This window comes from Isoptericola jiangsuensis (assembly GCF_048320105.1).
Taxonomy (GTDB): Bacteria; Actinomycetota; Actinomycetes; order Actinomycetales; family Cellulomonadaceae; genus Isoptericola; species Isoptericola jiangsuensis_A.
Genome location: NZ_CP182942.1, coordinates 3,238,514 through 3,295,860, shown reverse-complemented (window position 1 = coordinate 3,295,860; position 57,347 = coordinate 3,238,514). Strand labels below are relative to the sequence as shown.

Annotated in this window: 48 protein-coding genes (2 of these 48 running past the window's edge); 23 read left to right on the top strand and 25 right to left on the bottom strand. The window is 74.1% G+C overall.

What is annotated here, in order from left to right:
- The 4 genes in view from ACNHYB_RS15080 to ACNHYB_RS15065 are tightly spaced (at most 57 nt apart) and all read right to left on the bottom strand, a layout consistent with a single transcriptional unit that may run on beyond the window.
- On the bottom strand, positions 1–46 hold the 5' end (the start) of the coding sequence (locus tag ACNHYB_RS15080) for a Trm112 family protein (RefSeq protein WP_418276169.1). It extends 152 nt beyond the left edge of the window; only the first 46 of its 198 coding nucleotides appear in the window; its start codon is at positions 44–46; its stop codon lies off the left edge, out of view.
- The gene (locus tag ACNHYB_RS15075; RefSeq protein ID WP_418276168.1) at positions 43–1,476 is read right to left on the bottom strand and encodes a phosphomannomutase/phosphoglucomutase; all 1,434 of its coding nucleotides are present in this window, start codon (positions 1,474–1,476) and stop codon (positions 43–45) included. Before ACNHYB_RS15075 ends, ACNHYB_RS15080 begins: the two co-directional genes overlap by 4 nt.
- 52 nt (positions 1,477–1,528) lie before the next feature.
- Complete coding sequence (locus ACNHYB_RS15070; protein WP_418276167.1) at positions 1,529–1,897, bottom strand: DUF3499 domain-containing protein; 369 nt, start codon at positions 1,895–1,897, stop codon at positions 1,529–1,531.
- A 57-nt stretch (positions 1,898–1,954) separates the two neighbouring features.
- Positions 1,955–3,496: a polysaccharide pyruvyl transferase family protein gene (locus tag ACNHYB_RS15065; RefSeq protein ID WP_418276166.1), complete on the bottom strand. Its 1,542-nt coding sequence runs from the start codon at positions 3,494–3,496 to the stop codon at positions 1,955–1,957.
- Between the two features lie 146 nt (positions 3,497–3,642).
- Here ACNHYB_RS15065 and ACNHYB_RS15060 point away from each other — a divergent pair, with 146 nt between their 5' ends.
- Positions 3,643–4,107 carry a metallopeptidase family protein gene (locus ACNHYB_RS15060; protein WP_418276165.1) on the top strand — a complete coding sequence of 155 codons (465 nt, stop codon included), beginning with the start codon at positions 3,643–3,645 and terminating at the stop codon, positions 4,105–4,107.
- Positions 4,108–4,111: 4 nt separating this feature from the next.
- Here the strand turns inward: ACNHYB_RS15060 and ACNHYB_RS15055 are convergent, their stop codons facing one another.
- Genes ACNHYB_RS15055 through ACNHYB_RS15045 form a run of 3 tightly spaced genes read right to left on the bottom strand, consistent with a single transcriptional unit; the run spans position 4,112 to position 9,391 of the window.
- Positions 4,112–5,728, bottom strand: a complete 1,617-nt coding sequence (locus ACNHYB_RS15055; RefSeq protein WP_418276164.1) for a DUF5719 family protein — start codon at positions 5,726–5,728, stop codon at positions 4,112–4,114.
- On the bottom strand, positions 5,725–9,000 hold the full coding sequence (locus ACNHYB_RS15050) for a glycosyltransferase (protein ID WP_418276163.1): 3,276 nt from the start codon (positions 8,998–9,000) through the stop codon (positions 5,725–5,727). The genes ACNHYB_RS15055 and ACNHYB_RS15050 overlap by 4 nt, the downstream gene beginning before the upstream one ends.
- Positions 9,001–9,049: 49 nt before the next feature.
- The gene (locus ACNHYB_RS15045; protein ID WP_418276162.1) at positions 9,050–9,391 is read right to left on the bottom strand and encodes a WhiB family transcriptional regulator; all 342 of its coding nucleotides are present in this window, start codon (positions 9,389–9,391) and stop codon (positions 9,050–9,052) included.
- A 198-nt stretch (positions 9,392–9,589) separates the two neighbouring features.
- Here ACNHYB_RS15045 and ACNHYB_RS15040 point away from each other — a divergent pair, with 198 nt between their 5' ends.
- Positions 9,590–10,396: a TIGR03089 family protein gene (locus ACNHYB_RS15040; RefSeq protein ID WP_418276161.1), complete on the top strand. Its 807-nt coding sequence runs from the start codon at positions 9,590–9,592 to the stop codon at positions 10,394–10,396.
- A gap of 33 nt (positions 10,397–10,429) precedes the next feature.
- Here ACNHYB_RS15040 and ACNHYB_RS15035 read toward each other — a convergent pair whose 3' ends face one another.
- Entirely contained in the window at positions 10,430–11,743 is a 1,314-nt protein-coding gene (locus ACNHYB_RS15035) for a UDP-glucose dehydrogenase family protein (protein ID WP_418276160.1), read from the bottom strand.
- Between the two features lie 152 nt (positions 11,744–11,895).
- On the opposite strand from ACNHYB_RS15035, the gene ACNHYB_RS15030 reads away from it, so the two are divergent.
- The 3 genes from ACNHYB_RS15030 to ACNHYB_RS15020 all read left to right on the top strand — a co-directional run bounded on the left by ACNHYB_RS15030 (position 11,896) and on the right by ACNHYB_RS15020 (position 16,906).
- Entirely contained in the window at positions 11,896–14,049 is a 2,154-nt protein-coding gene (locus ACNHYB_RS15030) for an N-acetylmuramoyl-L-alanine amidase (protein WP_418276159.1), read from the top strand.
- 75 nt (positions 14,050–14,124) lie between these two features.
- On the top strand, positions 14,125–15,486 hold the full coding sequence (locus ACNHYB_RS15025) for an LCP family protein (protein ID WP_418276158.1): 1,362 nt from the start codon (positions 14,125–14,127) through the stop codon (positions 15,484–15,486).
- 4 nt (positions 15,487–15,490) lie between these two features.
- Positions 15,491–16,906, top strand: coding sequence for an LCP family protein (locus ACNHYB_RS15020; protein ID WP_418276157.1), 1,416 nt, complete (start codon positions 15,491–15,493; stop codon positions 16,904–16,906).
- Between the two features lies 1 nt (position 16,907).
- Here ACNHYB_RS15020 and purE read toward each other — a convergent pair whose 3' ends face one another.
- The gene (gene purE, locus ACNHYB_RS15015) at positions 16,908–17,429 is read right to left on the bottom strand and encodes a 5-(carboxyamino)imidazole ribonucleotide mutase (RefSeq protein WP_418276156.1); all 522 of its coding nucleotides are present in this window, start codon (positions 17,427–17,429) and stop codon (positions 16,908–16,910) included.
- Positions 17,430–17,435: 6 nt separating this feature from the next.
- Positions 17,436–18,677 (bottom strand): 5-(carboxyamino)imidazole ribonucleotide synthase, encoded by a 1,242-nt coding sequence (locus ACNHYB_RS15010; protein WP_418276155.1) that lies wholly within the window; start codon positions 18,675–18,677, stop codon positions 17,436–17,438.
- 72 nt (positions 18,678–18,749) lie between these two features.
- Here ACNHYB_RS15010 and ACNHYB_RS15005 point away from each other — a divergent pair, with 72 nt between their 5' ends.
- Complete coding sequence (locus ACNHYB_RS15005) at positions 18,750–19,241, top strand: GtrA family protein (protein ID WP_418276154.1); 492 nt, start codon at positions 18,750–18,752, stop codon at positions 19,239–19,241.
- Positions 19,242–19,259: 18 nt separating this feature from the next.
- Here the strand turns inward: ACNHYB_RS15005 and ACNHYB_RS15000 are convergent, their stop codons facing one another.
- Positions 19,260–20,606 (bottom strand): ATP-binding protein, encoded by a 1,347-nt coding sequence (locus ACNHYB_RS15000; RefSeq protein WP_418276152.1) that lies wholly within the window; start codon positions 20,604–20,606, stop codon positions 19,260–19,262.
- Between the two features lie 6 nt (positions 20,607–20,612).
- The gene (locus tag ACNHYB_RS14995) at positions 20,613–21,299 is read right to left on the bottom strand and encodes a response regulator transcription factor (protein WP_418276151.1); all 687 of its coding nucleotides are present in this window, start codon (positions 21,297–21,299) and stop codon (positions 20,613–20,615) included.
- Positions 21,300–21,456: 157 nt separating this feature from the next.
- On the opposite strand from ACNHYB_RS14995, the gene ACNHYB_RS14990 reads away from it, so the two are divergent.
- The 8 genes from ACNHYB_RS14990 to ACNHYB_RS14955 all read left to right on the top strand — a co-directional run bounded on the left by ACNHYB_RS14990 (position 21,457) and on the right by ACNHYB_RS14955 (position 32,969).
- Positions 21,457–22,581: a sensor histidine kinase gene (locus ACNHYB_RS14990; RefSeq protein ID WP_418276150.1), complete on the top strand. Its 1,125-nt coding sequence runs from the start codon at positions 21,457–21,459 to the stop codon at positions 22,579–22,581.
- Positions 22,506–22,931, top strand: coding sequence for a sensor histidine kinase (locus tag ACNHYB_RS14985; protein ID WP_418276149.1), 426 nt, complete (start codon positions 22,506–22,508; stop codon positions 22,929–22,931). Before ACNHYB_RS14990 ends, ACNHYB_RS14985 begins: the two co-directional genes overlap by 76 nt.
- Complete coding sequence (locus tag ACNHYB_RS14980; protein ID WP_418276148.1) at positions 22,928–23,599, top strand: response regulator; 672 nt, start codon at positions 22,928–22,930, stop codon at positions 23,597–23,599. Before ACNHYB_RS14985 ends, ACNHYB_RS14980 begins: the two co-directional genes overlap by 4 nt.
- Positions 23,600–23,621: 22 nt before the next feature.
- On the top strand, positions 23,622–24,359 hold the full coding sequence (locus ACNHYB_RS14975; RefSeq protein ID WP_418276147.1) for a hypothetical protein: 738 nt from the start codon (positions 23,622–23,624) through the stop codon (positions 24,357–24,359).
- A 207-nt stretch (positions 24,360–24,566) separates the two neighbouring features.
- Positions 24,567–25,322 (top strand): ABC transporter ATP-binding protein, encoded by a 756-nt coding sequence (locus tag ACNHYB_RS14970; RefSeq protein WP_418276146.1) that lies wholly within the window; start codon positions 24,567–24,569, stop codon positions 25,320–25,322.
- Complete coding sequence (locus ACNHYB_RS14965; RefSeq protein WP_418276145.1) at positions 25,322–27,892, top strand: FtsX-like permease family protein; 2,571 nt, start codon at positions 25,322–25,324, stop codon at positions 27,890–27,892. Before ACNHYB_RS14970 ends, ACNHYB_RS14965 begins: the two co-directional genes overlap by 1 nt.
- 78 nt (positions 27,893–27,970) lie before the next feature.
- Positions 27,971–32,503: an FtsK/SpoIIIE domain-containing protein gene (locus tag ACNHYB_RS14960; protein WP_418276144.1), complete on the top strand. Its 4,533-nt coding sequence runs from the start codon at positions 27,971–27,973 to the stop codon at positions 32,501–32,503.
- 217 nt (positions 32,504–32,720) lie between these two features.
- Positions 32,721–32,969, top strand: a complete 249-nt coding sequence (locus ACNHYB_RS14955) for a WhiB family transcriptional regulator (RefSeq protein WP_068204216.1) — start codon at positions 32,721–32,723, stop codon at positions 32,967–32,969.
- 94 nt (positions 32,970–33,063) lie between these two features.
- On the opposite strand, the gene ACNHYB_RS14950 is transcribed toward ACNHYB_RS14955, so the two are convergent.
- The gene (locus ACNHYB_RS14950; protein WP_418276143.1) at positions 33,064–34,539 is read right to left on the bottom strand and encodes a sensor histidine kinase; all 1,476 of its coding nucleotides are present in this window, start codon (positions 34,537–34,539) and stop codon (positions 33,064–33,066) included.
- A gap of 62 nt (positions 34,540–34,601) precedes the next feature.
- On the opposite strand from ACNHYB_RS14950, the gene ACNHYB_RS14945 reads away from it, so the two are divergent.
- The 6 genes from ACNHYB_RS14945 to ACNHYB_RS14920 all read left to right on the top strand — a co-directional run bounded on the left by ACNHYB_RS14945 (position 34,602) and on the right by ACNHYB_RS14920 (position 41,635).
- Complete coding sequence (locus ACNHYB_RS14945; RefSeq protein ID WP_418276142.1) at positions 34,602–35,102, top strand: DUF2505 domain-containing protein; 501 nt, start codon at positions 34,602–34,604, stop codon at positions 35,100–35,102.
- 304 nt (positions 35,103–35,406) lie between these two features.
- Positions 35,407–36,738, top strand: coding sequence for an ABC transporter substrate-binding protein (locus tag ACNHYB_RS14940; RefSeq protein ID WP_418276141.1), 1,332 nt, complete (start codon positions 35,407–35,409; stop codon positions 36,736–36,738).
- Positions 36,739–36,875: 137 nt separating this feature from the next.
- Positions 36,876–38,048 carry a carbohydrate ABC transporter permease gene (locus ACNHYB_RS14935; RefSeq protein ID WP_418276140.1) on the top strand — a complete coding sequence of 391 codons (1,173 nt, stop codon included), beginning with the start codon at positions 36,876–36,878 and terminating at the stop codon, positions 38,046–38,048.
- Positions 38,045–38,965 carry a carbohydrate ABC transporter permease gene (locus ACNHYB_RS14930; protein WP_418276139.1) on the top strand — a complete coding sequence of 307 codons (921 nt, stop codon included), beginning with the start codon at positions 38,045–38,047 and terminating at the stop codon, positions 38,963–38,965. The genes ACNHYB_RS14935 and ACNHYB_RS14930 overlap by 4 nt, the downstream gene beginning before the upstream one ends.
- Before the next feature lie 82 nt (positions 38,966–39,047).
- Complete coding sequence (locus ACNHYB_RS14925; RefSeq protein ID WP_418276138.1) at positions 39,048–40,604, top strand: glycoside hydrolase family 1 protein; 1,557 nt, start codon at positions 39,048–39,050, stop codon at positions 40,602–40,604.
- A gap of 20 nt (positions 40,605–40,624) precedes the next feature.
- Positions 40,625–41,635 (top strand): LacI family DNA-binding transcriptional regulator, encoded by a 1,011-nt coding sequence (locus tag ACNHYB_RS14920; protein ID WP_418276137.1) that lies wholly within the window; start codon positions 40,625–40,627, stop codon positions 41,633–41,635.
- Between the two features lie 16 nt (positions 41,636–41,651).
- Here the strand turns inward: ACNHYB_RS14920 and ACNHYB_RS14915 are convergent, their stop codons facing one another.
- From ACNHYB_RS14915 to ACNHYB_RS14905, 3 genes are read right to left on the bottom strand one after another with little or no spacing between them, the layout of a single operon-like run.
- A complete protein-coding gene (locus tag ACNHYB_RS14915; RefSeq protein ID WP_418276136.1) occupies positions 41,652–42,683 on the bottom strand; it encodes a 1-acyl-sn-glycerol-3-phosphate acyltransferase in 1,032 nt (343 codons plus the stop codon).
- On the bottom strand, positions 42,680–43,501 hold the full coding sequence (locus tag ACNHYB_RS14910; RefSeq protein ID WP_418276135.1) for a patatin-like phospholipase family protein: 822 nt from the start codon (positions 43,499–43,501) through the stop codon (positions 42,680–42,682). Before ACNHYB_RS14910 ends, ACNHYB_RS14915 begins: the two co-directional genes overlap by 4 nt.
- Positions 43,502–43,560: 59 nt before the next feature.
- Positions 43,561–47,076, bottom strand: coding sequence for a bifunctional proline dehydrogenase/L-glutamate gamma-semialdehyde dehydrogenase (locus ACNHYB_RS14905; protein ID WP_418276134.1), 3,516 nt, complete (start codon positions 47,074–47,076; stop codon positions 43,561–43,563).
- Positions 47,077–47,249: 173 nt separating this feature from the next.
- Between ACNHYB_RS14905 and ACNHYB_RS14900 the strand changes: the two genes are divergently transcribed.
- Both ACNHYB_RS14900 and ACNHYB_RS14895 read left to right on the top strand, forming a co-directional pair.
- Positions 47,250–48,533, top strand: coding sequence for a Glu/Leu/Phe/Val family dehydrogenase (locus ACNHYB_RS14900; protein ID WP_418278077.1), 1,284 nt, complete (start codon positions 47,250–47,252; stop codon positions 48,531–48,533).
- Positions 48,530–49,387, top strand: coding sequence for a putative protein N(5)-glutamine methyltransferase (locus ACNHYB_RS14895; RefSeq protein WP_418278076.1), 858 nt, complete (start codon positions 48,530–48,532; stop codon positions 49,385–49,387). Before ACNHYB_RS14900 ends, ACNHYB_RS14895 begins: the two co-directional genes overlap by 4 nt.
- Before the next feature lie 69 nt (positions 49,388–49,456).
- Here ACNHYB_RS14895 and ACNHYB_RS14890 read toward each other — a convergent pair whose 3' ends face one another.
- From ACNHYB_RS14890 to ACNHYB_RS14865, 6 genes are all read right to left on the bottom strand, one after another.
- Positions 49,457–50,296, bottom strand: coding sequence for a tryptophan-rich sensory protein (locus ACNHYB_RS14890; RefSeq protein WP_418276133.1), 840 nt, complete (start codon positions 50,294–50,296; stop codon positions 49,457–49,459).
- A 59-nt stretch (positions 50,297–50,355) separates the two neighbouring features.
- A complete protein-coding gene (gene hemQ, locus ACNHYB_RS14885) occupies positions 50,356–51,120 on the bottom strand; it encodes a hydrogen peroxide-dependent heme synthase (protein WP_418276132.1) in 765 nt (254 codons plus the stop codon).
- Between the two features lie 78 nt (positions 51,121–51,198).
- The gene (locus ACNHYB_RS14880) at positions 51,199–52,344 is read right to left on the bottom strand and encodes a ferrochelatase (RefSeq protein ID WP_418276131.1); all 1,146 of its coding nucleotides are present in this window, start codon (positions 52,342–52,344) and stop codon (positions 51,199–51,201) included.
- 68 nt (positions 52,345–52,412) lie between these two features.
- Positions 52,413–53,564, bottom strand: a complete 1,152-nt coding sequence (locus tag ACNHYB_RS14875; protein WP_418278075.1) for a glycerate kinase — start codon at positions 53,562–53,564, stop codon at positions 52,413–52,415.
- A 158-nt stretch (positions 53,565–53,722) separates the two neighbouring features.
- Positions 53,723–54,208, bottom strand: coding sequence for a MarR family winged helix-turn-helix transcriptional regulator (locus ACNHYB_RS14870; RefSeq protein ID WP_418276129.1), 486 nt, complete (start codon positions 54,206–54,208; stop codon positions 53,723–53,725).
- Positions 54,209–54,250: 42 nt separating this feature from the next.
- Positions 54,251–55,012 (bottom strand): isoprenyl transferase, encoded by a 762-nt coding sequence (locus tag ACNHYB_RS14865; protein ID WP_418276128.1) that lies wholly within the window; start codon positions 55,010–55,012, stop codon positions 54,251–54,253.
- A gap of 274 nt (positions 55,013–55,286) precedes the next feature.
- On the opposite strand from ACNHYB_RS14865, the gene trhA reads away from it, so the two are divergent.
- Positions 55,287–56,060: a PAQR family membrane homeostasis protein TrhA gene (gene trhA / locus ACNHYB_RS14860; RefSeq protein WP_418276127.1), complete on the top strand. Its 774-nt coding sequence runs from the start codon at positions 55,287–55,289 to the stop codon at positions 56,058–56,060.
- Positions 56,061–56,067: 7 nt separating this feature from the next.
- Here trhA and ACNHYB_RS14855 read toward each other — a convergent pair whose 3' ends face one another.
- The 3 genes in view from ACNHYB_RS14855 to mca are tightly spaced (each overlapping or abutting the next) and all read right to left on the bottom strand, a layout consistent with a single transcriptional unit that may run on beyond the window.
- Positions 56,068–56,883 (bottom strand): nitrilase-related carbon-nitrogen hydrolase, encoded by an 816-nt coding sequence (locus ACNHYB_RS14855; RefSeq protein WP_418276126.1) that lies wholly within the window; start codon positions 56,881–56,883, stop codon positions 56,068–56,070.
- Entirely contained in the window at positions 56,880–57,281 is a 402-nt protein-coding gene (locus ACNHYB_RS14850; protein WP_418276125.1) for a hypothetical protein, read from the bottom strand. The genes ACNHYB_RS14855 and ACNHYB_RS14850 overlap by 4 nt, the downstream gene beginning before the upstream one ends.
- Positions 57,282–57,347, bottom strand: the end of a protein-coding gene (gene mca, locus ACNHYB_RS14845) for a mycothiol conjugate amidase Mca (protein WP_418276124.1). 831 nt of this gene lie beyond the right edge of the window; 66 of the gene's 897 nt are visible here — the last part of the coding sequence; the start codon falls outside the window, past its right edge — the gene reads right to left on this strand; the stop codon is at positions 57,282–57,284.

The window sequence follows — 57,347 nt, the reverse complement described above, 5'->3', positions numbered from 1 at the left end:
GCACGGACCGGACCCACGGGTCGATCCAGGGGGTGTTCTCGCTCATGCGTCCTCCTTGCGCACGATCGACAGGACGTCGTCGCGCAGCTTGGTCATGATGTCGTCGTCGGCGGCCTCGACGTTGAGCCGGAGCAGGGGTTCGGTGTTGGAGGCGCGCAGGTTGAACCACCACTGCGGGTGCGCACCTTCCCAGTGGGCGACGGTGAGCCCGTCGAGGGTGTCGACCACGGCCTCGGGGTAGGCCTCGGCGTAGGCGGCCCGGACCCGTTCGGCCGCCGCTGCGGCGTCGGCCACGGTGGAGTTGATCTCTCCGGAGGCGACGTACGGGGTGTACATCTCCGCCAGTGCCGACAGAGGGTGGGGCTGCTCGCCGAGGGCCGCCAGGACGTGCAGGGCCGCGAGCATCCCGGTGTCCGCGAACCAGAAGTCCCGGAAGTAGTAGTGCGCCGAGTGCTCCCCGCCGAACACGGCGTCGTGGGCGGCCATCTCCGCCTTGATGAACGAGTGGCCCACCCGGGTGCGCACGACGCGCGCGTCCGCGGCGCCCAGCAGGTCGGGCACGGCGCGGGAGGTGATGAGGTTGTGGATCACGGTCGCCGGGCGACCGGCCGCCTGCTCGCGGGCGACCTCGCGCAGACCCACCAGCGCGGTGATCGCCGACGGCGAGACCGCGACGCCCTTCTCGTCGACGACGAAGCAGCGGTCGGCGTCCCCGTCGAACGCCAGCCCCAGGTCGGCCTCGTGTGCGACGACGGCGGCCTGCAGGTCGAGCAGGTTGGCCGGCTCCAGCGGGTTGGCCTCGTGGTGCGGGAACGATCCGTCGAGCTCGAAGTACAGGGGCACGATCTCCAGCGGCAGGGCGTCCAGGCCCGCGTCGGTGCCGAGCACCGCGGGTGCGGTGAGCCCGGCCATGCCGTTGCCGGCGTCGACCACGACCTTCAGCGGTCGGATGTCGGCGAGGTCGACCAACGACCTCAGGAAGCCGGCGTAGTCGGCCAGCAGGTCCGTCTCCTCCAGGCTCCCGGGCAGGACGTCGTCCTCGTCCTGCGAGGGGTCGGCGTCGAGCAGCTCGGCGGCCCGTACGCGCACCTCGGCCAGGCCCGTGTCCTGACCCACGGGCCTGGCGCCGGCGCGGCACAGCTTGATCCCGTTGTAGGCCGCGGGGTTGTGCGACGCGGTGAACATGGCCCCTGGCGCGTCCAGCCGTCCGGAGGCGAAGTACAGCCCGTCCGTCGAGCACAGCCCGATGTCCACCACGTCCAGCCCGACCGCACGCACACCGTCGGCGAATCCGGCCACCAGGCCGGGACCCGACTCGCGCATGTCCCTGCCCAGCACCACCCGCGAGGCACCCTGCGGCACCGCCACGACCTCGGCGAACGCCCGTCCGATCGCCCGGGCCACCTCCGCGGAGAGCTGGTCGGGGACGATCCCGCGCACGTCGTAGGCCTTGATGAGGGTCGACAGGTCAGTCACGGTGCCCAGCCTAAGGCCGTGCCGGTGCGCCGCCGCGTCCCGAGGCGGGTGATCAGTCGGACTCGGCGCGCAGCACGCGCAGGTGCCCTCGCCGGGCGGTCTCGGTGACGTTCCGCGGTTCGACGACGGGTGCCTCGACGCCCCGGCCGCCCCGGCCGGCCTCGCGGACCGCCTCGGCCAGGGCCGACAGGTCGTCCTTGGAGGGGGGCGGTGTCTCGAACTCGGGCTGCAGACGCACGACCTCCCAGCCGCGGGGCGCGGTGAGGCGACCTGCGTGCACCGCGCACAGGTCGTAGCTGTGCGGCTCGGCCCGCTGCGCGAGCGGTCCGAGCACCGCGGTGGAGTCCGCATAGACGTAGGTGAGGGTCGCCACAGCAGCTTCCGTGCATGCCGTCCGCGAGCACTGCCTGACCGATCTCACGCCCGGAGACTACGCCGTGACTGCAAGTTCTGGGTCACGACGCGCCGTGCGGCCGGCTCACGACGACGCCCCGTTGCTGACCCGACGCGCTCGACGTCGCAGACTGGCGACGGCGCGGCCGAGCGTGTGCCGAGGACCTGGCTGGGGACGAGGGGCGGGGCTCGTACCGGCTTCCAGCCGGTCACGCAGCGCCGACCGCTGCCGACGCAGACGGGCGATGCGCTTCTCGAGCTCGTCGCGGTGCCACTTCTCCCGCATCCGCATCTCGTCGAAACGCTCGGTGGCCTCCAGCAGCGCCCGGTTGGCGGACGCCCAGGTACCGGGAGACCGGTACGCGGGGGCGTCGTCGAACTGTCGCAGGTCGGCGTCGACCGGCTCTCCCGTGCGCAGCGACTCCACCAGCGCGTCCCACCACCGTGCCTGTCCTGCGGTGCGCCGGGACCGTACGGCCACGAGGTGCTCACGCACGCCGTCGTCGTCCACGAGCTCCCGCGCCGCCTCGATCAGCACGCCGTCCTGCCAGGAGGGCAGGCTGAGCACGTAGTCGTCCGTGCCGACGTTCCGTGCCGAGTAGCGCATCCGGACCGACGAGTACATGTTGGGCGCGATCGAGATCGACGGCACCGCGGACCTTGCTGCGAAGATCGCCGGGTGGTAGCGCGTACCCACCACCAGCCGCGCACCGTCGGTCAGCGCCGCCAGCTGGCGTGCGGTAAGCATCGGAGCGCAGCGCACCCGCTCCCCGGCCATGGAGGCGATGTGCCTGTTCGAATCCTGGTCGCGCGCGGTCGCGCCCTCGACCAACGAGCCCGCGTGCGGGACGAGGAGGACCGTGGCGTCCACCGCCTCGCCGAGCTCGTCCATGGTCCGGGCCACGAGCGCGTGGTAGTCGTCCTGGGAGATCACGGTCGTGGACGCCTTCTCCGCGAAGCTCGCGATGACGTACGGCGACGTCATGAGGTGCTCGACGGCGCGCCGGTCGACGTCGGTGGCCACGATCCCGTAGGCGTCGTCCATCGTGCGCACGACCTTGTCCCCGGGCACACCCAGGTCGGCAAGGAGCTTCTCCGTGGCCGACTCGCGCGCGCCGACGACCGTCGCCCCCTGCAGCATCTTTGTCAGCACGACCTTGTCGTCGTCACGCACGAGCGGGCCCACGGTCTGGCTCGTCAACGCGTACGGCTTGCCGAGCACTCGTGCGATCCCGGTCAGCGCCGCACGTTCGTAGATGTGCTGGGGGAAGAAGGAGTTGAGGTTCCCTCCCCCGGCCACCAGAACGGCATCGGCAGCACGGACGGCGTCGATCACCGCCAGGGCGGGGTCGCCCGCACCCAGCACGCCCGTGTGCCCGCGCGCCGAGTCCAGGACGCGCGCCAGGCGGTCGTCGTTGTGGCTCCGGTCCAGGCTGTTGCGGAAGCCTGTCCGAGCGACGGCAGGCACCCCGTAGAACCGTGCGGAGACGTCGGGCTCCCCGGCGACCACGGTGACCTCGTCGACCCCTCGGCGGCGGAGCTCGTCCAACGCCTGATCCGTCATCGCCTCGTCACCCAGGTGGTACAGGTTCGTCCACCCGACGTCACCGATCAGCACTATCCGCATACCAACGAGCTCCTTCTGCTCCGCCACACCGTGTCCTGAAGGATTCCTGCACCGGCTGGACAGCACGGGACGACGGCGTGAACAGCAGAAGAACAGATGGCGGGACGAGCGGCCCCTTCGGTGGTGCTGGTGGTTACGCTCGGGGGGTGAAGAGCACCGAGGTGTCCGGCCCCGACCGCGGGCCCGAGCGCCTGTCGTCCCCGGCGGTCCGACGGCGGGACCGGCGCGGGCGTGGCCTGCGCGGACCGCTGATCCCGCCCGGCGCGCCGGCGTACCGCACCCGCGCCGAGAAGTTCGACGACACGGTGCTCGGCGCGGTGGAGCGCATCGAACGCCGGTGGCCCGCCGTCGGGGGCGTGGAGTTCGCGGTCGAGGACGTCCCGCCGTCCGACCCCGCCCCGTGGGAGTCCGGCGGGGTGCCGCTCGGTCGGCTCTTCGCGGCGGAGGCGGGCCAGCCCGCCCGCATCGTGGTGTACCGCCGTCCCGTGGAGGCGCGCGCCACGGACCGCGACGACCTGGCGGACCTGGTCAACGACGTCCTGGTGGAAGAGGTGGCGCACCTGCTGGCGCGCACGCCGGAGGAGATCGACCCGGAGTTCGGGGAGCGCTGACGCCTCAGGGCGCGTCGACGCGGCGCACGACGACCTCTCCGGGGGTCTGCAGCGTCGCCGTCGGGTCCAGGGTCGCGACGAGGGTGCCGTCCTGCGCGGTCCCGTCGGACGCCGCCACCCGCACCGACCAGGTCACCGCGGCGGGTGCGTCCGCCGGACGGTCCGCGGCGTCGACGGCGGGGACGTCCACCGTCACGGCCGCGACGGCGCCCAGGTCCGCGGCCGGCACCTCGACGGTGCCGCCCACGGGCACGGCGACCTCCTGCTCGCCCGCCAGCGCACCGTCCGCGTCGAGCCCGCGGAGCGTCACCCCGGTCTCGCCCTCGGCGGACCCGTCCGGCGACCGGTCCGCGGGGACCCCGGTCAGCACCACGGTCGCCTGCTGCGCGGGCGACGGCAGGGCCACCTGGGACGACGACGGCTCCCCGGCCTCGGGGAGCGCCCGCGCGGCCGACCAGGCGACGTCGTAGGGCGTGCCGTCGATCACCGAGTCCTCGGGCTGGACGCCGGCCACGGCGAACCGAGCGGCGCCGACGACCGGCACGTCGGCGTCCACCACGACGGTGTAGGTCCCCGCGTCGAGGCCACCGAGGGGCACCGGGGTGACGACGCCCGGCTCCAGCACGACGGTCTCGGCGCCGCGCAGCGTCACCGGTCCGCCCGGCCCGAGGACGGTGATCCGCGCGGTCCCCGCGTCGGTCGGCGCAGCGAGCCACAGCTCGGCGGCGTGCGGGTCGTCCGCCGCGGCGCCGTCCGCGAGCACGCCCGTGACCACCACGGACCTCGCCGGCGCCGAGCCCGGCTCGACGACGTCGGTCCCGGCGGGCAGCAGGCCGTCGATGCCCTGGGTCTGCAGCGACGCGGTCACCCGCGCCCCGGCAGCCTGCACGTGCACGGCGAGACGGCGCTGCTCGGGCGCGAGGGAGTCGAGCCGCACGGCCGTCTGCTCGCCGGGCGCGAGCGTGAACGCCCCCTGGCCGCCGACGGGCACCTGCCCCGTGGGTCCGAGCACGTCGAGCGTGACCGCGGCGGGCCGGTCGCTGGGGTTGCGCACGGTGAGCACCGCGCTCGAGCCGACCTCGCTGTCGCCGCCGACGAGCCAGTGCTCGGTCGCGGGGGCACGGCACGACGCCGCGGCGAGCCCGCGCAGGTCGCCCGCGGTGGTGACGGACGCCGTGGCGCCCGCGACGCGGAGCTCCGCGGAGGGCTCCGGTTCGCCGGTGATGACGTCGAGGGGGCCGTCGTCCGCGCCGACGGCGGCGTCGGGACCCTGGGTCATGGGTGCCGCGTCCGAGCCGTCCAGGCGGGTCAGGCCGGGGGTGCCGGCCGCTCCGGCCACGACGGCCCTGACCCAGGACTCGGTCCCGACCGGGGTGGCGCCGAACTGCTCGTCGCCCACGTCGGCCCCCTCGGGCAGCTCGACGCCGCGCGGACACACGAGCGCGACCGGTGCGGGCTGCACGGCGACCTCACGGTTCGCCGCGGCGAGCGCGGTCGCCTCCGCCCCGGTCCAGCGGTCGAACCACTCGTCCCCGACGGTGGCGGCCGTGGCGAGCACGCCGGCGGCGGCCAGTCCGGTGACGGCCACCGCGGCGGTGCGTCCGGCGCGGGCGAACCTCATCGGCCCGACCTCCGCCGTCCGACCGGCAGGGCGAGCAGCACGTAGACGACCAGGATGATCCCGCCGAGCACGAACCAGGGCGGCCGCGACGTGGCCGTGTACTCCACGACGACGTGCCCGGCGTCCGGTCCGAGAGTGAACGCCTGCCGTCCGTCCAGGTCGCGGGCGGGCAGCCGCGTGCCGTCCAGGGTGGCGCGCCAGCCGTCGCCGGCGGACTCCGCGAGGACGAGCAACCGTTCCTCGCCGCCCGCACCGACGTCCGCACCGACGTCCGCGCCGACGCGCGTGCCGTCGGAGTCCAGGACGGTGGTCACCACGGCCTGCTCGTCGGCGTCGACCGGCGCCTCGACGATCCCCGCCCAGCCGGGAGCCGGTCCGTCGGTCCCGACGCGCCACAGCGGCGCGCCCACCTCGGTGACCCGCTCCAGCCCCGTCACCAGGTCGAGCGTGGTGGCCAGCTCGGGGTCGCCGCCCGCGGGAAGCTGGACAGCGCCCACGCCGAGCGTCGTCAGGCGGGCGGCGAGGTCGGGGCTCCGGCCGACGGCGAGCTGGGCGACGAGCTCGTCCAGCACGGCGACGTCCGTGCGCTCGGGTCCGGGCACCAGGCCGGCGTCGCGCGCTCGCACCACCACCGACGAGTCCAGCAGGCTCGACCCGTCGGCGTGCAGCAGCGTGTACTCCACGGCACCGTCGCGGCGGTCGAGCTCCAGGACCCGGGCGGCCCGCGGCGGCGCCTGCATCTGCTGCCCGACGGCGGGCACGACCGGGTCCTCCGTGGCGGTCAGGCTGCCCACGGTGCCGGTGCGGGCCTCGTCGAACCACCAGGCACCCAGCCCGGCCAGCGGGACCGCCAGCACCACGACCGCCACCGCACCCACGACCACCCGGCGTGCCGGCCGGCGTCCCGGACGCGGGACTCCCACCAGGGCGGCCACGCCGACCCCGAGCACCAGCAGGGACAGCCCCGCGCCGGGCCAGCCGTGCACGACGGCGTCGTCGCCCGCGCTCGTGCGACCGGAGGCGACGACGGTCCCGGCGGCGACCAGCGCCGCCACCAGGCCCACCGCACCCAGCGCGAGACCTGCCGCCGCGGCGAGCGCGCGACGACGGGCGAAGACGCCGGCGGCACCCAGGAGCAGCAGCAGGCCCCCGAGGACCCAGGGGGCGACGGTCGACCAGGAGCCCGCCAGCACGGTGCCCTCGAACCACGGAGCAGGCTCCGTGGGATGCCCGAGCAGCAGGCCGACACCGTCCGACGGCGTGGCCGGGAGCGGCAGGCCGGGCTCGGCGAGCGCGAGTCGCCAGCCGCCTTCGGACCAGACGGCGACCAGGTGCCACCAGAAGGGCAGCGCGACCACGACGGCGGGAACCAGCACCAGCAGGAAGCGTCGCCAGTGCCGCCAGGCGACGCACGTCCACACGCCCAGCACGAGGATCGCGACCGGGAGCAGCACCGGCGCGGCGCAGGCGGCGACCGCCAGCAGGAGCCCTGCCGCCGCGGCGGCCCCGAGCGATCCTCGGCGCGGTCGCGGCGGCCCGACGGCGTCGCGCGCCTGCACCCCGACGGTGCGCACGACGGCGACCAGCACCCACGGCAGGACGAGGTGGGCGACGACGGCGCCGAGGCGCCCGGTCTGCAGCGAGACCAGCAGCACGGGCGACGCGGCCCACACCAGGGCGGCCCCGGCCCGCGCCCAGACCGAACGGTTCACGACGCCCGCGGCGAACCAGCCCCCCAGGGCGGCCAGCGGCAGCGCGGCCACGACGAGCAGGTTCACGGCGGTCTGCACCGAGCCCCCGACGAGCCCGGTGAGCGCGGTGAGCACCACGAGCAGCGGGTCGGCCGGCGCGCCGGTGCCGAGCGCGTCCCGGACCCAGCCGGACGTCGCGGCCTCGGCGGCCTCGCCGAAGGTCGCGGGCGCCGGCAGGAGGGCGCCACCGACCACCCGGCCGCCGTCGGCGAGCACGCCCTGCCAGGACCCGAAGGCCGCGACCGCGACCCCCACGACCACCAGCAGCACCAGGCCCAGCGCGGTACGCCGGCGGCGGGCCAGCCGGGCCAGCGCGCTGCGCTCGAGGTCGGTGGGGCCGCGTTGACCGCGCTGCGCCTCGGACCGGGTCAGCCGGGTGTCCCGACGGTCGGTGGCCACCTGACGCCAGGTCGCCCGCAGCGGGCGCAGCACGGACCGGGGTGCGGTCCGGGTTCGCGCGGCCCGTCGTCGACCACGCACCAGGGGGACCAGGCGAAGCACCGTCACGAAGGGCGCGACGAGCTCGTCGCGGGCCTGCGCCGGGCGTTTGAGGGCGAGCCGGTAGGCGGCGGCGAACGGCGCCCACACCAGCATCGCCACCATCGCGACGGGCACGAGCGGAAGCGGCAGTCCGACGAGCCGGGCGTAGAGCTGGCTGCGCCGACGGGCGTACTGCGACGACCGGGTGCCCGTGGCACGCCCTTCCCGCAGACCGCGCAGCGAGGCCTGCGCGTGGTGCACGACGGCGTCGGCCACGACGACCACCCGATGGCCGGCGAGCCGCGCACGCCGGCACAGGTCCAGGCTGTCCCCGAAGCGGCCCAGCTCCGGGTCGGTGCCCCCGAGCTCCGTCCACACCGTGCGGCGCACGAGGGCGCCGGCGAGCCCCACGGCGAGCACGTCCTCGCGGGCGTCGTGCTGGCCCTGGTCGATCTCGGAGTCGTCGATGCCCGTCATCCGCCGTCCGAGCGGCGACTCCCAGTACCCCACCTCGATCAGCAGACCCGGACGGGTGGGGTCCGGCAGCACGGGCTCGCCGTCGTCGTCCAGGAGCCAGCGACGCTGCTTGCACCCGGCGACGGCCACGGCGGACGAGTGCTCCACGGCGCGCAGCAGGTGTGCCAGGGCGTCCGGGGCGGGCGCGGAGTCGTCGTGCAGGATCCACAGCCAGGTCGCCTCGGTGGCCCCGACTGCTCGCAGGGCCCGGTCGACCGCCTCGCCGAGCGAACGGGCGCCCGCGGCACCGACGAAGCGACGCTCGCCGAGACGGAGCTCCTGGTGGGTTCCCGTGGAGGGGGCAGCGTCCACGTCCACCACGAGCACCTCGTCGGGCACCCGGTCCTGGGCGGCCAGCGCGTCGAGGGTGGTCTGCAGGAAGGGGGTACGGCCCTGGGTGACCACGACGGCGGCCACCGTGACCAGGGTCCGGGGACCTCCGGAAACGGTCAGCACGGCGTCCGGGGTCGCGGCAGACGGCGCGACCTCGTCCGCGAGCGTCCGGGTCAGGTGCGGTGCAGTCATCCTGCCCGCCATGATGCGATCCGTCGGCGCCCCGGTGTGGGATCTCGGGTCAGACGGCGCGCCGCTTCAGCTTGCGACGCTCCCTCTCGGACAGACCGCCCCAGATGCCGAAGCGCTCGTCGTTCTCCAGCGCGTAGTCGAGGCACTCGGCCCTGACCTCGCAGGACGTGCAGACCTTCTTGGCCTCACGCGTGGACCCGCCCTTCTCCGGAAAGAAGGCCTCGGGGTCGGTCTGGGCGCACAGGGCTCGCTCCTGCCACCCGAGCAACGTCTCGTCGTCGAGGACGACGTCGTCCTGGCCGAACAGCGGCAGGACCGGTGCGACGCGGTCCGGCTGCCTGCCGACGTCAGACGGGAAGACCTCTTGGTCCCCATCGATCAAGTTCCACATGACGTGCCCCTCCATGCCGTTCGCTAGGAAACTGCATACATGGAATTACACGCGTGTCCTTCGGGGTCGTCAAGCCGAAATGTGCTAGGTCCGCCACCTGCACGACCTGTTCACATCGACCTGAGGTAGTTCAGAGGTGCGTCACCCGAGGTCAGACCCCCGCGGGAACCTCCCGCGCGGACCTCCTACAGTGTGCGGGTGAGCACCGCACCCAGCACCGTGACAGCACTCCTCGACCACGTCGCCGCCGGCGGCGGACGCCCGGCCCTCACCTGGTACGGCGACGACGGGGAACGCATCGAGCTCTCCGGCGCCGTCGTGCTCAACTGGGTGTCCAAGACCGTCAACCTGCTCGTCGAGGAGTTCGACGCCGGACCGGGCACCGACGTCGTCGTCGACCTGCCCGTCGGATGGCGCCAGACCGTCTGGGCGCTCGCCGCCGCCCGCTGCGGGGCCCAGGTCCACCTCGCCGATCCCGGTTCCGGCACGGTCACCGAGCAGCCGGGCGCCGAGGAGGCCGACGTCGTGGTCACCTCCCGCCCGGCCGACTGGTCCGGCACCACGGCGGACCTCGTGGCGGTCGCGCTGCCCGCCCTCGCCCGCCGGTTCGACGGCGAGCTCCCCGCCGGCGCGGTCGACGCCGCCGCCGCGGTCATGACCTACGGCGACGTCATCGGGTACGACCCCGCCGCGGGCTCCCCCGCGCCCCTCACCGCCCTCACGGCACGGCCCCGCACGGCCTCCGAGCCCGCGAGCGACGAGGTGAGCCACGAGGTGAGCGTCGAGGTGAGCCACGAGGTGAGCGACGACGCGCGCGACGGCCGGGTCCTGGTGCGGGGCGACCGGCCCGTGAGCGCCGTGCTCGCCACGACCGTGGGCGTCTGGGCCCACGGCGGGTCGGTCGTGCTCACCTCGGCCGCCACCGCGCACGCCCTCGACGCCGACGCGGCACGGCTGGACCGGCTGGTGGCCACCGAGCAGATCACCGCCGGGCACCGGCGCTGAAGCGGTCGGGCCCGACCGGTCAGGCCCGACCGGTCAGGCCCGACCGAGCGACCGGTACGTCCAGCCCGCCGCCTCCCAGGCCGCGCGGTCCAGGGCGTTGCGCCCGTCGAGCACCTGACGTCGGGCCACCACCTCACCCACGGCCACCGGGTCGAGCTCGCGGTACTCGCGCCACTCCGTCAGCAGGAGCACCAGCTCGGCGCCGGCCAGCGCCTCGTCGACGTCCCGCGTGTACGTCAGCTGCGGTGCCCGCGACCGCGCCGGCTCGACCGCCTGCGGGTCGGCGACGATCACGTCCGCCCCCGCGTCGGACAGCCGCACCGCGACGTCGAGCGCGGGCGAGTCGCGCACGTCGTCGCTGTCGGGCTTGAACGCGGCGCCGAGCAGCGCGACGCGCGCACCGCGCACCGCACCACCGAGCACCTCGGCGGCGAGCTCGACCATGCGCTCGCGACGACGGTTGTTGATCCGGTCCACCTCGCCGAGGAACGCCACGGCCTCCCCCGCGCCGAGCTCGTCGGCGCGTGCCATGAACGCCCGGATGTCCTTCGGCAGGCAGCCGCCGCCGAACCCGAGCCCGGCGTTGAGGAACTGCCGGCCGATCCGCGCGTCGTGGCCGATCGCGTCGGCGAGCTGGGTGACGTCGCCCCCGGCGACCTCGCAGAGCTCCGCCATCGCGTTGATGAAGGAGATCTTCGTCGCCAGGAACGAGTTCGCGGCGACCTTCACCAGCTCGGCGGTCGGGTAGTCGGCCACGATGCGGGGCGTGCCGTCGGCCAGCGGCGCGGCGTACACCGCGTCCAGGACCTGTACGGCACGCTCGCCCGCGGGACCGCGCGGCACCCCGTACACGATCCGGTCGGGGTGCAGCGTGTCGTCGACCGCGTGCCCCTCGCGCAGGAACTCCGGGTTCCACACCAGGGTGGCGCCCGGCGCGCCCGCCTCGACCACCTCGGCCAGCCGGGCGGCCGTGCCGACGGGCACCGTCGACTTGCCGACCACGACGTCGCCCGGGGCCAGGTGCCCCACGACCTCCGTGAAGGCCGTGTCCACGTAGCGCAGGTCCGCGGCGAGCGAACCCGCCGACTGGGGCGTGCCCACGCAGACGAAGTGCACGTCGCAGCCGGCGACGGAGGCGAGGTCGGTCGAGACGGTCAAGCGCCCCGAGTCCTGCAGCTCGGCGAGCAGGTCGTCGAAGCCCGGCTCGTAGAAGGGTGACTTGCCCAGCCGCAGCGACTCGACCTTCGCCGCGTCGACGTCGACCCCGACCACGTCGTGGCCGAGGCTCGCCATGCTGGCGGCGTGGACCGCCCCGAGATAGCCCAGACCCACCACCGAGATGCGCATGCGCAGGAGTCTAGGCACGCCATCGACCGCCCCACAGGGACGTTCGGGTGAACATTCGCCGCTCACGGACGAACTCCGACATTTCCCTTGCGCGCCAAAGGTCCGGACCCGATCTGCGGCCCCGGGCAACCGGGCGTAGCGTCCGCCGCGTGATGGCAACCCGGAGCCCACGCGCTCGCCTCCTCGCCGGCACCGTCGTCGGCCTCGTCTCGTTCGCGCTCGTGGCTCCGGCCGCGCAGGCCGCTCCGGGCGACGCCACGGCCCCCACGACCGGGGCCGGCGCCCCGTCGGTCGCGGCCCCGCCGCTCGACGCCGCCGGATCCGGCGGCGACGACGCGGTCGCCGAGACCAGCCCCGACGCCGAGCCCGTCACCCCGCAGACCGAGGACGCCGAGTTCGTCGCCGAGGACGCGATCGACGCCGACGGCGAGGCCGTCGACGAGCCCGCACCGTCCCCCGAGGACGCCTCCGCGGGCCCCGGCACCGAGGACGACGACGTCGAGGCCGAGCAGCCCGTGGTGGCGACCTCCGACGTGGCCGGGTTCGGCGTCGTCGGGGTCACCTGGTCCGGCGACCTCGACGACACGGTCGTCGTCGAGGTCCGCACCGCCGAGTCGGCCGACACCGCCGCCGACGTCGACGCGGGCTGGAGCGCCTGGGAGGAGGTGCAGGCGGAACCGTCCCCGGACGGCACGCTCGACGGCACCGAGCCCGTCGTCGTCGGCGACGTCGCCCAGGTGCAGGCCCGGGTCTCCGGACCATCGGCGTCCGCCGTGCGCGACCTCACCCTCAGCGTCATCGACCCGGGGACGTCCGCCGCCGACGACGACGTCCCCGTTCCACCCGCCACGGACGCGCCGCACGGCACCGCCGTCGCGGCCGCCGCGCCCTCGCGGCCCTCGATCTCCTCGCGCGCCGCCTGGGGCGCCGACGAGCGGATGATGACCTGGAGCACCCGCCAGGGCGACGTCAAGGCCGCGACCCTGCACCACACGGCGGGCACCAACAGCTACTCGAAGTCCCAGGTGCCCGGGATCATCCGCGGCATCTACGCCTACCACGCCAAGACGCGGGGCTGGGGCGACATCGGCTACAACTTCCTGGTCGACAAGTACGGCCGGGTCTGGGAGGGGCGCGCCGGCGGCATCACCCGCGAGACCATCGGCGGGCACGCCCGCGGGTACAACACGAACAGCACCGGGGTGTCGGTGCTCGGCAACTACGACACCACGCGCCCGACCACCGCGTCCGTCGACGCCGTGGTGCGGCTCATCGCGTGGAAGCTCGCCCTGCACGGTGTCCGGGCGACGGGGACCACGAGCATCGGCGGCACCACCGAGTACCGCATCCACGGCCACCGCGACGTCGCCTCCACCGCCTGCCCGGGCCGCTACCTCTACCCGAAGCTCGGCGAGATCCGTCGCCGCGCCCAGGCCCTGCAGGACATCGCCAACCGCCCGAGCCTGGCCTCGGGCACCGTGGTGTCGAACCCTGACGGCGACGTCGCCCTGGTGGAGAAGGGACGTCGGCACGCCGCCTCGTGCTCGACGCTCGCCGAGTACGGCAAGTCCTGCCGCAAGACCGTCCGGCTCACCTCAGCGCAGTGGAGGTCGTTCACCGACGGGGGACGGCTCCAGCGCACCGTCCGCACCACGGACGGACGCCTCTACTACGTGGTCAACGGCAAGAAGCGGGAGGCCTTCGACACGGCTTCCCTGCGGCGGGCCGGAAAATCGACGACCACCGTCACGATGAACGTGGCGGCGATCTCCTCCCTGTCCTACGGCAACCCGATCGTGCGACCCGGCGTCATCGTCGTGAACCGGTCGAACGGCAACCACCGGCTCGTCGTCTCGGGACGCAAGCACGCCTACATCGGCTCCGCGCTGCGTGCCCGCACCCCGCTGGGCGGGCTCGACTCCGGCCGGCTCGACGGCCAGAGCGTGGCACGGATGCCTCAGGTCGGGCGGACCACCGGTGTGGTGAAGCAGAGCAGCGGTCGGCAGTACCTCGTGTCCACCCGGGGAATGGTGCGCATCGACGGCGGCGGCCGGCTGCGTTCGTCGTCGGACACCCAGCAGTGGGGCGGGGTCCTGGCGTCGGACATCCGCAAGGCGACCAGCGGTCGTCCCCGGCTCGTCGTGGTCAGGGTCCGCGGAAGCGAGCAGCGCTACGTGGTGCGCGACGGACTCCTGCGGCCCGTCTCGGCCACGCGTGCGCGCCAGCTCAACGGCGGCCGCACCCCCACGGTCCACGTCATCCTGGAGATCACGAAGAAGGAGCTCCCGGTCGGCTCCCGACTCTGACCGTCACAGGACCTCTACGTCACTGGCCCGCATACGCCGCAGACGGCGCCGTCCCGGCATCTATGCTCACGTACCGTGAACCACACGTCTGCCCGCCACGTCGCGCCCACCCGGGGCTCGATGTCCGGCGCGCCCTCCGGGGGCGAGCCCCACAAGGGTCCGGCGCACGCCCGCAGCCACCGTTCGGGCGTCGTCGCGCGCGGCATCGGTCTCGCGGTGACGGCGGTCCTGGTGTTCGTCGGCGTCGGCGCCGGCACGGCGGCCGTCCAGCTGCAGGGGAACATCACCCAGGTCGACGCGGAGGCCGCGCTCGGCACCGACCGACCGGAGGTCGTCACCCCGGACGACCCGAACGCCGGGTCGCCGTTGAACGTGCTGCTCCTCGGTTCCGACTCCCGCGGCGGGGACAACGCCGACGTCGTGGGCGACGGGGTGGAGGGCGCGCGGTCCGACACGACGATGATCATGCACATCTCGGCGGACCGGTCCCGAGTCGAGCTCATGTCGATCCCCCGCGACACCACCATCGACGTCCCCAGCTGCCCCACGTCCTCCGGCGGCGAGACGACGGCCCTGTCGGGAGTGAAGTTCAACTCGGCCTTCGCCCAGGGCGTCCTGACCGGCGGAGACGTCGAGTCGGGCGCCCTGTGCACGATGAAGACGATCGAGACGCTCTCCGACGTGCGCATGGACGGTTTCATCGTCATCGACTTCGCCGGGTTCGAGCAGATGATCGACGCGCTCGACGGCGTCGAGATGTGCATCCCGGAGGACATCAGCTCCGAGAAGGCGGACAACCTCGTGCTCGACGCCGGCGTCCAGACCCTCGACGGCTCGACCGCACTGAAGTACGCCCGCGCGCGCACCGGGGAAGGCCTCGGCGACGGGTCCGACATCGGGCGCATCGGTCGTCAGCAGGAGCTCATGGCGGCGCTCGCCCGCACGGTCCTGGGGCAGAACCTGCTGACCGACTCCCCGCAGCTCCTGGAGTTCCTCGGGGCGGTCACCGGGTCGCTCACCATGAGCAGCAACCTCGCCTCGATCCCGGGACTCGCCGGGCTCGCGTACAGCGCGCGCGACATCCGACCTGACACGATCTCCTTCATGACGGTCCCGTTCCAGTACGACCCGTCCAACCCGAACAACGTGATCTTCACCGACGAAGCCACGACGGTGTGGGACAACCTCCGGCACGATCGTCCCCTGAGCGACGCGATCGTCACCGAGGACGAGGCCACCGACGAGGACACGGCCGAGGACACGGCCGACGAGGGCGGGAACGGGTCCGACGAGAGCGCCGACCCGACGGACGAGCCCAGCGACGACGCCACCGAGGCCACCGACGAGGAGACCGCGCCGAGCCCCGAGCCGACCCGGACCCGCGACGCGGGCGAGGAAGCGTTCACCAGCGCTGACGTCACCTCGGTCTGCGGGTGATCCCATGAGCGACGACCGGCGCATCCCCCCGAGCTTCACGCCCCCCGGAGGGCGAGGCGAACGCCCCCGCCAGACGGGCGACGCCATCTCCGTCGGCGGCGACCGCCCCACGCCCCGCGGCGACGGCTCGCCCTCCCCCTCCGGACGCATCGGCCGGCGAGACGACGCCGTGCCCATGGAGCCGCGCGAACCACGGGTCCGTCGGCAGTCCTCCCGCGAGGTGCCGGTCACTCCCCCGCGTCGCACCGCGGTGCCGAACCGGCAGCCGCAGTCGTACCCGCCCCCGGTGGGCAGCAGCGCGCGCAGCGCCACCGACCGGCCCGCCTCGCACCCGCCCGCCTCCCGGCAGCCGTCGGGCACCCGGGTGATGCCCGCGCAGCAGCGGCCCGCGGCCGCCACGTCACGCTCGGGCGGGGGTCGTCCGCCGGGTGGCGGGGGCCGTCCCGGCGCGGCCGGGTCGAGCTCCGGCGGGATCCGCGTGCGCAAGGGACGCGTCGCCGTCCTCGCCCTGGTGGTCGTCCTGGTGCTGCTCCTGGCCTGGCCCATCGGCCTGGTGGTCTGGGCCAACGGCAAGATCCAGCACGTCGACGCGCTCTCGGACGCGTCCGGCACCCCCGGCACCACCTACCTGCTCGCGGGCAGCGACGCCCGTGGCACGGGCGGCATCGACGACGGCACCACCGGCGCGCGCACCGACTCGATCCTCCTGCTGCACAAGCCCCGCAGCGGACCGACCGCCCTCATCTCGATCCCGCGCGACACCTACGCGGAGATCCCCGGCAACGGGTCGAACAAGATCAACGCCTCCTACGCGTGGGGCGGGCCACCGCTGCTCGTGCAGTCGGTCGAACAGCTCACCGGCCTGACCGTGGACCACTACGCCGAGGTCGGCTTCGGTGCGCTCGAGGATCTCGTGGACGCCGTCGGCGGTGTCGAGCTCTGCTACGACGACACGGTGCACGACGAGAAGAGCGAGCTCGACTGGGAGGCCGGCTGCCACGTGGCGGACGGCGAGACGGCGCTGGCCTTCTCCCGCATGCGCTACTCCGACCCCAAGGGCGACATCGGACGCGCCGAGCGTCAGCGCCAGGTCATCTCGGCCGTCGCCGACGAGGTCGTGCAGCCCAGCCTGCTCCTCCAGCCCGGTCGTCAGGTCGAGCTGATCGAGGCCGGCACCGGCGCGCTCGTCGTCGACCAGGACACCGGCATCGTGAACCTCGGCCAGCTCGCCCTGGCGTTCCGCGCGGCCACCGGCCCGGAGGGCGTGACCGGCACGCCGCCCATCGCCGACCCCGGCTACCGGGCCGGCGACGGCAGCGGGTCCTCGGTGCTGCTCTCCGACGACGCCGACGAGTTCTGGGTCGACGTCCGCGACGGCGAGCTCGAGCCGGGGTCGACGGTCGGCGGGCTCGAGAACTGAGTCAGCGGGCGGTCCGCGCCCGGCGCAGCCGCTCGCCCTTGGCGTACGCCACGTCACGCAGGTCCGCCTGGAAGGCGACCATCCGTCCGCGCAGCGCGAGGGACGCGTCGTCCGTGCCCGCGCCGAGGATCTGCGCCGCGAGCAGGCCGGCGTTGCGGGCGCCCCCGATGGACACGGTCGCCACGGGGACCCCCGCCGGCATCTGCACGATGGACAGCAGCGAGTCCATGCCGTCCAGGTGCTTCAGCGGCACCGGCACACCGATGACGGGCAGCGGTGTCACGGCGGCGAGCATGCCCGGCAGGTGCGCCGCTCCCCCGGCCCCGGCGATGATCGCGCGCAGGCCACGGCCGGAGGCCTCCTGACCGTAGGCGATCATCTCGACGGGCATGCGGTGGGCCGAGACGACGTCGACCTCGTAGGTGACACCGAGCTCGTCCAGGGCGTCGGCGGCCGCCTCCATGACGGGCCAGTCGGAGTCCGACCCCATCACGATGCCGACCTCGGGTGTGTTCTCGCTCATGCGTCCTCAGTCCTCGTCGTGGATCTCGGGCCGCTCGCCGCGCAGCAGGGCTGCCGCACCGAGCGCACGACGACGGACCTCGTCCAGGTCGTCGCCGCTGACGTTCACGTGCCCGAGCTTGCGGCCGGGGCGGATGCCCTTGCCGTACAGGTTGACCCGGGCCTCGGGGAACCGCTCGCCGACGCCGGCGAGCGCGTCGGTGAGACGCTCCAGCGACGAACCCAGCACGTTGGCCATGACGGTCCAGCGCGCGACCGGCTCCGTGGAGCCCAGCGGAAGGTCGAGCACGGCACGCAGGTGCTGCTCGAACTGGCTCGTCACGGCCCCGTCGATCGTCCAGTGGCCCGAGTTGTGGGGGCGCATGGCGAGCTCGTTGACGAGCACCTGGGCGGCTCCGTCGGGCCCGCGCGTCTCGAACATCTCGACCGCGAGGACGCCGGTGACCCCGAGCCCGTCGGCGATCCGCACGGCGACCTCGCGCGCCGTGCGCGCCAGCTCGTCGGACAGGTCGGGCGCGGGCGCGACCACCTCGGCGCACACCCCGTCGCGCTGGACCGACTCCACCACGGGCCACGTCCGCACCTCGCCGGACGGCCTGCGCGCCACGAGCACCGCGAGCTCGCGGGTGAAGGGGACCTTGGCCTCGACCAGCAGCTCGGGGCCGCCGACGACGTGCGCCTCGAGCCAGTCGTCGACGTCGTCCGGCCCGCGCACGACCCGCACCCCCTTGCCGTCGTACCCGCCGCGCGCCGTCTTGACCACGGCGGACCCGTCGACGGTCCGCGCCAGGAACTGCGTCAGGGCGGTCCGCGCCGCGTCGGGGTCGGAGGGCAGCGCGGCCCAGTCGGGGCACGGCACACCCAGGTCGGTGAGCCGACGGCGCATCACGATCTTGTCCTGCGCGTGCACCAGGGCGTCCGGGCCGGGACGCACCGGCGTGCCCGTGCCGTCGAGATCCGCCAGCAGCCCGTTCGGCACGTGCTCGTGCTCGAACGTGAGGACGTCGGCGGCGGGACCGTCCGCGGGGCGCACCAGCGCCCGCACCGCGGCCTCGTCCCCGGCCGCACCCACCGGTGCGTCCACGACCACCTGGGCGGCCGACGTCGCCGCGTCCTCCACCAGGACACGCAGGTGCACACCGAGCTCGGCGGCCGCCGGCGCCATCATGCGGGCGAGCTGGCCGCCGCCGACGACGGCGACGACGGGCGGACCGGGTTCAGGTGCTGCGGATGCCACGGGGGAGGTCACGGACGTCAAGGATACCGGCCGCCCGCTCGGCGCCGAACAGCCGGGAAGACCCGGGCCGATAGGGTGGCGCGCATGTCCCCGCCGTCGACGCCGCCCACGACCGCACCCCGGGCGTGGCCGGTACGCGCCGTCGCGGCCGTGTGGGCACGACGCATCGAGCTCCTGCGCTTCGGCACCGTCGGCGGGGCCGCCTACGTCGTCAACCTCGTCGTCTTCAACCTGCTCCTGCACGGCCCGCCACCCTTCGACGTCCTGGCGCACAAACCCGTCACCGTCAACGTCATCGCCGTCGCCGTCTCGACGATGGTCGCCTGGATCGGCAACCGGTACTGGACCTTCGCCGAGCACCGCACGTCCCACCGCGTCCGCGAGCTCGTCGAGTTCGGCCTGGTCAACATCGGCGGCCTGGTCATCTCCTCGGCCTGCCTCGCGTTCTCGCGGTACGTGCTGGGCCTCGAGTCGCCGCTCGCGGACAACGTCGCCGCCAACGGCGTCGGCCTCGTGCTGGGCATGATCTTCCGGTACGTCATGTACCGCACCGTCGTGTTCCGCGGGAGCGCCTGAGAGCCGGCTCGCTCCGGGTCAGTCCTCGTCGTGGTGGTGGAGCCAGCCTCGACGGCGCCCGCGCGACGAGATCGTGGTCCCCGGCGGCAGCACGACCCGCGGGTCCAGGGTCCGCGGAACACCGGCGAGGAACACCCGGAAGACGGGCGGGCGGCGCTGCGCGAGCTCCAGCCGTCCCCCATCGGCCGCCACCAGGTCACGCGCCAGCGCGAGACCGAGTCCGGTGCTCCCCCCGGTGGTGGCGCCGCGCTCGAACACACGGGGCGCGATCTCGTCGTCGACGCCGGGCCCCTCGTCGGTGACCTCCAGCGCCACCGCGCCCTTCGGCCCGGACGGTTTGGACCGGACCGTCGTCGTCCCGTCGCCGTACTTGAGGGAGTTCTCCAGCAGCGTCGCGATCACCTGGGCCAGGGCGCCGGGCGTCGCCAGCACGCGATGGTCGGGTGCGACGTCGACCACGAGCTCGCGCCCGGCGTTCGCGAACGTGTCGGCCCACTCCTCGTGCTGCTGGGTGACGACGTCGACCAGTGCGACGGCCTCCGTCGTCCCGCCCTGCGAGCGGCGGGAGGTCGACATCAGGTCGTCGACGACGTGCACGAGACGTTCCACCTGCTCCAGGGAGACCCGTGCCTCCTCGACGACGTCGTCGTCGTCGGAGGTCAGCATGATCTCCTCCAACCGCATGGACAGGGCGGTCAGCGGGGTGCGCAGCTGGTGGGAGGCGTCCTGGGCGAACTGCCGCTCGGCGGCGAGACGGCCCGCCAGGCGGTCGGCGCTGCGGGCGAGCTCCGCCGCGACCAGGTCGATCTCCTCGACCCCGGACGGTTCCAGGCTCGGGCGGACCTGCCCGGACCCGAGCTGCTCGGCCGACGCCGCGAGGTAGACGAGCGGCGCGGCCAACCGGTTGGCCTGCCAGACCGCCATGGCGATCCCGGCCCCGATGGCGACCACACCGGCCACGACGACCAGGGCCACTATCTGCGCGGCCTGGACGTACACGCCCCAGGCGGACACCTCGAAGGACACCCACGCGCGGTTGTCGGTCTCGGCGGACTTGAGGATGGCGGGCGGGTTGGGGTCCTCGCCGTAGGTGAGCTGCTCGCCGTCCGGCAGGCTCACGGTCACCCGTGCCGCCAGGTCACCGGAGCGGCCCTCCGAGGCGCGTCGGAGCTGGTCGTCGGCCGGGCTCTCACCCCGTTCGACGGCGCGCTCGACGGTCGCGGCGAACGACACGGTCCGGTCGTTGACGCGCTGCTCCTGCGTCGCGACCACGTAGCGGGCTCCGAAGATGCCCAACGGGACGCCGAGCAGGATCACCGCGACGGCGACCGCCGAGATCGTCGCCAGGAGGACGCGACGGCGCACCGGACCTCAGACCTGCGAGCCGAGCTCGAAACGGAACCCGAGACCGCGGACCGTCGAGACGTACCGCGGGGCGTTGGCGTCGTCACCGAGCTTGCGGCGCAGCCACGACACGTGCATGTCGAGCGTCTTGGTGGAGCCGACCGGGTCGGACCCCCAGACGTCCCGCATGAGCGTGTCGCGCACCACGACGGACCCGGCGTTGCCGACCAGCACCTTGAGCAGGTCGAACTCCTTGGTGGTGAGGTGCAGCTCCCGCTCCCCCTGGAAGGCGCGGTGCGCGGAGACGTCCACGCGCACGTCCTGGGCGCGCAGCTCCTCCTCCTCACCCGTCTCGCCGTGGGTGCGCCGCAGCAGCGCCCGGACCCGGGCGAGCAGCTCGGCGAGCCGGAACGGCTTGGTGACGTAGTCGTCGGCGCCGGCGTCGAGACCGACGACCAGGTCGACCTCGTCGGCGCGGGCGGTCAGCACGAGGATCGGGGTGCTCAGTCCGCGCCCGCGGATCTCCCGTGCGACGTCGAGGCCGTCGACGTCCGGCAGGCCGAGGTCGAGGACGACGATGTCGGCGTCACCGGCGTTGTCGATGGCGCCTTGACCGGTTCCTTGCACGACGACGTCGTAACCCTCACGAGTGAGGGCCCGCGCCAAAGGCTCGGCAATCGCCGGGTCATCTTCGGCCAGCAGTACGTGGGTCATTCCCTCATGCTAGCGGCAATATGACTGGTCCCTGCACGTCAGGACACGCCGTGAGCGGCCGTTTCGTCTCACCCTCCCGCCTCACCCCGCTCCGGCACGACCGGCTCCTCCCCCGGGTGGACGTGCGGCCACGTCGAGGCTGCCTAGGGTGGCCCTCATGGGCTGGTACGCACGCACCGTCCGGTGGTTCGAGGGCCATCGGTTCACGGTCGACGCCACCGTGGTCGCCCTGTTCGCCCTCGTCGTGGCCGCCACGTCCACCGACCTGACGAACTACGCCGGCGGTCGCAGCGCCGCGACCGTCCTCTGGTCCCTCGCCGTCGCCGTGCCGCTCGCCTGGCGGCGCGTGCGCCCCGTGGCCTCCGCCGTCGCCGTCTACGCCGTGGCCCTCGCCCATCTCCTGGCCGGCTTCCCGCTGCTCCTGCCCGCCGACGTCGCCGTGCTCGTCGCGCTGTACTCGGTGACCGTCTACGGGCCGCGCTGGGCCCACCGCACCGCCATCGCCTCCACCGCGGCGGGCTGCCTGCTCCTCGTGGTGGTCGCCTCCGTCCGGAGCTCCGGCCTCGGCAGCCCGGCGGACGTCGCCGACCTGCTCCCGATCAGCGTGTTCCTGGGGTCCATCGCCCTGGCCGTCTGGGCTTTCGGGCTCACCCGCCGCTATCGGCGCGTGACCACCGAGACGCTGCGCGACCGTGCCGAACGCCTCGAGGTGGAACGCGACCAGCAGGCACAGATCGCCACCGCGGCCGAGCGCGCCCGCATCGCCCGCGAGATGCACGACATCGTCGCCCACTCCCTGTCCATCGTCGTCGCGCAGGCGGACGGGGGCCGCTACGCCGCCGCGAGCGACCCCGCCGCCGCCGCGCGGTCGCTCACCGTCATCTCGGAGACGGGCCGAGCGGCCCTCGCCGACATGCGACGACTTCTCGGTGTGCTGCGCGACGACACCATCGACCGGACCGCGGGCGACGGTTCGCCGCCGCCGCACCACCCGGCGCCCCTCGACCCCCGGCGGGCACCCGCCCCACCGGCGTCGCCGCGGACCGCCGCGTCGACGGTGCGGCCCGGGCGAGCACGACGACGGCCGGGACGACGTCGGCGACGCCAGCGACGTCGTCGGGCGCACCCCTGGCTCCGCAGCCGGACGACGCCGACCTCGAGACGCTCGTCGCCCAGGCGCGCGACGCCGGGACGCGCGTCTCGCTCGTGCGCGTCGGCACGCCGCGGCGCCTGCCCCCGGGGGCCGGGCTCACGCTGCACCGCGCCGCCCAGGAGGCCCTGAGCAACGTCCGCAAGCACGCCGGCCCCGACCCGGGCGTGACCGTCGTGGAACGCTGGGAGTCCGACGCGGTGGTCCTCGAGGTGTCCGACGACGGACGCGGCGCGGCCGCCGGCACCGGCGAGCCCGGGTACGGGCTGCTCGGCATGCGTGAACGGGCCGCGATGTTCGGCGGGAACGTCGTCACCGGTCCGCGCCCGGGCGGGGGCTGGCGGGTACGGTTCACGATGCCGCTGCCGAGTCGGCAGAACGGCTCGCCGCCGCCCCCGACGGCGCCGGCGAGTCCGCCGGCACCGGCCTCACCCGGGGCACCAGGAGCACCAGCCGCTCCGCCGACACAGGAGGACCGATGAGCGAGCCCGTCCGCGTCGCGCTGGTCGACGACCAGCAGCTCGTCCGCGCGGGCTTCCGCATGGTCATCGACTCCCAGCCGGACCTCACGGTGGCCGTCGAGGCGGGCGACGGCGCCGAGGCGCTGCAGCTCCTCGCCCGCGAGCGCGTCGACGTCGTCCTCATGGACGTGCGCATGCCCACCATGGACGGGATCACCGCCACGGCACGGCTCACCGCGGTACCCGACTCGCCGCGCGTCGTCGTGCTGACGACGTTCGACCTCGACGAGTACGTCGTGGAGGCGATCCGTGCCGGGGCGTCGGGGTTCCTGCTGAAGGACGCCCCGCCCGAGGAGATGCTGGCCGCGATCCGCACCGTGCACCGCGGCGACGCCGTCATCGCGCCGTCGTCGACCCGCAGGCTCCTGGAGCACCTCGTCACCGCGCTGCCGGTGTCCGCCACCTCGACCGCGCACGACGCCCTGGACGCGCTCACCGACCGCGAGCGCGAGGTCCTCGTGCTCATGGCCAGGGGCCGGTCCAACACCGAGATCGCCGCTGACCTGTACGTCGCCGAGGCCACCGTCAAGACGCACGTCGGCCGGGTGCTGGCCAAGCTCGGAGCACGCGACCGCGTGCAGGCCGTGGTGACCGCGTACGAGACCGGGCTCGTGCGTCCGGGCTCCTGAGGGCACCACTACCCTGGGGGCCGTGCCGACCGACGCCCCCGATCCCGTCGCGACGTCGGCCACCGTGCAGACGACCACCGAGCAGACGACCACCGAGCAGACGACCACCGAGCAGGCGGGCGGGCGACCGGCTCCCGCGCCCGCTGCCGAGGAGCGGTGGGAGCGCCGCTTCGCCGTGCCGGTGCTCGTCGCCGCGCTGGCCTCGGTCCCCGCGGTGTGGCTGACCCTGCTGGACGAGCCCTACGCCACCGTCGGCACCGTGGCCAGCCTGCTCACCGGAGCGGTGCTCCTGGCCGAGACGGTGGTGCTGTTCGCGGTGTCGCCGCAGAAGTGGCGCTGGCTGCGCGAGCACCGGTGGCTGGTGGTGGTGACGGTCGCGATCGTGGCCTCGGCCGTCCTGGCGATCGGTCCGACCCAGCTGCTGCGCCTCGTGCGGGCCGTCGGGGCCCTGCGTGTCCTGCGGGCGCGGCACATCGTGCGTGCGGGCCGTCGCGTGATGGGCCATGCCGCCCTGGACAAGCGGTGGGAACGTGCGCTCACCGGGGTCGTCGTCGCCGTCGTGGCGGCCTTCGTCGCGGTCGTCCTGGCCGACCCGACGTCGCAGAGCCGGGTGCTCCTGGAGGGGCTCGTGGGCGGCCCGGCCTACGGGTGGATCGTCGTGGCGGCCGGGCTCCTGCTCTCCGCGGCGGTCTTCGTCCTGGTCCGCGCCCGAGGCCGGAGTCATCCCCCGGGTCATCCCTCGGGTCATCCCCGAGGATGACGCCGTCGCCCTCAGGACCACACCACGGGCCGACGACACCGGCACGGCGGCGTCCGTAGCGTCGGTGGTGTCATCGGTCCCGTGCGCGGGGCCGTCCCGAGCAGACCCGTGGAGACCTGAAGTGGACACCACCGTGTACGTCCCCGTCGACGACGGCGCCGCCGGCGCCTCGCAACCCCGGCCGGTGCCACCGCGGCGGCCCCCGCCGTGCGTGCCCGCTCGCTGCGCAAGACCTACGGGACGGGCGAGGCGCAGGTGCGCGCCCTGGACGGCGTCGACGTCGACTTCGCCTCCGGCCGCTTCACCGCGATCATGGGCCCCTCCGGCTCGGGCAAGTCCACCCTCATGCACCTGCTCGCCGGCCTCGACACGGCGACGAGCGGTCAGGCGTTCGTCGGCACCACCGACGTGACCGCCCTCGGGGACAAGGCCCTGACGAGACTGCGGCGCGACCGCATCGGCTTCGTGTTCCAGCAGTTCAACCTGCTGCCGATGTTCACCGCGGAGCAGAACATCACGCTGCCCGTCGAACTCGCCGGCGGCACCGTGGACCGCGCCTGGCTCGACACCCTGGTGCGCACGCTGGGCCTGCAGCAGCGGTTGACCCACCGTCCGTCCGAGCTGTCCGGCGGGCAGCAGCAGCGCGTCGCCATCGCCCGCGCCCTCGTCGCGCAGCCGGAGGTGGTGTTCGCCGACGAACCCACCGGCAACCTGGACTCGCGGTCCGGCGTGGAGGTGCTGAGCTTCCTGCGCCGTTCCGTCCGTGAGCTGGGCCGCACGATCATCATGGTCACGCACGACCCGGCGGCCGCCGCGTACGCCGACCGCGTCGTGCTCATCGCGGACGGCCGGATCGCCGGGGAGATCACCGACCCGACGCCGGAGGCGGTCCTCGCCGGCCTGGACGCGCTGCGCTCCCTCGAGGCGCCGGTGGCCGACGACGGCGCGAAGGCGGGTGCCTGATGCTGCGGATCACGCTGGCGCAGATGCGTCGCAGCGTGGGACGGCTGACGGCCGCCGGGATCGCGATCGCCATCGGCACCGCGTTCGTCGCGGCGACCCTGCTCGCCGCCGGCGTCATCACGCGCACGACGTACGACTCCGTGGCCGCACGCTACGCGGACGCCGACCTCGTCGTCCTCGGCACCGTGGACGACCCGCTGACACCGGCGGACGTGGCAGCGGTGGACGCCGTCGACGACGTCAGCGCGACCGCGTCGCTGGACACCACGTGGGCGACGTTCACCCGCGGCGCCCGCACCGTCTTCCAGGCGACCGTGCCCGTGGTGGACGACGCCCTGATGCCGCTGGAGGTCTCCGACGGCGCGATGCCGACGGCGGACGGCGAGGTGGCCCTGCCCACCGACGTCGCCGAGCGGCTCGGCGTGGAGGTCGGCGGCACCGTCACGGCCGGGCACGACGTCCTCGACGGGGACCAGTGGGAGACCAGCACCGACGAGCTCACCGTCACCGGGCTCGTCACCGACCCTGCCGGGGCGTACCTGCAGCTGGGCGGCGCCGCCGTGCTGCCCGCCGGCACGTTCGAGACCTGGCAGGCCGACTCCACCGGCGTCGATCCCGGCGTGTCCGAGCTCGCCGTCTCCCTGACCGACGGGACCGACGTCGAGGCGGCCCGCACCGCGCTGGAACAGGCGGTCGGCGCGTCCACGACGGACGGGCGCGAGGTCGTCACGACCGACGAACGGGCCGCCGACGTGACCGCCCAGTTCACGGGCGGCCAGGACCTTCTGTTCCTCGTGTTCACGCTGACGTTCGCCGCGATCGCCCTGCTCGTGGCGGGCCTGGTCATCGCCAACACGTTCCAGGTGCTGGTCGCCCAGCGCACCCGCACCCTCGCGCTGCTGCGCTGCGTCGGCGCGGACAAGGGCCAGGTGGGCCGCGGCGTCCTCCTCGAGGCCGCGATCGTCGGGGTCGTGGCGTCAGCGGCCGGCGTCGTCGTCGGGACGGCGCTCGGCCAGGCCGCCCTGTGGGTGGCGCACGCCCTGGACGTCCCGGTGCCGCTGCCGTCGACCGTGACGGTCACGTGGCAGGTCGTCGTGCTGCCGGTCGTGGTGGGCACGCTGGTGACGGTCCTCGCCGCACTCGTCCCGGCACGCGCCGCCACCCGCGTCGCGCCCCTGGCCGCGATGCGTCCCGCGGAGGCTCCCGTCGCGCGAGGCGCCGGTCGGGTGCGCCTGGTGCTGTCCCTGGCGGCCACGGTGCTGGGCTTCGGCCTGCTGGCCGCGGGCGCCGCGCTGGGCACGCTCGCGCAGGAGCCGACCTTCGGCCTGCTCGCCGGGGTCGCGGGCGGCGGCCTGTCGTTCGTCGGGGTCGCGGTCGGTGCGGTGTTCTGGCTGCCCCGGGTCACGGCGCTCGCCGGCCGGCTCGTCGGCGCGTCCGGTCCGACGGCGCGGCTCGCCGCGGCGAACACCTCGCGCAACCCGCGCCGCACGGCGGCGACGTCGACGGCGCTGCTCATCGGCGTCACCCTCGTGGCGATGATGTCGACCGGCGCGGCCAGCGCGCGGTCGTCGCTGACCAGCGCCCTGGACGAGGCGTACCCGGTGGACGTGGCGCTCAGCTCGGCGGTGTGGGACGCCGACGGTGCGGTCGACCCGCTGCCCGCCGGGCTCGCCGCCGACGTCGCGGCGCTCGACGGCGTGGACGACGTCGTCCCGGTGTCGTCGGTGTACCCCGAGATCACCTGGCCGGGAGCGACCGGGGACGACGCCTACCGGCCACAGGTCGTGGCCGTGGACCCGGACGTGGGCCGGGAGGTCGTGCGCACCGACGCCCTCGACGAGCTCCGGCCGGGCACGATCCTGCTGCCGGACTGGGCCGTGTCGGGCACCGAGGTCCCGGACACGGTCACCGTCGCGGGCCCGACGGGCACCCTCGAGATGGACGTCGTCGTCGCTCCTGCGGACGCGTGGGGCGCCGCAGTGACCGCCGAGGACGCGGAGCTGCTCGCCGGAGACCTGACGGCCAGCGACCTGTGGGTCGGCCTGACGGACGTCGGGGTTGCCACCGACGTCGTGCCGCAGGTCCAGGACCTCGTCTCGGACGCCGGGAGCTCGGTGCAGGTGACGGGTGCCGCCGTGGAGCGCGCGAGCTTCGAGCGGGTGATCGACACCCTGCTGGGCATCGTCGTCGGGCTGCTGGCCGTGGCCGTGGTCATCGCGCTGATCGGCGTGGCCAACACGCTGTCCTTGTCGGTCATCGAACGCCGTCGGGAGTCGGCGACGCTGCGCGCGATCGGCCTGTCGAAGGCCCAGCTGCGCGGCATGCTCGCGATCGAGGGGCTGCTCATCGCGGGGGTCGGTGCGGTGCTGGGGATCGCGCTGGGGCTCGTCTACGGGTGGGCGGGGTCGGCCGCCGCGCTGGGGGTGATGGGGGACGTCGTCCTCGCCGTGCCGTGGCGGGACGTGGTCCTGACCCTCGTGGTGGCCCTGGTGGCCGGGCTGGTCGCCTCGGTGGTCCCGGCGCGCGCCGCGCTCGAGGCGTCGCCGGTGGAGGCGCTGGCAGCCGAGTAGGGCCCTGGTGACGCAGCGTCCGTCCACAACCTGTGGACGGACGCTGCGGCGTGGGGGCACCCCCGGCAGGCTTGCCCCGTGCCAGTCCGTCTCACCCTCCATCCCGGCGAGGACGTCGACCTGCCCGACGGTGTCCGCCTGGGCGACGTCCGCGCCGAGCTCGCGCGCATCGTGCGCCGGCCCGAGCTGCTCCGCGCGGACCTCCTCGCCGACGGCACGCCCGTCGGGGACGGTTCCGTCGTGGGCCGTCGGCCGCTGCTGCCCGGCGCCACCCTCCGCGCCGTGCCCGGCCCGGGGCCCCACCAGAGATCCGGCACGGGGTCCGAGGGATCCGGCCCGGTGCCCGCCGATCCCGACGTGGAGGCTCTGCGCAGCCCGTGGGTGGTGCGCAGCACCACCGGACCGGCCACCGGCGATCCCCGTGCGCTCGCCCCAGGCCGACCGGTGAGCCTCGACGCGCACGTCACGATCGACATCGACGGGCGCGGTCGGCCCCGGATCCGTCCCGACGCGCCCTGGCGGGCGGCCGCGCGGGCGGCCGGGCGGGCGGCCGGGCGGGCGACCGGTCAGGGCGCCGGGCGCCCGCGCACCGGGCCGTCCCTGCACCGGCCCGGACGCGGCCGCGAGCGCCGAAGCCGCCTCCTGGTGCCCCGTCGCTGGCACGAGGGCGACGTGCTGGAGGTGGCCGGCGGGGCGTACGCGCTGGAACGCTCGGGCGACGCCGTCACGCTGCTGGCGCCGGAGCCGCTCCCGGCCACCGCCGAGCCCGCCGTCCGCGGCACGATGCTGCTGGTCGGGGTGGTTCCCGTGGTGGGCTCGATCGCGCTGGCCGTCGCGCTCCGCCAGCCGCTGTACGCCCTCTTCTCCCTGGTCGGGATCGCGACCCTGGTGCCGCAGCTGGTCGCGCTGGTCCGTCGGCGACACCAGGCCCCACCGGCACCGGGCGAGGACCCACCGGTCGGCACCGACCCGGGCCGCACGCTCGCACGGGTGACGGCGCTCCACGAGATCTCGGACGGGGCGTGGGCTGCTCTGCTGGACCGGGTGGCCGAGCGAGCACGGTCGGGTTCCGGGTCCGGTCCGGCGCCGCGTGGTGGGGCGACAGGGCTGGTGCCCGACGGCGCGCTGGCGGTCCGCGGGCCGCAGGCCGTGGCGCGAGCCGTGGCGCGAGCGGTCGCCGTCGATCTCGCCGCGACGGGAGCGGCGGTCGAGGTCGCCGGTCCGGGCCGGGGCTCGTGGTCGTGGTGCCGCTGGCTGGCGCCGCAGGGTGACGGGCCGCGCGTCCTCGTCGTCGACGGTCCGGTCGGCACGGCCGGGCCTCTGGTCGACGAGGCTCGGCACCGGGGCGACGTCGTCGTCCTCTGCCTGCCGGACCCGCTGGACGGACCACCGGTCGCCGTCCCGGGCTGGTGCCGCACCGTGCTCACCGTGACGGGGCGGCAGGTGCTGCGCTCCGCTCCCGACGGCGGCACGGTGCGGCACGAGGTGCGCGGCCTGTCCGCGGCGGCCGCCGAGCGCACCGCACGACGGCTCGCCGGTCTGCGCGCGCTCGGGCGGAACCTGGGGGAGCTCGCTGTCGCACGCACCCGCCACGCCCCCGGTCCGCAGGACGAGATCGACCCGGTCGCGGCTCGCCTTCCCACGACCGTCCCTCTCGCGGGCCTGGTCGGGCACACGGACCTGGCCGAACGGTGGGCCCGGGCGACGAGATGGTCGGTGCCGGTCGGTGTCTCGGCATCGGGCGTCGTCCACCTGGACCTGGTCGCCGACGGCCCGCACCTGCTGGTGGCGGGCACCACCGGGTCGGGCAAGTCGGAGCTGCTGCAGTCCCTCGTCCTGGGGCTCGCGCTGACCCGCTCCCCTGCCGACCTCGCCCTGGTGCTCGTGGACTTCAAGGGGGGTGCGTCCTTCGGCCGGTGCGCGGACCTGCCGCACGTCGTCGGTCAGGTCACCGACCTCGAGCCAGGGCTCGCCGCCCGCGCGCTGTCCGGGCTGCGCGCCGAGCTCCGGCGTCGCGAGCAGGTGCTGGCGGCCCGTCGCGCGGCCTCGTGGCAGGACGCGCCGCGCGGCACCCTGCCCCGTCTGGTGGTCGTCATGGACGAGTTCCGGGCGCTGGCGGACGAGCTGCCCGAGTTCCTGCCCGGGCTCCTGCGGGTCGCTGCTCAGGGCCGGTCGCTGGGCGTGCACCTGGTGCTGGCGACGCAGCGCCCCGCCGGTGCGGTCGGTCCCGACGTGCGGGCCAACATCTCGACGCGCGTCGCCCTGCGCGTGGTCGACGCCGCCGACTCCCACGACGTCGTCGATTCGGCTGCGGCCGCACGGATCCCCGTGACGGCCCCGGGGCGGGCGGTGCTGCGGATCGGCTCGGCACCGCCCGTCGTGCTGCAGTGCGCCCATGCCGCGGCGCGCGCCGACGACGGTCCACGGGTGACACGCTCCACACCCTGGCGCGGGCTCGACCCGACGTCGTCCGGGCACCAGGACTCCGCCGACGCCACCCGTACCGGGGCGGGCGCTCCGCCGTCCGACACGGTCGCGGAGGCGGTGGCTGCCGCGCAGGCTGCCGCCGCCGCGCTGGACCACCGGCCGGGGCCCGCGCCGTGGCTCCCTCCCCTGCCCGAGGACGTGACCGTCGCGACCCTGCCCCTCGGTGCGGCACCGGCCGCCGACGGGGCCGGTCTGCCGCTCGCCCTGGCGGACGACCCCGAGGGGCAGCGGCAGCACGTCGTCGCCTGGGACCCGTCGGCCGGGCACCTGGCGGTCGTCGGGCGCGCCCGCTCGGGCCGCACGACGGCGTTGCTCACGCTGGCCTCGGCGGCGCTCGACCGCGGCTGGCACGTGCACGCGCTCGTACCACGGGCAGCGGCGGAGAGCTTCCGCCACCTGACCGGGCACCCGTGCTTCGGGACGCTCGCTCACGCCGACGACCCTCGGCTGGCGCGGCGGCTCCTCCACCTCCTGACCGTGGCGGACGGCTCCCCCACGGACGACCCCGGCGACGGTGGTGGACGCGGCGGCCACCCCCGGGCGACGACGGCCGGCGGGGACGGTCCGCCCGGGGTCCTCGTGGTCGTCGACGGCGTGGAGGAGGTGCGCGCCGCGGTGTGTGGCCTCGACCCGTGGGACACCTTGACCACGGCGCTGGCCGCGGGACGGGCCGCGTTCGCGGTGACGGCGGAGACCGCCTCGGTCGGTGGGCTCGCCGCCCGTGTCGGGCCCCGCCTGGTGCTGCTCGGCACCGACCAGCACCAGGACGTCGTGCTGGGAGCGCCCTCCACGCTCGCCGGGACCGGCGGCCCGCCGGGACGGGCGGCGTGGTCGTCCACCGAGGGGGCGACGTCCTGCCAGGTGCTGCTTCCCCTCGCGCCGCAGGGCCCGCCGGCCGGCCGCCGGGCGGCGGGCCCCGCCGTCGCGGGGCCGCTCCGACTGCGGCGTCTGCCCGACGTCGTCCACGCGGCCGACCTCGTCACCGAGGACGCGGTCACGGACGGCCTCGGGCCGGGTCACGGGTCCGCGTGCGCGGCGGCACCGGCATCGACCCGGCCCTGGCAGGTGGTGGTGGGGATCGGGGGCGACGACGCGCGACCCGTGGCTCTCGACGTGGGCGGCGGTGCGCTGGTCGTGGGGCCCCGAGGATCGGGCCGGACGACCGTGCTGCGGCACGTGGTGCGCGCGCTGGCCGCCCGAGGACGGCTCGCGGGGGTGGTCTCCCGTGACCCCGCGCTGCGTGCCGACGCCGGTGAGGTGCCGTGCGCCGGCACGTCCCCGGCGGCCGTGCGTTCCCTCCTCGACGCCCTCTGCACCGACGGGGACGCTCCGTCCGGTCAGGTCCTCGTCGTGGACGACCTCGATCTGCTGGCACAGTCCTGTCCCGTCGAGGTCGAACGGCTGAGCGCACCGGACCTGCCCCTGGGGCCGGTCGAGCTGGTCGCCTCGGTCACCACGCAGGGGGCGCTGATGGCGCACCGTGGCCCGGTGGCCGAGCTGCGCGGGCGCCGCACCGGGCTGGTCCTGGGACCCGGCGAGCGCGGGTCGGACGAGGTCCTGGGCACCGCGCTCAGCGACGTCGTCGACCCCGGTCCCCCGCGGCCGGGGCGAGGGGTGCTGGTGCTGGCCGGTACCGCGACGCCCGTGCAGACGGCGGGCCCGCCCCGGCGGGCCGCCACGCCGACGTCAGCCGACGGTGTACTCCACGACCCGGCGGGTCATCAGTCCCACGAGGGCGAAGGCGGCGAGCGCGAGCGCGAGCGCACCACCCAGCACGGCCCACGGCGTCCCGCTCGTCAGCAGCGCCAGTCCGATGAGCGCCTGGAAGACCTGCCAGCCGGCGACGACGGCACGCCCGGATCGGCGGCCCTCGCTCAGCGCGCGGGCGCACGCCGCGAGCACCCAGGCGAGCCCGAGGAAGAACGCCACGACGAACAACGAGACACCGACGCTCGACGAACCGCCCCGCACGAGCTCGACGACGACCGCCACCGCGAAGGCGGCGAAGGTGACGACCTCGAGTGCGACGACGGCCACCACGGCGGTCAGGAGCGCCGGGCGTGGCGGCCGCACCGCGGGCGGGAGATCGGCCTCGGGGACCTCGGATCCGGACATCACCCGTGAGGATACGACTGACCGGCAAGTTTGTGCAGTGTGATGAAACCCTCAGGGTTCACGGGGCAGAAATGTGGCTGTAACCCCTTGTGCCGGGCTTCACGAGGTGTGACCCTGGTAAGCAGTTCCCCCCACCCTTGAACCATCCTGACCCCGGTCGGCCGCCTTCTGATGCCCAGATGGTCGCCTGCCGATGCGCGGGTCGATCACTGAGGAGATGACTTCCATGGACTGGCGCCACAAGGCAGCCTGCCTCGACGAGGACCCCGAGCTCTTCTTCCCCATCGGCAACACCGGCCCCGCCCTCATGCAGATCGAGGAGGCCAAGGCCGTCTGCCGTCGCTGCGACGTCGTCGACACGTGCCTGAAGTGGGCCATGGAGTCCGGCCAGGACGCCGGCGTCTGGGGCGGCATGAGCGAGGACGAGCGCCGCGCGCTCAAGCGTCGCACCGCCCGCGCCCGCCGCGCCGGCTGAGTCCGCCACCGCACCACGCGACGACGCCCTCCTGCTCGACGAGCAGGAGGGCGTCGTGCTGTCCGGGCCGGGATGCGGCCGGGGTGCGGCGACGTCAGCGGTGCGGGTCGTCGCGCAGCTCGATCTCGATGACGACCTGCGTCCCGCCGCCCTCGCGCGCGGCCCAGTCGATGGTGCCCCTCAGCTCGTTGGTGACCAGCGTCTGGACGATCTGCGAGCCGAGCCCGCTGCGCGAGCTGCTCCCGAGCTTCTTGACCCCGTCACGCATCCCCACGCCGTCGTCGGCCACCACGACCTTCAACCGGCTGTCCTGGCGTTCCACGTCGATCATGACCGTCCCGGACTCCCTGCCGGGGAATCCGTGCTCGACGGCGTTGGTCACCAGCTCGGTCAGCACGAGCGCGAGCGGCGTGGCCGCCTGGGCCGGCACCATGCCGAACGACCCGGACTGCTCGGTGCTGACCTTCGTCCGGGTGGAGGCGACGTCCGCGGCGAGACGCAGGGCCCGCTTGAGCATGTCGTCGAGCTCGACGTGCTCGTCGAGCGTCTGGGACAGCGACTCGTGCACGAGGGAGATCGTCGCGACCCGGCGCATCGCCTCCTCCAGCGCGGCCCGCGCCTCGGGGACCTCCATGCGCCGCGCCTGCAGCCGCAGCAGCGCCGCGACCGTGGCCAGGTTGTTCTTCACGCGGTGGTGGATCTCGCGGATCGTGGCGTCCTTGGTCATGAGCTCGCGCTCCCGGCGCCGCAGCTCCGAGACGTCGCGGCACAGCAGGACGGCCCCGATCCGCTGCCCGCGGTCGGTCAGCGGCAGCGCACGCAGGGACAGGGCCACGCGGCCGGCCTCGATGTCGGTGCGCCAGGGGGCACGGCCCATGACGACCAGCGGCAACGACTCGTCGACGGTGTCCTGCTGCTCGACGATCCCCGCGGTGACCTCGACGAGCGACTGCCCCACCAGCGGCCCGATGACACCGAGCCGGTGGAAGCAGGACAGGGCGTTCGGGCTGGCGTAGAGGACCTCGCCCTCCGAGTTCAGCCGGATCAGCCCGTCGCCGACGCGCGGAGCACCGCGCCGGGGGCCGGTGGCGGCGTTGGGCGAGGGGTACTCGCCGCGGCCGACCATCGCCAGCAGGTCGTCGGCGGACTCGACGTAGTTGAGCTCGAGGCGGCTGGGGGTGCGCCCGGAACCGAGGTTCGTCTGGCGTGCCACGACGGCCACCGCCCGCCCGCCGTGCACGACGGGCACGGCCTCCTCGCGCACGGCGTAGGCGCCGAACCAGCGCGGTTCGCGCGACCGCTGCGAACGGATCTCCGTCATGGCCGCGGTGAGCTGGCTGCTGTGACCCTCGGGGGCGAGCGAGCCGACGACGTCGTCGTAGTGCACGGTCGCCCCGGTGCTGGGACGGCACTGCGCGACGGCGACGAACCGGCCGTCGCGCGTGGGCAGCCACAGGACGAGGTCGGCGAAGGCGAGGTCGGACACGATCTGCCAGTCGCCGACCAGGAGGTGGAGCCACTCCACGTCGCCGTCGGCGAGGTCGGTGTGCTCGGCGATCAGATCACTCATGGCGGACACGCCCACAGCCTACGGGCCGGTCGTGGCGGGGCGACGCCGGTAGGGTGTGGGGCGTGCACCTGACGGTCGAGCTGAGCTACGCCGCGGACGTCCCCGCCGTGGCCGCGATGCTCTGCGACCCGGAGTTCGTGGCCTGGCGTGCCGCCCGACCCGGGGCGACACGCGCCACGCGCGCCGACGTCTCCGGTGACGTCGCCTCGGGGTTCACCCTGTCCGTGCGTCGCACCCTGCCCACCGACGTCATCCCCCACCAGCTGCGGGCCGTCGTCGGGGACCACCTGGAGGTACGGCAGGCCGAGGCGTGGGAGCCGGCCGACGGCGCCCGCCACGTGGGGACGGTCGCGGTCGAGATCACCGGGGCACCGGTGCGGCTCACCGGCACGCTGCGCCTCGAGCCCGCGCCCGACGGCGGCACACGGCACACCTACGACGTCGACGTGCGCGCCTCCGTGCCCCTCTTCGCCGTCCCCGTGGAGGAGGCGGCGGCCCGGGCGGTGCGCCGGACGCTGGAGGCCGAGCAGCAGGCCGCGTGGGAGTGGCTCACGCGCGAGTAGGCGTCGGCGCCCTGCACCGCACCTCCCTCGACGAGCACCTCCTCACCACAGCCGACCCGATATGTCCAGTAAGTCCACCACCCAGATTGTTGCAATTGGGTTACGGAAGCGCTCCCACCTCGCGCGGACCAGCGCCGATGCCAAATCGTGACATCACCGAACGATTTCGGCCCCGACACGCGCTTGACGCGGCCACCTGATCCAGGGAAACATCATGGGCGGTCGTGGAAGCGCTACCATGTCACCGACGTGGTCGTGCTCCAGAACGTCCTCATTCAGTACAGATCCAGACAAGGGAGTCACCGTGCTCAGCAGCACCCGCCCCCGCCGGGCCCGTCGCCTCGCCGCGACCACCGCCGGCCTCGCGTCCATCGCCCTCGTCCTCACCGCCTGCTCGGGCGAGGAGGAGACCCCGGAGACCTCCGACGGCGACATGGACGAGGAGATCACCCTCACGATCGCGACCTTCAACAACTTCGGGTACACCGACGAGCTGCTCGCTCAGTACACCGAGGAGCACCCGAACGTCACCGTCAAGCACACGACGGCCGCCGAGTCGGGCGACGCCCGCACCAACCTGACGACCAAGCTCGCCGCCGGTGGCGAGGGCCTGGCCGACATCGAGGCCATCGAGGTCGACTGGCTCCCCGAGCTCATGCAGTACCCCGACCTGTTCTCCGACCTGACCGACGCCGAGCTCGACGGTCGCTGGGTCCAGTGGAAGGTCGACCAGGCGACGACGCCGGACGGCAAGCTCATCGGCTACGGCACCGACATCGGTCCCGAGGCCATCTGCTACCGCTCCGACCTGCTCGAGGCCGCGGGCCTGCCCTCCGACCGCGAGGCAGTCGCCGAGCTCATCGGTGGCGAGGACGCGACCTGGGAGTCCTACTTCGAGGCCGGCAAGCAGTTCGTCGACGGTGGCGGCAAGGCCTGGTTCGACTCCGCGCAGGCCACCTTCCAGGGCATGGTCAACCAGCTCGACGCCGCCTACGAGGACCCCGCGACGGGTGAGCCGAAGGACCTGGCCGGCAACACCGAGGTCAAGGACCTCTACGACCAGGTGCTGACCGCCTCGGTCGACGACGGCCTCTCGGCCGGCCTCGAGCAGTGGCAGGACGACTGGGTCGCGGGCTTCCAGAACGACGCCTTCGCCACGATGCTCTGCCCGTCCTGGATGACCGGCCCGATCGAGCAGAACGCCGGTGGCGTCGAGGGCTGGGACATCGCCGACGTCTTCCCCGGTGGCGGTGGCAACTGGGGCGGTTCGTTCCTGACCGTCCCGGCCGCCGGCGCGCACGCCGAGGCCGCCAAGGAGCTCGCCGCGTGGCTGACCTCGCCCGAGGTCCAGACGCAGGCGTTCGTCGAGGCGGGCACCTTCCCGTCGCAGGTCGACGCGCAGAACTCCGAGGAGGTCCAGTCCTTCACGAACGAGTTCATGAGCGGCGCACCGGCCGGCGCGATCTTCTCCTCGCGGGCCCAGGCCATCACGGGCAACCCGTTCAAGGGCGCGAACTACTTCGCGATCCACGCCGAGGTCCAGAACGGCATCAACCGTGTCGACCTCAACGGCGAGGACGCGGACGCCTCCTGGGAGCAGACGCTGTCCGACGTCGACGCTCTGGGTCTCTCCTGACCCACGGCCCGGCACCCGAGCGTGACGGGACACCCTGTCGCACTCGCTGATTGATCGTGACGGGCCGGCCGCCCCACCCGGCGTCCGGCCCGTCACGTGCCCGCACCCCGACACGGAGAGACCAACAGGATCAGCTCATGGCACTTCTGTCCCCCAGCAAGCCCGCGCATGCGCGCGGCGATTCCGACCGTCCGCCGCGACGGCTCGGGTTCTCCCAGCGGCTCGGCCGGCTGGACGTCAAGGTCTCGCCCTACCTGTACATCTCCCCGTTCTTCCTGATCTTCGCCGTCGTCGGCCTCTTCCCGCTCATCTACACCGCCGTGGTGTCGGTGTACGAGTGGAACCTGCTCGGCGGCCAGGGCGAGTTCGTCGGGATGCAGAACTACGTGGACGTGCTCCAGCAGCCGACCTTCTGGAAGTCGCTCGGCAACACGTTCTCCATCTTCCTGTTCTCCTCGGTCCCGCAGGTGATCATGGCGATCATCATCGCCGCGATGCTGGACCAGAACCTGCGTTCGGCCACCTTCTGGCGCATGGGCGTGCTGGTGCCCTTCGTCGTCGCACCCGTCGCGGTGTCGATGATCTTCGGCCGCCTCTTCGCCGACCAGTACGGGTTCATCAACGAGCTCCTCGGACTCGTGGGGATGGATCCCGTCCAGTGGCACGGTGACCGGCTCGCCAGCCACGTCGCCATCGCCTCGATGGTCAACTACCGCTGGACCGGCTACAACGCCCTCATCTTCCTGGCGGCCATGCAGGCCGTGCCGCGCGAGCTCTACGAGGCCGCCGTCATCGACGGCGCCGGCCGCATCCGCCAGTTCTTCTCGGTGACCGTGCCGCAGATCCGCGCCACGATCATCTTCGTCGTCATCACCTCGACCATCGGTGGCCTGCAGATCTTCGACGAGGTCCGCATGTACGACTCCCAGGGTCTCGGTGGCCCGAACCGCGACTGGATGACCACCGTCGTCTACCTGTACGACGTCGCGTGGGGCAACCAGAAGAACTTCGGTCGTGCCGCCGCCGTCGCCTGGCTGCTCTTCCTCATCATCGTCGCCATCGGCATGGTCAACTTCCTCATCACCCGGCGCATCTCCACCTCGACGGGCAAGAAGGCCAAGGTCAGCCGCGAGCACACCAAGCAGCTGATCGCCACGGCCCGCGCCGGCGCGGCCGCCGGGCGGACGCCATCCGTCGCCCCGGGTGCACCCGCCGGTCCGCCACCAGGAGCAGTGCCCCCGCCGCCCGTCACGCCCACGCAGCCGCGTGACACGACCTCGAGCCCGAACCATGGGGAGGATGTCCGATGAGCTCCGTCGCCGTCACCGCTCAGACCGCCGGTCCGGGTGCAGCTCGCGCCGCAGCCAAGCGGCGCGGCAAGGGCTCCGCGTCCGGGTCCGCGACCCGCCGCGCCGGGTGGGTCGTCTACGCCCTGCTCGGCATCGTCCTGGCGATCTCGATCTTCCCCCTGTACTTCACGCTGCTGCTCGGGTCCTCCGACCCGGTCTCGATCGCCAAGGACGCGGTCCCGCAGTGGTTCCCGGACGCGAGCATCTTCGCCCAGTTCCAGGAAGTCATCACCAACAGCAACATCAACTTCTGGAAGGCCCTGTGGAACTCGACGCTGATCGGCGTCGTCTGCTCCGCCTCCGTCGTGCTGTTCTCGACCCTCGCCGGGTACTCGTTCGCCAAGCTGAACTTCAGGGGCCGTGGGCCGCTGCTCGTCTTCGTCATCGCCACGATGGCGGTGCCGGTGCAGCTCGGCATCATCCCGATGTACATCCTGTTCAGCGAGATCGGCTGGTACGGCAAGGTCCAGGCCGTGATCGTGCCCGGACTGGTCACCGCGTTCGGCGTGTTCTGGATGACGCAGTACCTCTCCGAGGCGCTGCCGTACGAGCTCATCGAGGCCGCTCGGGTCGACGGTGCCTCCATGATCCGCACGTTCTGGTCGGTGGCGATGCCCGCCGCCATCCCGGCGGCCGCGATGCTCGGTCTGTTCACGTTCGTCCAGCAGTGGACCAACTTCTTCTGGCCGTCGATCGTCCTCACCAACGAGAACCCGACGCTGCCACTGGTGGTCCGCTCGCTCCAGGCCAACTACTTCGTCGACTACTCGCTGGTCATGGGCGGCATCTTCCTCGTGACGCTCCCGCTGCTGGTCCTGTTCGCCTTCGTCGGGCGCCAGCTCGTCGCGGGCATCATGGCCGGTGCGGTGAAGGGCTGACCCGACCCCGACACGAACACCGAGGGATCGTCCGGACCGACGTCTGGTCCGGACGATCCCCCTTGAGACAGGGATGCACGAGATGACGTTGAGCACGACGGGCACCGGCGCCCGGATCGCCGCTCCGAGGACGACCGTCCCCTTCCGGCCGACGGCGCCGCTCACGGGTCCGACACCGAACAGCACGGGCTCCGTGACCTTCCCCCAGGGCTTCCTCTGGGGCACCGCCACGGCAGCCTTCCAGATCGAGGGAGCAGGGGCCGAGGACGGCCGCGGCGAGTCGATCTGGGACGTCTTCTGCCGCATCCCCGGCGCCGTCGTGAACGGCGACGACGGCATGGTCGCCTGCGACCACTACCACCGCTACCGCGACGACGTCGCCCTCATGAAGCGTCTCCACCTCGACGCCTACCGGTTCTCGACGTCGTGGGCACGGGTCGTGCCCGACGGCCGGACCGTGAACCAGCGCGGCCTCGACTTCTACTCGCGGCTCGTCGACGAGCTCCTCGCCGCCGACATCCTGCCGTGGCTCACCCTCTACCACTGGGACCTGCCCCAGGCGCTCGAGGACATCGGCGGCTGGCCGCACCGCGACACCGCCTACCGCTTCGCCGACTACGCCGTGACGATGCACGAGGCGCTCGGCGACCGGGTGGGAGTGTGGACGACCTTCAACGAGCCGTGGTGCTCGGCGTTCCTCGGCTACACCTCCGGCGCGCACGCACCGGGCAAGAAGTCGCCCGAGCTCGGCCTCGCCGCGGCGCACCACCTCATGCTCGCGCACGGGCTCGCGGTCGACACGCTGCGCGAGCGCGACCCGGAGGCCTCCCTCGGGCTGACGCTCAACTTCACCGTCTCCGACCCGGTGGACCCGCAGGACGCCGCGGACGTGGACGTGGCCCGTCGTGACGACGCGATGTTCAACCGCATCTTCCTCGACCCGATCCTGCGGGGCGCCTACCCGCAGGACATCCTGGACGACACGGCGCACCTCGGCTTCTCCGACGTCATCCGCGACGGTGACCTCGAGATCATCTCGACGCCGATCGACGTCCTCGGCGTCAACTACTACAACGGTGGAGCCGTCGCGGCGACGCCGCAGCAGGACGACCCGAGCCCCCGGGGCACGGCCGGACCCGACGGTGCCCGTGCCCGGTCGGAGGAGGGCCCCGTGTGGGAGACCCGCTCGCCGAACCCCGTGCCCGACGGCATCTTCCCGCACGCTCGTGGCCTGCCGACGACCGACATGGGCTGGGAGGTCCAGCCCGAAGGGCTGACCCGCCTGCTCCTGCGGCTCCAGCAGGACTACACCGGCCCGCGGGGAACCGTCCTGGTCGTCACCGAGAACGGCGCCGCCTACCCGGACGTCGTGCAGGCCGACGGCACCGTCGACGACCGTGACCGCCTGGAGTTCATCGACCGCCACCTGCGCGCCGTCAAGGACGCCGTCGACGCGGGCGCGGACGTCCGTGGGTACTTCGCCTGGTCGCTCCTGGACAACTTCGAGTGGGCACTGGGCTATTCGAAGCGCTTCGGCCTCACCCGCGTCGACTACTCCACCCAGGAGCGCACCCTCAAGGCGTCCGGTCGTTGGTACGCCGAAGTGGCCCGAGACAACGTCGTCCCCGCGCTCGACTGAGCAGAAGGCAGAATTTCACCGTGGTCACCAAGCACATCGCACCGACGCTCGACGACGTCGCGCGCGCAGCAGGGGTTTCCCGGTCCACCGCGTCACGCGCGATCAACGGTGGTGACCGGGTGTCCCCCGAGGCCCAGCAGGCGGTCGACGCCGCCATCGCCCGTCTCGGGTACGCACCCAACCGCGCCGCGCGGTCGCTGGTCACCCGGCGCACCGACTCGATCGCCCTCGTCGTCCCGGAGCCGGACGCCCGCATCCTCACCGACCCGTTCCTCGCCGGCGTCGTGCGCGGGGTGAGCGAGGGGCTGGGCGGCACGGACCTGCAGCTGGTGCTCCTGCTCGCGCGGCCCGGCGAGCGCCCCGGGCACACGGCGCGCTACCTCAACAGCGGCCACGTGGACGGCGTGATCATCGCGTCCCACCACAAGGACGACCGTCTCGAGCCGGAGCTCCGCGCAGGGTCGCTGCCGGGGGTCTTCGTCGGGCGACCGTTCGACAGCGCGGGCCTGCACTTCGTCGACGTCGACAACGCGGCAGGTGCCCGGGTCGCCACGCAGCGCCTCATCGACCGGGGGTGCCGCAAGATCGCGACCATCACGGGCCCGCAGGACATGACGGCGGCCCTGGACCGTGCCGAGGGCTGGCGGCGCACGCTGCAGCGCGCCGGGCTGCCCACGGACGTCTGCGCCAACGGCGACTTCACCCTGCACGGCGGCGCGACGGCGATGGAGGCCGTCCTGGCCGAGCACCCCGACGTCGACGGCGTGTTCGCGGCGTCCGACCTCATGGCGGCAGGTGCGCTCCAGGTGCTCCGTGAGCACGGGCGTCGCGTGCCGGAGGACGTCGCGGTGGTCGGCTTCGACGCCCTCGGTGCCGAGCGCACGAACCCGCGTCTGACGACGGTCCTGCAGCCGGTGGTCGAGATGGTCGCGGCGGCGACGTCGACGCTGCTCGACATGCTGGCCGGCGAGATCGTCTACCCGGAGCCCCGGATCTTCGTCCCGCGACTCGTCGAGGGCGAGTCCGCCTGACCCTCCCCCGGCGACGTCAGGGGACGAAGGCACGGCCGTGCTCGCCGATCCACGTGTCGACCGTGGACCACTGGTCGAACAACCACGACTCGCGCTCGTCCGGGTCCTCGGGCACCGTCCACGCCGGGTGCAGCCACGCCCGCAGCAGGATCGACTTGTCCATCGGCAGCTCGCGCCAGATGTCCCGGACGGTCACCAGCCGTTCGAGCCCCGTGTGGGCGACGACCAGCACCGACGCGTCGGGCGAACCTTCCATCGCCGCCGAGAAGCCCCCGGCGTGCGGGGCCATGACGTGCACGAACTTCTCGGCACGCCGCGCGAGGTCGTGGTCGCCGGCCTCACGGAGCGCCACGACCCGTGCGGCCTGCCGCCGCGGCGTGACGTTCCCTCCCTCGGGGAACAGCACGAGCGCGTCGTCGTCGGTCAGGTCGACCGCGAGCGCCCGGACGGTCTGGCGGGCTCCGGGTCGGCCGGGGGGCCGGCGGGACGACGGGGTGACGAAGGCGGACGGCAGCCGGTGCAGGAGCACGTCGATGGCGGGGTCCCACTGCAGCGTGTCCTTCAGGACGATGGCGGGGGCCCGCCCGGCGAGGCCGAGCAGCCGGTCGACCAGGATGAAGGAGTCCCCCGGGCCGGCGTGACGGCTGAGGACCACCAGGGGTGTGCTCGGCAGCTCGGCGTCCTCGGGAACGTCGACGTCGATGCGCAGGCGCAGCGTCCAGCGCACCTGCCAGAAGAACAGGGCGAGCATCCCGCGGGCGAGCCGCACGTGGGCGTGCCGGTACCACGGGCGCCCGGCGAGGAGGCCGAACCCGGAGGCGATCCACAGCCCGAGCAGCGCGAGCAGCGCCACGGCGTCCCACGCGATGTAGAACGCGGCCATCCACAGCAGCCGCAGGACGCGCAGGCGCCCGGGCAGCACCCAGGTGAGGGCGGCGCCGACGACGAGCGCGAACATGAGCGCGGTGGGCACCATGACGACGGCGAGGGCGACGACCAGGGGCGCGATGACGAGGCGTCGGACCCAGCGGGGCGGCGGGGCGATCACGACTGTTCCGCGAGGTAGGAGCGCCCGGCCTCGTAGGACTGCGCGATACGTCGTCGGGTGGCGTCCAGCCGTTTGAAGGAGCCGAGCTTCTCGTCGCCGGGGACGGGGCCGCCGGAGGGCAGCACGTGCACGTGCACCCCGTCGGGCACGTCGGCCAGCTCGCGGAAGAACCGGTGACGCCGGGAGATCTCGAACGCGACCTTGGCGACGTCGGACGGTGTGCGCGGTGCTGCGAGGGGCTCCTCGATGCGTCCCACCTGGAGCACGTACACGGTGGTGGCGCCGCGCCGGACGGCCTCGCCGAGGGGGATGGAGTTGACGAGGCCGCCGTCGAGGTAGTGCAGGCCGTCGATCTCGGCGGCGGGCAGGGCTCCGGGCACGGAGGCCGAGGCGACGATGGCGTCGACGAGCGGACCGTCGTCGAACCAGTGCTCGGAGGCCTTCTCGATGCAGGCCGCGGCGACGACCAGCGGCACCTGGAGGTCGGCGAAGGTGCGGTGGCCGTCGAGCGTCTCGGCGACGAGCCGGCGCAGCTTGTCGGGGTCGAACACGTGGGTGCGCGACCGTGCGAGGTGGCGGACCTGGCGGTACCACGGTTCGCCGTAAACGCTCGCGGCCACGGTCGAGGACCACGCCTCGGTCATGCGGTCCACGACGGCCGCCGTCGGGTCGGCGGCGATCGCGGCCCCGTTGATCGCCCCGATCGAGGTGCCGACGACGAGGTCCGGGCGGATCCCTGCCTCGAGGAGCGCCTGCGCCATCCCGACGTGCACGGCGCCGCGCACACCTCCGCCACCGAGCACGAACGCGACCGTCATGCCGGTGATCGTCCCACGGGCGGTGCCACCCAGCACCTCTGGGGTGGCACCGCGCGGGCTCAGTCGCGCAGGTGACCGTAGCGGTGCCGGGTGCGGCTGACGGCCTGCTCGCGCAGGAAGGTCAGCAACTCACGTCGTCCGGCCGCGAGGACGGGCCCGTCGAGCACGGTGACCTCGGCGACGCGGGCGGCGGCCGCGGCGTGCAGTCCCGGTGCGGCGCCGATCACCCGGATGCGGCCGGGATGGCGACCGTCGGCGACGGCGGCGGCGAAGGCCTCGTGCGTCATCGGCGGTTCGTGGGGCACGCCCCAGCCGGCGTCGGTGTCGGGGACGACGACGGCGCGCACCCCGGCCCGGCGGGCCCCGGCGAGCACGCGACGCACCTCCACCGGCAGGGCGCCGTCGCCGACGCGGACGGTGACGTGGTCGACCGGTCGGTAGCGGAACGTGTTCTCCTCGACCTGCAGGCCGGTGGGGTCGTGCTCCACGCCGAGCTCGGCGGCCCAGGCGGCGTCGTCGGACCGGCGCGCCCAGGCGAGCCAGCCCTCGGGGTCGTTGCCGCGCGACGGGGGGCCACCGTCGGCGGCGGGCGTGTCGGACCAGGTGCCGAGCTGGGCGACGTAGTTCGGGCCGCCCGCCTTGGCGCCGGGTCCGACGGACGAGGCCTTCCAGCCGCCGAAGGACTGCCGTTGCACGATCGCACCGGTGATGTGCCGGTTGACGTAGGCGTTGCCGACCTCGACCTGGTCGAGCCACGTGTCGATCTCCGTGGTGTCCAGCGAGTGGATGCCGCCGGTGAGCCCGAACGCCACCTGGTTCTGCAGCGCGACCGCTTCGGCGAGGGTGTCGGCCCGCAGGAGGCCGAGCACGGGTCCGAACACCTCGGTGAGGTGGAAGAACGACCCCGGGGCGACGCCCTCGCGCAGCCCTGGTGTCCACAGGCGGTCGGGGTCGATGCCCGCCGCGTGGGCGACGTCGTCGAGCCGGCGCGGTTCGACGAGCCACCGCTCCCCCGGCTCGAGGGTCGTCAGGGCACGGTGCAGCTTGCCGGTGGCGGGTTCGGTGAGGGGGCCCATCACGGTCGACAGGTCGGTCGCGGGCCCGACCCGCAGGGTCTGCACGGCGTCGACGAGCTGGCGGCGGAACCGCTCGCCCGTCGCCGTCGTCGGGTCGCCGACCGGCCCGACGAGGATCGCCAGGGACGCGGCGGAGCACTTCTGCCCGGCGTGCCCGAACGCGCTGCGGACCAGGTCGGCCACGGCGAGGTCCAGGTCGGCCGACGCCGTCACGACGAGCGCGTTCTTGCCGGAGGTCTCGGCGAGCACGGGGCGCTCGGGACGCCAGCGGGCGAACAGCTCGGCGGTCTCGACCGCCCCGGTCAGCACCACCCGGGCGACGTCGGGGTGGCTCACCAGGTGCCGCCCGAGGTCGCCGTCGGGCGCCCGCACCAGCTGCACGACGTCGTGGGCGACGTCGTGTTCGAGGCCGATCTGCGGGGCGACGGCGTCGAGCGCGGCGTGCACCGCGGCCACGGAGATCTCGAGGCAGCGGGGCGTGGGGGGTGCGGGCTTGGCCAGGACGGGCGATCCCGCGGCGAGCGCGGCCAGCACGCCGCCGATCGGGATGGCGACGGGGAAGTTCCAGGGCGGGGTGACGAGGGTGACGCCGTCCGGCCGGTGCTCGGCGCCGTCGACGCCGTCGAGCGCCTCGGCGGCGTCGGCGTAGTAGGTGGCGAAGTCGACCGCCTCGCTGACCTCGGGGTCGGCCTCGGCGACGGTCTTGCCGGCCTCGTGGACGGCGGCGGCCACCAGGTCGGTGCGCCGACGCTCGAGCTCGACCGCGGCGGCGCGCAGCACCCGGGCCCGGTCGGACGGTGGCACACCGGCCCAGGCGGCGCGGACGGTGACCGCGCGGGCCACGACGGCGTCGACCTGCGCGGTGGAGGTGACCTCGGGGGTCTGCACGGGGACGTACCCGCTGTCGGGTCCGACGACGTGCGCGGCCCACGCGCGGTGGGCGGACACGGCGGGGTCGGTGTCGACCGCGTTGCGGAACCCCTGAGCGGCCGGCGCGGGGCCGTCGGCGGCGGGGCGCGGGGTGCTGCCGCGAGGTCGGGTGGCGACGGGCTCGGCCGCTCGGATCACGGACGTGCGGAACGCGACCTCCTGGCGTTCCATCGGTGTGGCCTCGACGCCCGGCACCGGCGCCGGCGGGGCGAACGACGCGTGCAGGAAGTTCTGCTCCGCGGCGTTCTCCTCCAGCCGACGCACCAGGTAGGAGATGGCGACGTCGAAGTCCTCGGCGCGCACCACCGGCGTGTACAGCACCACACGGCCCTGGTGGTCGGGGGCGTCACGCGCCATCTCCTGCTTGACCAGGCGCGCCTCGATCGGGGCCATCCCCTGGAGCATCTCGACGTCGATGCCCTCGCTGACCCCGCGCGCCCGGGCCGCCAGCACGGCGAGGGCCACGTCGAACAGGTTGTGGGACGCGACCCCGAGCCGCACGGCGCCGGTCCGCGCCGGGACCAGGTGACGGTCCAGGACCCGCACGTAGTTGGCGTCGACCTCCGCCTTGGTGCCGAAGGGTGCGAGCGGCCAGTCGTGCAGCGCGGACTCCACGTGCTCCATCGCGAGGTTCGCGCCCTTGACGAGCCGCACCTTGACGCGCGCCCCGCCCGCGGCGACGCGCCGCTGCGCCCACGAGGTCAGCTCGTCGAGGACCTCGACGGCATCGGGCAGGTAGGCCTGCAGGACGATCCCGGCCTCGAGGTCGCGCAGCTCGTCGTGGTCCAGCAGGTCGCGGAAGACGGCGGTGGTCAGGGCGAGGTCCTTGTACTCCTCCATGTCGAGGTTGACGAACACGCCGTGCTCGCGGGCGGCCCGGTAGAGCGGCAGCAGCCGCTCCACGACCCGCTCCCGCGAGCCGTCGAGGTCCCAGGTCACGAGCTGGGCGGCCACGGAGGACACCTTGACGGACACGTAGTCGACGTCGGGACGCTGCACGAGCTCCAGGGTGCGCTCCAGGCGGGCACGGGCCTCGTCGTCGCCGAGGACCGCCTCCCCGAGCAGGTTGACGTTGAGCCGGTAGCCCTGGGCGCGGGTGCGTGCGAGGTGCTTGCCGAGCCCGGGCCCGGCGTCGGCGACGAGGTGCCCGACGAGCTGGCGCAGCCGCACCCGCGCGGCGGGCACGACGACGGAGGGCAGCACGGTCGCGAGCCGTGCACCGACCGTGAACATCGTCCGGTCGAGCGGACCGAGGAACGTCGCGGCCCCGGCGTCACGCCCGAGCCTGGTCAGCGCCCGGGCCGCGACCCGGACGTCGCGCGGGCGTGCGACGTCGTCGACGAAGCCGACGGCGAGCTCCAGGCCGGCGGGGTCGGCGACGAGGGCGCCCAACCGTTCGGCGGTGGCGCGCGTGCGTCGGTCCGCACGGGTGGCGGCGGGGCGGGCGGAGTCCTGCGCGGTGGTGATCCAGGTGTGGGCCAGCGCGACGGCGTCCTCGACGAGTGCGGACGCCGGGACGGGGTCGGAGCCGTGGTCGACGGCGTCGTTGTCCGGGGCGGGGTTGCTCATGGCACCACTGTGCGACAGAACCGCCACGCAGTCGTACTCGGACGCGCCGTGCGTCGACGTCGTGTCTGCGGCAGCCCGCCCCGGCGCGGGCGGGTACGGTCGTCCTGAGGCCCGAGACCCGGGCCGGACCACCCGGTCGTGCCCCACCCGGACGCGACCACCTTTCGAGGAGGATCTTGGTGACGACGACGTCGACCCGCACGGCGCCCGCAGCTGACGCCACACCCCTGGCGACCGCCCGAACCCAGCTCGCGACCGCTGTCGAGCACCTGGGTTATGACGACGGCCTGCACCAGATGCTGGCCACCCCCCGCCGCGAGATCCACGTGGCGGTCCCGCTGCGGCGCGACGACGGCACGACGGTGCTGTTCCACGGGTTCCGTGTGCAGCACAACGTCTCGCGCGGCCCCGGCAAGGGCGGGCTGCGCTACCACCCCAGCGTCGACATCTCCGAGGTGCGGGCGCTGGCGATGTGGATGACCTGGAAGTGCGGGATCGTCGACCTGCCGTTCGGCGGGGCCAAGGGCGGCATCGACATCGACCCGCGCAGCTTCTCCGCGGACGAGCTCGAGCGGGTCACCCGGCGCTACACCTCCGAGCTGATGTCGAACATCGGCCCGGACACCGACATCATGGCGCCCGACATGGGCACCGACGACCGCACGATGGCGTGGGTCATGGACACCTACTCGGTGAACCGCGGCTACACGATCCCCGCGGTCGTCACCGGCAAGCCGCTCGCCGTGGGCGGGTCGCTGGGCCGCGGCACGGCGACGAGCGCCGGCATCGTGCACGTCACGGCCGCCGCGCTCAAGGAGGCCGAGATCCCGCTGAACGCGGTGAGCGTCGCCATCCAGGGCTTCGGCAAGGTCGGAGGGCACGCGGCACGCATCTTCGCCGAGCGGGGCGCCCGCGTGGTCGCGGTGAGCGACCAGTACGGCGGGGTCCGGGACGACGCCGGGCTCGACCTGGAGCGCCTGACGGCGCACGTGGAGGCCACGGGGTCGGTGGTCGGGTTCGACGGCGCGGACCCGGTCGGCAACGAGGAGCTGCTCGCCCTGGACGTGGACGTGCTCGTCCCCGCGGCGGTGGAGGGCGTCCTCACCGAGGTCACGGCGCCGACGGTGCGTGCCCGGTGGGTGGTCGAGGGAGCGAACGGCCCGACGACCACGGCGGGCGACCGCATCCTGGCCGCCAACGGCGTCACGGTGGTGCCGGACGTGCTGGCGAACGCCGGCGGCGTCGTCGTCTCCTACTTCGAGTGGGTGCAGGCGAACCAGACGTACTGGTGGTCGGAGCAGGAGATCGCCGAGAAGCTGGCCCGCCGCATGGCGTCGGCCTACGCGGACGTCTCGGCGCTGGCCCGCCGCGACGGCATCTCGCTGCGGGACGCCGCCCTCGTGATCGGGGTGCGGCGCACCGCCGAGGCGCACGAGATCCGCGGGCTGTACCCCTGAGGACGCCGGACCACCGGGTCCCGGCAGGCCCGGCAGGCCCGGCAGGCGCCGTCACCGACGACGTCGTCGGGCGGCTCCGTGCCGCCGGCTGCGTGTTCGCCGAGGAGGAGGCCGAGCTCCTCCTGGAGGCTGCCCGGGCCGAGCCGGCGGTGCTGGAGGGGCTGCTCGCCCGCCGCGTGGCGGGCGAGCCGCTGGAGCACGTGCTCGGCTGGGTGGAGCTGGCGGGACGCCGCTGGTCGGTGGGTCCGGGGGTGTTCGTGCCCCGTCGGCGCAGCGAGCTGCTGGTGACGGCCGGGCTGGACGCGCTGCGCTTCCGCGCCGGAGCCGCGCGGGTCGTGGTGGACCTGTGCTGCGGATGCGGGGCGGTCGGCGGGGCGGTCGCGGCGGCGCTGCGTGCCGCCGGCACCAGGGTCGAGCTGCACGGGGCCGACATCGACCCGGCCGCGGCGGAGCACGCACGGCGCAACCTGCTCCCGCTGGGCGGGGTGGTCCACGTGGGCGACCTCTTCGACGCGCTGCCCCGCGCCCTCGCCGGTCGCGTCGAGGTGCTGCTCTGCCATGCGCCGTACGTCCCGACGCACGCGCTGGCGACCATGCCCGCCGACGCCCGCGACCACGAGCCGCGCGTGGCCCTCGACGGCGGCGGTGACGGGCTGGACGTCGTACGCCGGGTGGCGGCGCAGGCACCGGCATGGCTGGCGCCCGGCGGTGCGCTGCTGGTCGAGACCGCCGGATCGCAGGCTCGGGCCGCGGTCGAGGTCATGGCGGGCGCGGGGTTGGTCGCGAGCGTCGTGCTCGACGACGACGAGGACGCCCCGGCCGGTCCCGTCGTCGTCGGGACCCGACCGGTCTGACGGCCACCCGCCGAAGGAACCCCCGGCGGCAGCGGCGGTCGTCTCGGCGGCGCGGCCCCGGTGGTGCGCTCAGCGGCGCCGCAGCACGACCACGAGCGGCACCACGAGGGAGACGGCGGCGGCCGTCGCGGCGAACAGCGCGACCGTGGGGTCCTCGAGCGGCCCCTGCCAGCGGCCGACGGCGATCCAGGAGAGCCCCCAGGCGACGGCGAGCGCGGTGCCGACGGCGAGGGCGGGTCGGGCAGCGGCGAACACGGCCACGGAGATGGCGACGATGGCGCCGGCGGTCATGAGCACCGACCCCCACACGCTCGCGCCGAGGCCGAGCTCGCCCACCCCGGAGTCGGCGAGCGCCGCCGCGGTGTTGGCGAGGGTGGCGACGCTGACCCAGCCGAGGTAGAGGCCGACGGTGGTCTCGAGCACGAGCGCGTCGAGGCGTCGCGTGGGGTCGACGCGCACGAGCCGGACGAGCAGGACGCACAGCACGGCCAGGAGCACGAAGATGACGGCGACGCTGCCCCAGAGCACCCCGGCCTGCACGACGCCGATCCAGGCCGCGTTGAGGACCATGGAGGCGAGCACCCACCACGACACGGCGCGCCAGCGCGGGTCCGTGGCCCGGCCGGGCAGCGCCTGCACCACGGCGACCACCAGCAGGCCGAGGTAGATCACCGACCAGATGCGAAACGCCGGGGTGTCGGGTGCGACGACGGTCGCCTCGGCCGAGAGCGCCCCGCCGGCGGCGTCCTGGATGGGCTGGCCGCCGAAGGCGCCCGCGCCGATCGCCGCGGCCGCGACGGCGAGGAGCGCGCCGACGAGGACGACGACCTGGCGGACGCGGTCCGCGGCGGTGGCGTGGGCGGCGCCGTCGTGCGGTGCGGTGTCGTGGGGTGCGCTGTCGTGCGTCATGCCTCCAGCATGACAAAGGTCAGCATGCTGAGCATCTTGAGCGCCCGACGGCGGCGACCTCAGCCCCGCGGCTGGGCGTCCGCCCAGGCGGCCAGCGTCGTGCGCGGCCCGGTGAAGAACGGGATCTCCTCGCGCACGTGGCGGCGGGCCTCGGTGGCGCGCAGGTCCCGCATGAGGTCGACGATGCGGTGCAGCTCGTCCGCCTCGAAGGCGAGCAGCCACTCGTAGTCCCCCAGCGCGAACGCCGAGACCGTGTTGGCCCGCACGTCCTTGTACCCGGCGGCCGCCATCCCGTGGTCGCGCAGCATGGTGCGGCGCTCGCCCTCGGGCAGCAGGTACCAGTCGTAGGACCGCACGAACGGGTACACGCACAGGTAGTCGCGCGGGGTCTCGCCGGCGAGGAACGCCGGGACGTGCCCCCGGTTGAACTCGGCGGGGCGGTGCAGCGCCGCCACCGACCAGACGGGTTCGAGCCCGCGACCGAGCGCCGTGGCGCGCAGCCGCCGGTAGGCGCCCTGCACGGCCTCGATGCTGGGCCCGTGCGTCCACAGCATGAGGTCGGCGTCCGCACGCAGCCCGCCGACGTCGTACCACCCGCGCACGACGACGTCGCCCTCGGTGGCGGCGGCGTCGCGCGGTGCGTCGTCGGACGGCGCGCCCCAGGCGGCGTCCTCGGCCTGCGCGACGAGCGCGGCCCGCTCGTCGTCGTCCTCGGGCAGCGTCTCGGTGAGGGCGAAGACGGACCACATCGTGTACCGGATGCCCGCGTTGATCGCCGTCGTGTCGATGTCGTGGCCGGTGTCACCGTGCTCGTGCGTGCTCAAGGGGCTTCCTCTCGTGGTGCCCGGGGGCGGAGCCGGGCGGGGCGGATCGGTCCGGGAGAACGGCTGCGGCTCAGGGTGTCACGAGTACAGGCCGGTGCCGCACAGCGCGGGGACGCCGCTGGGCTCCCCGTCGCGACGCAGGCAGCAGCCCGGGACGCACTGCGAACGGAACGGGGGAAGGTCTCCCACGGTCGCCTGCGTGACGTCCTCGTCGCGCGCGATCGCCGCGCGCTCCAGCAGCAGGTCGACCAGGCCGCGCACGAACGGCTCGCGCGTCCCGACCGTCCCGGCCCGCACCGCCGTCATGCCGAGCTCGGTGGCGGTCGCCATGGCCTCCGTGTCGAGGTCGTAGGCGACCTCCATGTGGTCCGAGACGAACCCGATGGGCGCCATCACGACGTCGCGCACGCCGTCGGCGGCGAGCGCCTCGAGGTGGTCGTTGACGTCGGGCTCCAGCCACGGCTGGCTGGGCGGGCCGGAGCGGGAGCAGTAGGCGAGGTCCCAGGCGACGTCGTGGCCGAGGCGTTCCGCCAGGCCCGCGACGACGCTGCGCGCGACGTCGAGGTGCTGCGCGGAGTAGGTGGCCTGCGAGACGCGCGACGCCGCCTCCATCGTGTCGGGGATGGAGTGGGTGACGAAGACGAGCCGTGCGGTGCGGGCGTCACCGCCTCGCGCGACGAGCTCGTCGAAGCCGTCGGCGACGGCGTCGAGGTTGGCCTGCACGAACCCGGGGTGGTTGAAGTAGGAGCGGATCTTGTCGAACTCGACGCCGGTCGAACCGTCGTCGTCGAGCTGACCACGCTTCTCCAGCACGACCGCGAGGTCCTCGCGGTACTGTCGGCAGCCGGAGTACGAGGAGTAGGCCGACGTCACCAGCGCGACGGCGCGGCGGGCTCCGAGCGCTTCCAGCTCGTCGATCGCGTCGGTGGTGTACGGCTCCCAGTTGCGGTTGCCCCACACGACCGGCAGCTCGATGCCTCGCCGGGCGAGCTCGGCCTCGAGCGCCGCCTTCAGCGCGAGGTTCTGGTCGTTGATCGGGCTCTTGCCGCCGAAGCCGTAGTAGTGCTCGCCGACCTCCTCCAGACGGGAGTCCGGGATGCCCTTGCCGGCCGTGACGTTCCGCAGGAACGGCACCACGTCCTCCGGCTTGTTCGGGCCTCCGAAGGAGTACAGCAGCAGGGCGTCGTACGGGCTCGCGTCACCGGGCCGGGGGGTCGTCGGCATGCCTCCATCTTCCACCCGGGTCGCCGCACCGCCCGCCAGATGGGACGTGACGTTGAACGGACGGACCGTCAGAACGCCCGTCGTCCGGCACTCAGGGTGAGCTGCGTGACCGACGCCGCCACCTCCGCCAGGCGCACCGCGGTGCGGGGCAGCAGGTCCTCCAGGGCGATCGGCCCGGGCGCGACGGAGAACGCGGCGGCGATGCCGGCGGCCCGCGCCTGGTCCGCCGGGAGCTGCACCCGCCCCGCCACGACGACGACCGGCGGGCGGGTCGGGGACGCCCCCGCGACCGTCGCCACCCCGTCGGCCACCTTGCCGCGCACGGACTGCGAGTCGAACGACCCCTCCCCCGTGAACACCAGGTCCGCGTCGCTCACGGCGTCGGCCAGACCCACCGCCTCGGCCACGAGACCCGCGCCCGGTTCCAGGACCGCGCCCAGCAGCGCCGCGAGCGCGGCCGGCACCCCGCCGGCCGCCCCGGCACCGGGCAGCTCGTGGACCCGTACACCCGTCTCACGCTCCAGCAGGTTCGCCCAGCGGGTGAGCGCCTCGTCGAGGAACGCCACGTCACCGGGGCGCGCGCCCTTCTGCGGGGCGAACACCGCCGCGGATCCCAGCTCGCCCACCAGCGGGTTCGTGACGTCCACGGCCAGGCGCCAACGCACCTGGCGGGCCCGCGGGTGCAGCCCGTCGAGGTCGAGGCGGGCGACGCGGGCCAGGCCCTCGCCGCCGTCCGGCACCGGCGCGCCGTCGGCGTCGAGCAGCCGGGCACCGAGCCCGACGAGGATGCCGGCCCCGCCGTCGGTGGACGCCGACCCGCCCAGGCACACCAGGACCTCCTCGACGCCCGCGTCCAGCACCGCGGCGGCGACCTCGCCGGTGCCCCGGGTGTGCGCGTGCAGCGGCTGCAGGGGCTCGTCGCTCACGGCGGGCAGGCCGCTCGCCTCGGCGAGCTCGACGACGCCGGTGCGCCCGTCCCGCGAGACCGCCCAGCGCGCCGTGCAGGGTCGCCCGACGGCGTCGCAGGTGTTCACCTCGTGCACCGGCACGCCCCAGGTCGCCACGAGGGCGTCCAGGGTGCCCTCGCCGCCGTCGGCCATGGCGAGGCTGGTGACGCGGGCGTCGGGCGCCACGGCGAGCACGCCCTCGCGGATCGCCGCGGCGACCTCGACGGCGCTGAGGCTGCCCTTGAACGAGTCGGGGGCGACGACGACGTGCACCGCGCGCGGGGCGTCCGCCCGGGACGACGACGTGGGGGACGACGCAGTGGGGGACGACGCAGTGGGGGACGACGCGACGGAGGACGACGCGACCGGGGACGACGCGCGGGGCTCGGGAGGTGTCGACGGTGTCACGCGCCCGAGGATAGCGGCCCGCCTCAGGCCTGCGGCGACCAGTCCGGGATGCGCGACTGCGCGGCGCGCAGCTTGTCCAGGATGCGGGTGAGCTCGGCCTGTTCGTCCTGGTCGAGCGCGTCGCCGACGTACTGGTCCATCGCCTGCACGTGCCGCCGTCCGACCTCGCGCTGCAGGTGGCCGCCCTCGTCGGTGAGGGTCACGAGCGTGCCGCGGGCGTCGTCGACCGGCACGGACCGGGTGACCAGGCCCCGGGCCTCGAGCCGTTCCACCATGCGTGACAGCGAGGACTGCGCCAGCAGCACCTTCTCGTTGAGGTCGCGCAGGCGCATCGCGCCGTCGGACGACGTCGACAGCGAGAAGAGCACGTCGTACTCCCGCATCGACAGCTCGACCCAGACGGCGTCGGCCTGGAACCGGCGCATGAGCGCCACCTGGGTGCGGAAGAGGGCTTCCCAGGTGCGCGCGGCCTCCCGGGCCGACGCGGACAGCCGCTTCGACGTGCTCATGTCTCGTTCTCCTGTCCCGGCGTCGTCGCCGCGCAACCCTGCTCAGCGCCCGATGCGGCGCTCACGCTGGGAGAAGTCTCGCAGGGCGCGCAGGAAGTCCACGCGCCGGAAGTCCGGCCAGTACGCCTCGCAGAAGTACAGCTCGGAGTGCGCGCTCTGCCACATGAGGAATCCGCCCACGCGCAGCTCGCCGGAGGTACGGATGACGAGCTCCGGGTCGGGCTGGCCCTTGGTGTAGAGGTGCTCGGCGATGTCCTCGACGTCGATCTTCTCGGCGAGGTCGGCGAGCGTGGCCCCCTTGGCCTCCGCGGCCCGCAGGTAGGAGCGCACGGCGTCGGCGATCTCGTGGCGGCCGCCGTACCCGACGGCGACGTTGACCTGCAGGCCGTCGCTCGCGGACGTCCGTGCGACGGCGTCCTGCAGCTCGCCGACGAGCCGCGCGGGCAGCAGGTCGAGGCGCCCGACGATGCGCAGGCGCCAGCGACCCGACTCGGCGAGGTCGCGCACGGCGTCGGAGATGATGTCGAGCAGGTCGGTGAGCTCGGCCTCGGAGCGCGCGAGGTTGTCGGTCGAGAGCATCCACAGCGTGACGACCTCGATGCCGAGGTCGGAGGCCCAGCCGAGGAACTCGGCGATCTTGTCCGCGCCGCGCCGGTGGCCGGTCGCGGCGGTCTCGCCGAACGACCGCGCCCAGCGGCGGTTGCCGTCGAGGATGACACCGACGTGCCGCGGCATCGAGGCCTCGGGGAGGGAGGCGGCCAGTCGGCGCTCGTACAGGCTGTACAGCGGATGGGGCAGGCGCACGCGGTCCTCGGAGGTCGTTCGGCGGGAAAGGGATCGGCACAACGGTACCGCGACACCGCGGCCGGCAGGTCCCGTACCTGGGAGGATGCGAGGTGCGCGGAGTCGTCGCACGATCTTCACAGCCTGCCGGTCCCCCGCGGCCCACCCGGTCGCTAGGCTGGACACAACCTACGGTGACGTAACCTACGCTTCCGTAACCTCGATACCGCGACTGAGGTCATGACCGATCGTGTGACCTGAGCTCGTGACCGACCCGCTCGCCCGAGGAGGACCCGTGGCCGGAGCCACTTCCCGTGGCCGTCGCTTCGACGTCCCCGACCCCGTCGACGTCGGCACCACCGCGACTGACACCGCCCGCGGTGCCGTCACCGGTGCCGTGCACAACGTCACCACCAGCGCCGCCGAGACCGCCCGGCGGCTCAAGCCCCGGCTGCGCGGCTGGATCCACCTCGTCACCGCACCGCTCGCGCTGGCCGCCAGCATCGTGCTCGTCGCCGTGGCCGAACCCGTCGCCGGCAAGGTCGCCGCCGCGATCTTCGGCCTCAGCGCCCTCATGCTGTTCGGCACCAGCGCGATCTACCACGTCGGCAACTGGTCGCCGAAGGTCGCCGCCGTCCTGCGCCGGATGGACCACGCCAACATCTTCCTCATCATCGCCGGCACCTACACCCCGCTCGCCGTCGCGCTCCTGGACCACGACAGCGCCGTGACGATGCTGTGCATCGTGTGGGGCGGAGCGATCGCCGGCCTGCTCACCCGCGTGCTGTGGATGAGCGCCCCCCGCTGGTTCTACGTCCCGGTGTACGTCGCCCTCGGCTGGGTGGCGGTCGCCTACATCGACCAGTTCTGGGTCAACGGCAGTCCCGCGATCGTGTGGCTCGTCGTGGCCGGCGGCCTCGCCTACACCCTCGGCGCCGTCGTCTACGGCACGAAGTTCCCGAACCCGTCGCCCCGCTGGTTCGGGTTCCACGAGATCTTCCACGCCCTGACCGTGGTCGGGTTCACCTGCCACACGGTCGCCATCTACCTCGCCTCGCTCACCGTCTGAGACCGCCTCAGCGCGGGACGACGGCGTAGCGGCGGTTCGCCAACGACGGGTTCGCCCGGCGGACGGCGGCCAGCGGCTCGGCGTCGAGATCCACGGTGCGGTACTGCGGCGTGGCGTCCGCCGCCAGCCCGACGACGCCGTCCGGCCCCACGAGCGTCGACCGGCCCGTCACGCCCTTGCCCGCCATGCCGACACCGATCGTCACCACGGTGTTCTCGATCGCGCGCGCCGCGAGCAGCGTGCTCCAGTGCTCGGCCTTGCCCGGACCGTCGACCCACGCCGCCGGGACGACGACGACGTCCGCCCCGGCGTCGACCACGCGCCGCGCCGACTCCGGGAACCTCAGGTCGTAGCAGGTGATGACGCCGAAGGTCAGGTCGCCGACGGTCATCGTCAAGGGCTCGGCGTCGGCGGGACCGGCCTCGAGACGGTCCGACTCCCGCGTGCCGAACGCGTCGTACAGGTGGACCTTGCGGTACACCCCGACGAGCTCGCCCTCGCCGTCCACCGCCACCACCGCGTTGACCCCCTTGCGCGGGCCACCGCCCGGCCCGGGGTCGGCGCCCGGCAGCGTCATGCCCGCGATCACCGCGACCCCCGTGCTGGAGGCCGTGCGTCGCAGCGCGGACACGAACGGCCCGTCCAGGTCCTCCGCGTGCTCGATGCCGACGCCCTGGGGGTGGTACCCCGAGGCGTACTCGGGCAGCAGCAGCAGGTCGGCGTCGAGCGCGGCCGCGCTCGCGAACGCGTCCGCGACCAGGTGCAGGTTGGCCTCGTGGTCGTCCGCGACGGACACCTGGGCGACCGTGACCCGCACCGTCACGGCGCGTCCGACGGTCGGGTGCCGGCCGGGCCGGACTCCGGGCCGGACTCCGGGCCGGACCTCGGCGGGCCGTCGGGGCCCTCGGGAGGCGACTCCAGCGTGGACCCTGCCGTCGCCTCGGACGCCGGTGCACCGGCTGTCGCGTCCTCGCGCCGGAAGCCGATCCCCTTGCGCCGGGGCACCTCGATGCCGTGCGCACGGGCGTAGGCGTCGGCCTTGCGCATGTGACGGGTCAGCGACAGGAACAGCAGGACGGCGGCGAGCGCGACGCCGAACGTCGCCAGGAAGCCCGCGAGACCCGGCGTCACCTCCCAGTCCTCCAGCACGCGTGCCGTCGGGCTCGGGGTCGGGGCGGGGTCGACGGCGGCGGCCAGCCGCCCGATCAGCGCGAGGGACACTCAGGACTCCTTCCGCACGCCGGCGAAGAGGTCGTCCTCGGGCGTGCTGGTGTCGATGCGCGACTC

What these genes read in the sequence shown, in the direction of transcription:
- ACNHYB_RS14995 (WP_418276151.1), bottom strand. Translation starts at nt 21,299, where the DNA reads ATGACCCACGTACTGCTGGCCGAAGATGACCCGGCGATTGCCGAGCCT.
- ACNHYB_RS14955 (WP_068204216.1), top strand. Translation starts at nt 32,721, where the DNA reads ATGGACTGGCGCCACAAGGCAGCCTGCCTCGACGAGGACCCCGAGCTC.
- ACNHYB_RS14925 (WP_418276138.1), top strand. Translation starts at nt 39,048, where the DNA reads ATGACGTTGAGCACGACGGGCACCGGCGCCCGGATCGCCGCTCCGAGG.
- ACNHYB_RS15050 (WP_418276163.1), bottom strand. Translation starts at nt 9,000, where the DNA reads ATGACTGCACCGCACCTGACCCGGACGCTCGCGGACGAGGTCGCGCCG.
- ACNHYB_RS15045 (WP_418276162.1), bottom strand. Translation starts at nt 9,391, where the DNA reads ATGTGGAACTTGATCGATGGGGACCAAGAGGTCTTCCCGTCTGACGTC.
- ACNHYB_RS14990 (WP_418276150.1), top strand. Translation starts at nt 21,457, where the DNA reads ATGGGCTGGTACGCACGCACCGTCCGGTGGTTCGAGGGCCATCGGTTC.
- ACNHYB_RS15005 (WP_418276154.1), top strand. Translation starts at nt 18,750, where the DNA reads ATGTCCCCGCCGTCGACGCCGCCCACGACCGCACCCCGGGCGTGGCCG.
- ACNHYB_RS14880 (WP_418276131.1), bottom strand. Translation starts at nt 52,344, where the DNA reads ATGCCGACGACCCCCCGGCCCGGTGACGCGAGCCCGTACGACGCCCTG.
- ACNHYB_RS14890 (WP_418276133.1), bottom strand. Translation starts at nt 50,296, where the DNA reads ATGACGCACGACAGCGCACCCCACGACACCGCACCGCACGACGGCGCC.
- ACNHYB_RS15055 (WP_418276164.1), bottom strand. Translation starts at nt 5,728, where the DNA reads ATGAGGTTCGCCCGCGCCGGACGCACCGCCGCGGTGGCCGTCACCGGA.
- ACNHYB_RS15020 (WP_418276157.1), top strand. Translation starts at nt 15,491, where the DNA reads ATGAGCGACGACCGGCGCATCCCCCCGAGCTTCACGCCCCCCGGAGGG.
- ACNHYB_RS15030 (WP_418276159.1), top strand. Translation starts at nt 11,896, where the DNA reads ATGGCAACCCGGAGCCCACGCGCTCGCCTCCTCGCCGGCACCGTCGTC.
- ACNHYB_RS14930 (WP_418276139.1), top strand. Translation starts at nt 38,045, where the DNA reads ATGAGCTCCGTCGCCGTCACCGCTCAGACCGCCGGTCCGGGTGCAGCT.
- purE (WP_418276156.1), bottom strand. Translation starts at nt 17,429, where the DNA reads ATGAGCGAGAACACACCCGAGGTCGGCATCGTGATGGGGTCGGACTCC.
- ACNHYB_RS14910 (WP_418276135.1), bottom strand. Translation starts at nt 43,501, where the DNA reads ATGACGGTCGCGTTCGTGCTCGGTGGCGGAGGTGTGCGCGGCGCCGTG.
- ACNHYB_RS14870 (WP_418276129.1), bottom strand. Translation starts at nt 54,208, where the DNA reads ATGAGCACGTCGAAGCGGCTGTCCGCGTCGGCCCGGGAGGCCGCGCGC.
- ACNHYB_RS14905 (WP_418276134.1), bottom strand. Translation starts at nt 47,076, where the DNA reads ATGAGCAACCCCGCCCCGGACAACGACGCCGTCGACCACGGCTCCGAC.
- ACNHYB_RS15065 (WP_418276166.1), bottom strand. Translation starts at nt 3,496, where the DNA reads ATGCGGATAGTGCTGATCGGTGACGTCGGGTGGACGAACCTGTACCAC.
- ACNHYB_RS14980 (WP_418276148.1), top strand. Translation starts at nt 22,928, where the DNA reads ATGAGCGAGCCCGTCCGCGTCGCGCTGGTCGACGACCAGCAGCTCGTC.
- ACNHYB_RS14935 (WP_418276140.1), top strand. Translation starts at nt 36,876, where the DNA reads ATGGCACTTCTGTCCCCCAGCAAGCCCGCGCATGCGCGCGGCGATTCC.
- ACNHYB_RS14965 (WP_418276145.1), top strand. Translation starts at nt 25,322, where the DNA reads ATGCTGCGGATCACGCTGGCGCAGATGCGTCGCAGCGTGGGACGGCTG.
- ACNHYB_RS15035 (WP_418276160.1), bottom strand. Translation starts at nt 11,743, where the DNA reads ATGCGCATCTCGGTGGTGGGTCTGGGCTATCTCGGGGCGGTCCACGCC.
- ACNHYB_RS14950 (WP_418276143.1), bottom strand. Translation starts at nt 34,539, where the DNA reads ATGAGTGATCTGATCGCCGAGCACACCGACCTCGCCGACGGCGACGTG.